The sequence below is a fragment of the Bradyrhizobium prioriisuperbiae genome (assembly GCF_032397745.1).
In the GTDB taxonomy this organism is placed as follows: Bacteria; Pseudomonadota; Alphaproteobacteria; order Rhizobiales; family Xanthobacteraceae; genus Bradyrhizobium_A; species Bradyrhizobium_A prioriisuperbiae.
The window spans coordinates 632,494-687,746 of sequence record NZ_CP135921.1; the positions used below are offsets into that span (position 1 = coordinate 632,494).

60 protein-coding genes, 1 tRNA gene and 1 riboswitch (1 of these 62 running past the window's edge) are annotated in these 55,253 nt (G+C 63.1%); of the genes, 25 read left to right on the forward strand and 36 right to left on the reverse strand.

The window, feature by feature from the left end:
• Window positions 1-52, reverse strand: the beginning of a protein-coding gene (locus tag RS897_RS02915) for a hypothetical protein (protein WP_315835105.1). Its footprint begins 215 nt before the window's first position; the window shows 52 of its 267 coding nt (coding positions 1-52); its start codon is at window positions 50-52; the stop codon falls past the left edge of the window.
• Between RS897_RS02915 and trxB the strand changes: the two genes are divergently transcribed.
• Together trxB and RS897_RS02925 are read left to right on the forward strand one after the other, a co-directional pair.
• The gene (trxB, locus tag RS897_RS02920) at window positions 51-1,037 is read left to right on the forward strand and encodes a thioredoxin-disulfide reductase (RefSeq protein ID WP_315835106.1); all 987 of its coding nucleotides are present in this window, start codon (window positions 51-53) and stop codon (window positions 1,035-1,037) included. The genes RS897_RS02915 and trxB overlap by 2 nt on opposite strands.
• A gap of 43 nt (window positions 1,038-1,080) precedes the next feature.
• Entirely contained in the window at window positions 1,081-1,974 is an 894-nt protein-coding gene (locus tag RS897_RS02925; protein ID WP_315835107.1) for a LysR family transcriptional regulator, read from the forward strand.
• 347 nt (window positions 1,975-2,321) lie between these two features.
• Here the strand turns inward: RS897_RS02925 and RS897_RS02930 are convergent, their stop codons facing one another.
• Window positions 2,322-4,766, reverse strand: a complete 2,445-nt coding sequence (locus tag RS897_RS02930) for a heavy metal translocating P-type ATPase (RefSeq protein WP_315835108.1) — start codon at window positions 4,764-4,766, stop codon at window positions 2,322-2,324.
• A gap of 53 nt (window positions 4,767-4,819) precedes the next feature.
• Here RS897_RS02930 and RS897_RS02935 point away from each other — a divergent pair, with 53 nt between their 5' ends.
• The 3 genes from RS897_RS02935 to RS897_RS02945 all read left to right on the forward strand — a co-directional run bounded on the left by RS897_RS02935 (window position 4,820) and on the right by RS897_RS02945 (window position 10,231).
• Window positions 4,820-5,095, forward strand: coding sequence for a metal-sensitive transcriptional regulator (locus RS897_RS02935; RefSeq protein ID WP_315835109.1), 276 nt, complete (start codon window positions 4,820-4,822; stop codon window positions 5,093-5,095).
• Between the two features lie 174 nt (window positions 5,096-5,269).
• Entirely contained in the window at window positions 5,270-7,672 is a 2,403-nt protein-coding gene (locus RS897_RS02940; protein ID WP_315835110.1) for a bifunctional diguanylate cyclase/phosphodiesterase, read from the forward strand.
• A gap of 156 nt (window positions 7,673-7,828) precedes the next feature.
• Window positions 7,829-10,231 carry a bifunctional diguanylate cyclase/phosphodiesterase gene (locus RS897_RS02945; RefSeq protein WP_315835111.1) on the forward strand — a complete coding sequence of 801 codons (2,403 nt, stop codon included), beginning with the start codon at window positions 7,829-7,831 and terminating at the stop codon, window positions 10,229-10,231.
• Window positions 10,232-10,331: 100 nt separating this feature from the next.
• On the opposite strand, the gene RS897_RS02950 is transcribed toward RS897_RS02945, so the two are convergent.
• From RS897_RS02950 to RS897_RS02975, 6 genes are all read right to left on the reverse strand, one after another.
• Window positions 10,332-11,012 (reverse strand): AAA family ATPase, encoded by a 681-nt coding sequence (locus RS897_RS02950; RefSeq protein ID WP_315835112.1) that lies wholly within the window; start codon window positions 11,010-11,012, stop codon window positions 10,332-10,334.
• Between the two features lie 201 nt (window positions 11,013-11,213).
• Window positions 11,214-11,540 (reverse strand): hypothetical protein, encoded by a 327-nt coding sequence (locus RS897_RS02955; RefSeq protein ID WP_315835113.1) that lies wholly within the window; start codon window positions 11,538-11,540, stop codon window positions 11,214-11,216.
• A gap of 81 nt (window positions 11,541-11,621) precedes the next feature.
• Window positions 11,622-11,975 carry a hypothetical protein gene (locus RS897_RS02960; RefSeq protein WP_315835114.1) on the reverse strand — a complete coding sequence of 118 codons (354 nt, stop codon included), beginning with the start codon at window positions 11,973-11,975 and terminating at the stop codon, window positions 11,622-11,624.
• Between the two features lie 202 nt (window positions 11,976-12,177).
• Window positions 12,178-12,254, reverse strand: a tRNA-His gene (locus RS897_RS02965).
• A gap of 205 nt (window positions 12,255-12,459) precedes the next feature.
• Window positions 12,460-12,897, reverse strand: coding sequence for a phasin (locus RS897_RS02970; RefSeq protein WP_315835115.1), 438 nt, complete (start codon window positions 12,895-12,897; stop codon window positions 12,460-12,462).
• A 202-nt stretch (window positions 12,898-13,099) separates the two neighbouring features.
• A complete protein-coding gene (locus RS897_RS02975; protein WP_315835116.1) occupies window positions 13,100-13,474 on the reverse strand; it encodes a phasin family protein in 375 nt (124 codons plus the stop codon).
• A gap of 360 nt (window positions 13,475-13,834) precedes the next feature.
• On the opposite strand from RS897_RS02975, the gene RS897_RS02980 reads away from it, so the two are divergent.
• The 4 genes from RS897_RS02980 (at window position 13,835) to RS897_RS02995 (ending at window position 19,798) form a co-directional block, all read left to right on the forward strand.
• Complete coding sequence (locus RS897_RS02980; protein WP_315835117.1) at window positions 13,835-17,611, forward strand: PAS domain-containing protein; 3,777 nt, start codon at window positions 13,835-13,837, stop codon at window positions 17,609-17,611.
• A 203-nt stretch (window positions 17,612-17,814) separates the two neighbouring features.
• A complete protein-coding gene (locus RS897_RS02985) occupies window positions 17,815-18,765 on the forward strand; it encodes a hypothetical protein (RefSeq protein ID WP_315835118.1) in 951 nt (316 codons plus the stop codon).
• 171 nt (window positions 18,766-18,936) lie between these two features.
• Complete coding sequence (locus tag RS897_RS02990) at window positions 18,937-19,359, forward strand: hypothetical protein (RefSeq protein ID WP_315835119.1); 423 nt, start codon at window positions 18,937-18,939, stop codon at window positions 19,357-19,359.
• A gap of 301 nt (window positions 19,360-19,660) precedes the next feature.
• Window positions 19,661-19,798: a hypothetical protein gene (locus RS897_RS02995; protein ID WP_315835120.1), complete on the forward strand. Its 138-nt coding sequence runs from the start codon at window positions 19,661-19,663 to the stop codon at window positions 19,796-19,798.
• A 247-nt stretch (window positions 19,799-20,045) separates the two neighbouring features.
• On the opposite strand, the gene RS897_RS03000 is transcribed toward RS897_RS02995, so the two are convergent.
• The 3 genes from RS897_RS03000 to RS897_RS03010 form a co-directional block, all read right to left on the reverse strand.
• Window positions 20,046-20,192 carry a hypothetical protein gene (locus RS897_RS03000; protein WP_315835121.1) on the reverse strand — a complete coding sequence of 49 codons (147 nt, stop codon included), beginning with the start codon at window positions 20,190-20,192 and terminating at the stop codon, window positions 20,046-20,048.
• A gap of 105 nt (window positions 20,193-20,297) precedes the next feature.
• Window positions 20,298-20,774: a MaoC family dehydratase gene (locus RS897_RS03005; RefSeq protein WP_315835122.1), complete on the reverse strand. Its 477-nt coding sequence runs from the start codon at window positions 20,772-20,774 to the stop codon at window positions 20,298-20,300.
• Between the two features lie 50 nt (window positions 20,775-20,824).
• A complete protein-coding gene (locus RS897_RS03010) occupies window positions 20,825-21,283 on the reverse strand; it encodes a MaoC family dehydratase (RefSeq protein WP_315835123.1) in 459 nt (152 codons plus the stop codon).
• 169 nt (window positions 21,284-21,452) lie between these two features.
• On the opposite strand from RS897_RS03010, the gene RS897_RS03015 reads away from it, so the two are divergent.
• On the forward strand, window positions 21,453-21,752 hold the full coding sequence (locus RS897_RS03015) for a DUF4282 domain-containing protein (protein ID WP_315835124.1): 300 nt from the start codon (window positions 21,453-21,455) through the stop codon (window positions 21,750-21,752).
• A gap of 42 nt (window positions 21,753-21,794) precedes the next feature.
• On the opposite strand, the gene ychF is transcribed toward RS897_RS03015, so the two are convergent.
• The 3 genes from ychF to RS897_RS03030 are packed head-to-tail and all read right to left on the reverse strand — an operon-like array spanning window position 21,795 to window position 24,314.
• On the reverse strand, window positions 21,795-22,892 hold the full coding sequence (gene ychF / locus RS897_RS03020; RefSeq protein ID WP_315835125.1) for a redox-regulated ATPase YchF: 1,098 nt from the start codon (window positions 22,890-22,892) through the stop codon (window positions 21,795-21,797).
• 45 nt (window positions 22,893-22,937) lie between these two features.
• The gene (gene pth, locus RS897_RS03025; protein ID WP_315835126.1) at window positions 22,938-23,546 is read right to left on the reverse strand and encodes an aminoacyl-tRNA hydrolase; all 609 of its coding nucleotides are present in this window, start codon (window positions 23,544-23,546) and stop codon (window positions 22,938-22,940) included.
• An 18-nt stretch (window positions 23,547-23,564) separates the two neighbouring features.
• On the reverse strand, window positions 23,565-24,314 hold the full coding sequence (locus RS897_RS03030) for a 50S ribosomal protein L25/general stress protein Ctc (RefSeq protein WP_315835127.1): 750 nt from the start codon (window positions 24,312-24,314) through the stop codon (window positions 23,565-23,567).
• A 327-nt stretch (window positions 24,315-24,641) separates the two neighbouring features.
• Between RS897_RS03030 and RS897_RS03035 the strand changes: the two genes are divergently transcribed.
• On the forward strand, window positions 24,642-25,622 hold the full coding sequence (locus RS897_RS03035; protein ID WP_315835128.1) for a Bug family tripartite tricarboxylate transporter substrate binding protein: 981 nt from the start codon (window positions 24,642-24,644) through the stop codon (window positions 25,620-25,622).
• Window positions 25,623-25,707: 85 nt separating this feature from the next.
• Here RS897_RS03035 and RS897_RS03040 read toward each other — a convergent pair whose 3' ends face one another.
• Both RS897_RS03040 and RS897_RS03045 read right to left on the reverse strand, forming a co-directional pair.
• Complete coding sequence (locus tag RS897_RS03040; protein WP_315835129.1) at window positions 25,708-26,337, reverse strand: YdeI/OmpD-associated family protein; 630 nt, start codon at window positions 26,335-26,337, stop codon at window positions 25,708-25,710.
• Between the two features lie 68 nt (window positions 26,338-26,405).
• Window positions 26,406-26,669 (reverse strand): accessory factor UbiK family protein, encoded by a 264-nt coding sequence (locus RS897_RS03045; RefSeq protein WP_315835130.1) that lies wholly within the window; start codon window positions 26,667-26,669, stop codon window positions 26,406-26,408.
• A gap of 191 nt (window positions 26,670-26,860) precedes the next feature.
• Between RS897_RS03045 and RS897_RS03050 the strand changes: the two genes are divergently transcribed.
• The 4 genes from RS897_RS03050 (at window position 26,861) to pgeF (ending at window position 30,535) form a co-directional block, all read left to right on the forward strand.
• Window positions 26,861-27,601 (forward strand): dienelactone hydrolase family protein, encoded by a 741-nt coding sequence (locus RS897_RS03050; RefSeq protein ID WP_315835131.1) that lies wholly within the window; start codon window positions 26,861-26,863, stop codon window positions 27,599-27,601.
• 131 nt (window positions 27,602-27,732) lie between these two features.
• Window positions 27,733-28,587, forward strand: coding sequence for a prolipoprotein diacylglyceryl transferase (lgt, locus tag RS897_RS03055; RefSeq protein WP_315835132.1), 855 nt, complete (start codon window positions 27,733-27,735; stop codon window positions 28,585-28,587).
• A 2-nt stretch (window positions 28,588-28,589) separates the two neighbouring features.
• A complete protein-coding gene (locus RS897_RS03060) occupies window positions 28,590-29,771 on the forward strand; it encodes a class I SAM-dependent methyltransferase (RefSeq protein WP_315835133.1) in 1,182 nt (393 codons plus the stop codon).
• Window positions 29,768-30,535, forward strand: a complete 768-nt coding sequence (gene pgeF, locus RS897_RS03065) for a peptidoglycan editing factor PgeF (protein ID WP_315835134.1) — start codon at window positions 29,768-29,770, stop codon at window positions 30,533-30,535. The genes RS897_RS03060 and pgeF overlap by 4 nt, the downstream gene beginning before the upstream one ends.
• Window positions 30,536-30,545: 10 nt before the next feature.
• Here the strand turns inward: pgeF and RS897_RS03070 are convergent, their stop codons facing one another.
• From RS897_RS03070 to RS897_RS03100, 7 genes are all read right to left on the reverse strand, one after another.
• Entirely contained in the window at window positions 30,546-31,043 is a 498-nt protein-coding gene (locus RS897_RS03070) for a nucleoside deaminase (RefSeq protein ID WP_315835135.1), read from the reverse strand.
• 11 nt (window positions 31,044-31,054) lie between these two features.
• A complete protein-coding gene (locus RS897_RS03075) occupies window positions 31,055-31,843 on the reverse strand; it encodes an ABC transporter permease (protein WP_315838503.1) in 789 nt (262 codons plus the stop codon).
• A gap of 37 nt (window positions 31,844-31,880) precedes the next feature.
• A complete protein-coding gene (locus RS897_RS03080; protein ID WP_315835136.1) occupies window positions 31,881-32,666 on the reverse strand; it encodes an ABC transporter ATP-binding protein in 786 nt (261 codons plus the stop codon).
• A 20-nt stretch (window positions 32,667-32,686) separates the two neighbouring features.
• On the reverse strand, window positions 32,687-33,676 hold the full coding sequence (locus RS897_RS03085) for an ABC transporter substrate-binding protein (RefSeq protein ID WP_315835137.1): 990 nt from the start codon (window positions 33,674-33,676) through the stop codon (window positions 32,687-32,689).
• Between the two features lie 40 nt (window positions 33,677-33,716).
• Window positions 33,717-34,550 (reverse strand): alpha/beta fold hydrolase, encoded by an 834-nt coding sequence (locus tag RS897_RS03090; RefSeq protein WP_315835138.1) that lies wholly within the window; start codon window positions 34,548-34,550, stop codon window positions 33,717-33,719.
• Window positions 34,547-35,530 (reverse strand): isopenicillin N synthase family dioxygenase, encoded by a 984-nt coding sequence (locus RS897_RS03095; RefSeq protein WP_315835139.1) that lies wholly within the window; start codon window positions 35,528-35,530, stop codon window positions 34,547-34,549. The genes RS897_RS03090 and RS897_RS03095 overlap by 4 nt, the downstream gene beginning before the upstream one ends.
• Window positions 35,531-35,625: 95 nt before the next feature.
• The gene (locus RS897_RS03100; protein ID WP_315835140.1) at window positions 35,626-36,561 is read right to left on the reverse strand and encodes a LysR family transcriptional regulator; all 936 of its coding nucleotides are present in this window, start codon (window positions 36,559-36,561) and stop codon (window positions 35,626-35,628) included.
• A 104-nt stretch (window positions 36,562-36,665) separates the two neighbouring features.
• Between RS897_RS03100 and RS897_RS03105 the strand changes: the two genes are divergently transcribed.
• The 4 genes from RS897_RS03105 (at window position 36,666) to RS897_RS03120 (ending at window position 38,986) form a co-directional block, all read left to right on the forward strand.
• Window positions 36,666-37,355, forward strand: a complete 690-nt coding sequence (locus RS897_RS03105; RefSeq protein WP_315835141.1) for a glutathione S-transferase family protein — start codon at window positions 36,666-36,668, stop codon at window positions 37,353-37,355.
• Window positions 37,356-37,387: 32 nt separating this feature from the next.
• A complete protein-coding gene (locus RS897_RS03110) occupies window positions 37,388-37,567 on the forward strand; it encodes a MerR family transcriptional regulator (protein WP_315838504.1) in 180 nt (59 codons plus the stop codon).
• Window positions 37,568-37,673: 106 nt separating this feature from the next.
• Window positions 37,674-38,069, forward strand: coding sequence for a TipAS antibiotic-recognition domain-containing protein (locus RS897_RS03115; RefSeq protein ID WP_315835142.1), 396 nt, complete (start codon window positions 37,674-37,676; stop codon window positions 38,067-38,069).
• Window positions 38,070-38,347: 278 nt separating this feature from the next.
• Window positions 38,348-38,986, forward strand: coding sequence for a hypothetical protein (locus RS897_RS03120; protein ID WP_315835143.1), 639 nt, complete (start codon window positions 38,348-38,350; stop codon window positions 38,984-38,986).
• Here RS897_RS03120 and RS897_RS03125 read toward each other — a convergent pair.
• Entirely contained in the window at window positions 38,983-39,225 is a 243-nt protein-coding gene (locus RS897_RS03125; RefSeq protein ID WP_315835144.1) for a hypothetical protein, read from the reverse strand. The two genes, RS897_RS03120 and RS897_RS03125, sit on opposite strands and share 4 nt — an antisense overlap.
• Between RS897_RS03125 and RS897_RS03130 the strand changes: the two genes are divergently transcribed.
• Window positions 39,194-40,147, forward strand: coding sequence for a ribose-phosphate pyrophosphokinase (locus RS897_RS03130; protein ID WP_315835145.1), 954 nt, complete (start codon window positions 39,194-39,196; stop codon window positions 40,145-40,147). The genes RS897_RS03125 and RS897_RS03130 overlap by 32 nt on opposite strands.
• 61 nt (window positions 40,148-40,208) lie before the next feature.
• Here the strand turns inward: RS897_RS03130 and RS897_RS03135 are convergent, their stop codons facing one another.
• Window positions 40,209-40,754 carry a 6,7-dimethyl-8-ribityllumazine synthase gene (locus RS897_RS03135; RefSeq protein ID WP_407654421.1) on the reverse strand — a complete coding sequence of 182 codons (546 nt, stop codon included), beginning with the start codon at window positions 40,752-40,754 and terminating at the stop codon, window positions 40,209-40,211.
• A 69-nt stretch (window positions 40,755-40,823) separates the two neighbouring features.
• Window positions 40,824-40,985, reverse strand: a riboswitch (FMN riboswitch).
• Window positions 40,986-41,472: 487 nt separating this feature from the next.
• Between RS897_RS03135 and RS897_RS03140 the strand changes: the two genes are divergently transcribed.
• The 3 genes from RS897_RS03140 to proC all read left to right on the forward strand — a co-directional run bounded on the left by RS897_RS03140 (window position 41,473) and on the right by proC (window position 43,338).
• Window positions 41,473-41,973 carry a type III secretion system chaperone family protein gene (locus RS897_RS03140; RefSeq protein ID WP_315835146.1) on the forward strand — a complete coding sequence of 167 codons (501 nt, stop codon included), beginning with the start codon at window positions 41,473-41,475 and terminating at the stop codon, window positions 41,971-41,973.
• Window positions 41,939-42,412: a GNAT family N-acetyltransferase gene (locus tag RS897_RS03145; RefSeq protein ID WP_315835147.1), complete on the forward strand. Its 474-nt coding sequence runs from the start codon at window positions 41,939-41,941 to the stop codon at window positions 42,410-42,412. Before RS897_RS03140 ends, RS897_RS03145 begins: the two co-directional genes overlap by 35 nt.
• 89 nt (window positions 42,413-42,501) lie before the next feature.
• Entirely contained in the window at window positions 42,502-43,338 is an 837-nt protein-coding gene (gene proC / locus RS897_RS03150; protein WP_315835148.1) for a pyrroline-5-carboxylate reductase, read from the forward strand.
• Here the strand turns inward: proC and RS897_RS03155 are convergent.
• From RS897_RS03155 to RS897_RS03165, 3 genes are read right to left on the reverse strand one after another with little or no spacing between them, the layout of a single operon-like run.
• Window positions 43,335-44,723 (reverse strand): ATP-binding protein, encoded by a 1,389-nt coding sequence (locus RS897_RS03155; protein WP_315835149.1) that lies wholly within the window; start codon window positions 44,721-44,723, stop codon window positions 43,335-43,337. The genes proC and RS897_RS03155 overlap by 4 nt on opposite strands.
• Window positions 44,724-44,742: 19 nt before the next feature.
• Entirely contained in the window at window positions 44,743-45,480 is a 738-nt protein-coding gene (locus tag RS897_RS03160; RefSeq protein WP_315835150.1) for a response regulator, read from the reverse strand.
• Window positions 45,481-45,494: 14 nt separating this feature from the next.
• A complete protein-coding gene (locus RS897_RS03165; RefSeq protein WP_407654422.1) occupies window positions 45,495-46,061 on the reverse strand; it encodes a MarR family winged helix-turn-helix transcriptional regulator in 567 nt (188 codons plus the stop codon).
• Window positions 46,062-46,330: 269 nt separating this feature from the next.
• Here RS897_RS03165 and RS897_RS03170 point away from each other — a divergent pair, with 269 nt between their 5' ends.
• Window positions 46,331-47,221 carry a branched-chain amino acid aminotransferase gene (locus tag RS897_RS03170; RefSeq protein ID WP_315835152.1) on the forward strand — a complete coding sequence of 297 codons (891 nt, stop codon included), beginning with the start codon at window positions 46,331-46,333 and terminating at the stop codon, window positions 47,219-47,221.
• Window positions 47,222-47,288: 67 nt separating this feature from the next.
• On the opposite strand, the gene RS897_RS03175 is transcribed toward RS897_RS03170, so the two are convergent.
• The 7 genes from RS897_RS03175 to uvrC all read right to left on the reverse strand — a co-directional run bounded on the left by RS897_RS03175 (window position 47,289) and on the right by uvrC (window position 53,838).
• Window positions 47,289-47,669 (reverse strand): hypothetical protein, encoded by a 381-nt coding sequence (locus tag RS897_RS03175; protein ID WP_315835153.1) that lies wholly within the window; start codon window positions 47,667-47,669, stop codon window positions 47,289-47,291.
• Between the two features lie 17 nt (window positions 47,670-47,686).
• On the reverse strand, window positions 47,687-49,081 hold the full coding sequence (locus RS897_RS03180; RefSeq protein WP_315835154.1) for an MATE family efflux transporter: 1,395 nt from the start codon (window positions 49,079-49,081) through the stop codon (window positions 47,687-47,689).
• Between the two features lie 187 nt (window positions 49,082-49,268).
• Complete coding sequence (gene prmB / locus RS897_RS03185; RefSeq protein WP_315835155.1) at window positions 49,269-50,249, reverse strand: 50S ribosomal protein L3 N(5)-glutamine methyltransferase; 981 nt, start codon at window positions 50,247-50,249, stop codon at window positions 49,269-49,271.
• The gene (locus RS897_RS03190) at window positions 50,249-50,719 is read right to left on the reverse strand and encodes a molybdenum cofactor biosynthesis protein MoaE (RefSeq protein ID WP_315835156.1); all 471 of its coding nucleotides are present in this window, start codon (window positions 50,717-50,719) and stop codon (window positions 50,249-50,251) included. Before RS897_RS03190 ends, prmB begins: the two co-directional genes overlap by 1 nt.
• Window positions 50,720-50,728: 9 nt before the next feature.
• The gene (gene moaD, locus RS897_RS03195; RefSeq protein WP_315835157.1) at window positions 50,729-50,977 is read right to left on the reverse strand and encodes a molybdopterin converting factor subunit 1; all 249 of its coding nucleotides are present in this window, start codon (window positions 50,975-50,977) and stop codon (window positions 50,729-50,731) included.
• Complete coding sequence (pgsA, locus tag RS897_RS03200; protein ID WP_315835158.1) at window positions 50,974-51,588, reverse strand: CDP-diacylglycerol--glycerol-3-phosphate 3-phosphatidyltransferase; 615 nt, start codon at window positions 51,586-51,588, stop codon at window positions 50,974-50,976. Before pgsA ends, moaD begins: the two co-directional genes overlap by 4 nt.
• A 198-nt stretch (window positions 51,589-51,786) precedes the next feature.
• On the reverse strand, window positions 51,787-53,838 hold the full coding sequence (gene uvrC, locus RS897_RS03205; RefSeq protein WP_315835159.1) for an excinuclease ABC subunit UvrC: 2,052 nt from the start codon (window positions 53,836-53,838) through the stop codon (window positions 51,787-51,789).
• A 278-nt stretch (window positions 53,839-54,116) separates the two neighbouring features.
• Here uvrC and RS897_RS03210 point away from each other — a divergent pair, with 278 nt between their 5' ends.
• Complete coding sequence (locus RS897_RS03210; protein ID WP_315835160.1) at window positions 54,117-54,731, forward strand: outer membrane protein; 615 nt, start codon at window positions 54,117-54,119, stop codon at window positions 54,729-54,731.
• A 170-nt stretch (window positions 54,732-54,901) separates the two neighbouring features.
• On the opposite strand, the gene RS897_RS03215 is transcribed toward RS897_RS03210, so the two are convergent.
• The gene (locus tag RS897_RS03215; protein WP_211966385.1) at window positions 54,902-55,117 is read right to left on the reverse strand and encodes a cold-shock protein; all 216 of its coding nucleotides are present in this window, start codon (window positions 55,115-55,117) and stop codon (window positions 54,902-54,904) included.
• Between the last annotated feature and the right edge of the window lie 136 nt (window positions 55,118-55,253).

Here is a 55,253-nt window from a genome sequence, read left to right on the forward strand (position 1 = left end):
CAGTTTCTGCCTCCCCGCGGACAATCGAGATGGGGAGCAAGGATCGATCCATGTCTCTGTCTACGACAAACCAATCTGCCGCCATTCACGCCAAGGTCGTCATCATCGGGTCCGGCCCGGCCGGTTACACTGCAGCGATCTATGCCGCGCGCGCGATGCTCGAGCCTGTGCTGATTCAAGGCATCCAGCCCGGCGGCCAGCTCACCATCACCACCGATGTCGAGAATTACCCCGGCTTCGCCGATGTGATCCAGGGCCCCTGGCTGATGGAGCAGATGGAGAAGCAGGCGACCCATGTCGGCACCAAGATCGTCACCGATCACGTCAATAAGCTGGAACTGGGCCAGCGGCCGTTCCGTGTGACCTGCGACTCTGGCGACGTCTACCTCGCCGAGACCATCATCCTCGCGACCGGCGCGCAGGCGCGCTGGCTCGGCCTGCCATCGGAAGAAACCTTCAAGGGCTTCGGTGTTTCCGCTTGCGCCACCTGCGACGGCTTCTTCTACCGCGGCAAGCAGGTGTTCGTGGTCGGTGGTGGCAATACCGCCGTCGAGGAAGCGCTGTTCCTGACCAATTTCGCCTCCCAGGTGACGCTTGTGCATCGCCGCGGCTCGCTGCGCGCCGAACGCATCCTGCAGGATCGGCTGTTCAAGCACCCAAAGATCAAGGTGATCTGGGACACCGCTGTGGAAGAGATCCACGGCGACCAGAACCCGTCAAAGGTCACCCATATCCGGCTGAAGAACGTGAAAACTGGCGCGACCACCGATCTGCCCACGGACGGTGTCTTTGTCGCGATCGGACACGCTCCCGCGACCGAACTGGTCGCCGGCCAGTTGAAACTCAAACCGTCTGGCTATGTCGAGATCGCACCGCACTCGACAGCCACTTCGGTGCCCGGCGTGTTCGCGGCCGGCGATGTCGCGGACGAAACCTATCGCCAGGCAGTGACGGCCGCAGGCCTCGGCTGCATGGCGGCGCTCGAAGCAGAACGGTTTATCCATGCAGCAGCCACTGAACGCGCAGCCGCCGAATAGTCGAAGAACTTCGACGCATCAGAATCGTCACGGATCGACCGCTATGGATTGGGACAAGCTAAAGGTTTTTCACGCAGCAGCGGAAGCGGGCAGCTTCACGCATGCCGGCGAGCAGCTCGGACTGTCGCAGTCCGCGGTCTCCCGGCAGGTCAGCGCGCTTGAGCAGGAACTCGCCGTTTCGCTGTTCCACCGCCATGCCCGCGGCCTGATCCTGACCGAACAGGGCGACCTGCTGTTCCGCACGGCACATGACGTCTTCATGCAGCTGCAGGCCGCACGCGCCAAACTGACCGACAGCCGCGAGCGGCCGAGCGGCGAACTCAAGGTGACCACGACCCCCGGTGTCGGCATCAACTGGCTGATCCCCCGATTGGGCGAGTTCACCTCGCTTTATCCGGAAATCCGCGTGCAGCTGATGGTCACCGACGAAGAGCTCGACCTCTCGATGCGCGAGGCCGACGTCGCCATTCGCACCCGCAAGCCGACGCAGCCCGACCTGATCCAGCGCAAGCTGTTCTCGATCGGCTTCCACGCCTATTGCTCGCCGGAATACATCAAGCGCTTCGGCACCCCCCGCACGCTCGACGATCTCGACAACCACCGCATCATCATGCTGAGCGACTCGCAGGTACCGTCGCATTTGCAGAATCGCGCGTGGCTGATCGAAGCCGGACGCAACGGTTCCGGACCGCGGGAAGCCTATTTCAAGGTCAACAACATCCTCGGCCTGTTGCGCGGCTGCCAGCAAGGCCTCGGGATCGCGGCATTGCCGGACTATCTCGTCGACGACAACAACCGCCTGGTCCAGTTGTTCGGCGAAGCCGATTCGATCCAGCTCGACACCTACTTCGTTTATCCGGAAGAGCTGAAAACCGTTGCACGCGTGCAGGTTTTCCGAGATTTCGTGGTGAGCAAGGCGCAGCGCTGGCCCTCATAATCACGTGATCAATACCGCCAACTCCGCATGACTGACATGCTACCTCGGCGGTTGCCGCATGACCAAAACGGGGATCAAATACAACTACTGAATGCTTGCGGTTGCGCATCGTCCCCCTCCTCCAGTGACCGCTGGACTTCAGTTATCCCTCTTGGAAGGTGATTGTGTCGGCCTCACATGGCCAAAACTATCCAGCCGGGCTCGCAAGAGTCCGGCTTTTCTTTTATGCAATTTTTCAATGTATTTAATGCGCTATGCGCAGTATTCGGCGCCGCTGATTGCGGCGCACACAAACCAGCGGCTGCGAAAGGCATTCTATAAGCCAGCTTCCACTTCGCTGGAACGCGTTAAATCCGCAGCCGCGCCAACCGCAACGCATTGCCGATGACGCTGACCGACGACAACGCCATCGCAGCCGCGCCCACCATCGGCGACAGCAGCAGCCCGAACAAGGGATAGAGCACGCCGGCGGCGACCGGAACACCCGCCGCGTTATAGACGAACGCAAACGTCAGGTTCTGACGGATATTGCGCATCGTCGCCTTCGACAGGTTCCGCGCCTGCACCAGTCCGCCGAGATCGCCGCGCAACAGCGTGATCCCCGCGCTCTCGATGGCGACATCCGTTCCCCCACCCATCGCGATGCCCACATCGGCGCTCGCCAGCGCTGGCGCATCGTTGACGCCATCGCCGACCATGGCGACACAACGCCCCTCCGACTTCAGCCGCTCGACCACCGCCCCCTTGCGCTCCGGCAGCACGCCGGCCTCGACCTCGTCGAGACCGAGGTCGCGCGCGACCGCCTGTGCCGTGGTTACGTGATCACCGGTCAGCATGATGATGCGCAGCCCCTCGCGGCGCAGCGCATCCAGAGCCGCCCGGGCGCTGGCCTTGATCGGATCGGCGATCGCGATCAGGCCGACGGCCGCGCCATCGACAGCCACATGGATCACCGTGGCCCCGTTCTCGCGCTGCGCGCGGGCGGTAGCCTCGAGCGCGTCGATCTCAATGCCGCGTTCGCGCATCAGCGCGGCATTGCCGAGCGCCACCGTCCGGCCGTCGATCTCTCCCGATGCGCCCTTGCCCGCGAGCGCATCGAAATTCCTGACTTCACTCAAGTGAACATGGCGCTGCTCCGCCGCCGCCAGAATGGCATGCGCCAGGGGATGTTCGCTGGCGCGCTCGACGCTGGCCGCAAGCCGCAGTAACTCGGCTTCATCGATTCCGTCTGCCGCAATCAGCGCCACGACCTTCGGCTTGCCTTCGGTCAGGGTGCCGGTCTTGTCGATCACCAGCGTATCGACGCGCTCCATCCGCTCCAGCGCATCGGCGTCACGGATCAATATTCCGGCCCGCGCCCCGCGGCCGACCCCCACCATGATCGACATCGGTGTCGCGAGACCGAGCGCACAAGGGCAGGCAATAATCAGCACGGTAACCGCGGCAACCAGACCGAACGTCAACCGCGGTTCGGGGCCGAACAGCCCCCAGGCGACAAAAGCCAGCAGCGCGACCGCGATCACCGCAGGCACGAACCAGCCAGCCACGCGATCTGCCAATCGCTGGATCGGCGCCCGCGAACGCTGCGCCCGGCTGACCATATCGACGATCCGCGCCAGCATGGTGTCGCGACCGACCTTCTCGGCGCGCATCACCAGACCGCCGCTCTGATTAAGCGTGCCGCCGATCACCCCCGCACCATCTGCCTTGGCCACCGGCATTGATTCGCCGGTCACCATCGACTCGTCGATATTGGAGCGCCCCTCCACAATGATGCCATCGACTGGAATCTTTTCACCCGGACGCACCCGCAGCAAATCTCCAACCGCAACCTGGTCAAGCGCGATGTCCTCGTCGCCTCGGTCGGCCACGCGCCGCGCGGTCTTTGGCGCAAGCCCAAGCAACGTCTTGATCGCACCGGACGTTCGCTCGCGCGCGCGCAGTTCCAGCACCTGGCCAAGCAGGACCAGCACGGTGATGACGGCAGCCGCTTCGAAATACACGGCGACCGCACCATGGTGATCCCGAAACGCCTGCGGAAACCATTGCGGGACGAGGGTCGCGACAAGGCTGTAGAGCCAGGCGACGCCCGTCCCCATCGCGATCAGCGTGAACATATTGAGATTGCGTGTTACCAGCGATCGGAAACCACGGACAAAAAACGGCGCGCCGGCCCACGCCACCACCGGCGTCGCCAACGCGAACAACACCCAATTGGCATAGGGTGCAGGGATGAGTTCAATGCCGGCGACGTGTGCCGCCATGTCGACGATCACAACAGGAATGGTCAAAGCAAGCGCGGTCCAGAACCGGCGCGTCATGTCGATCAGTTCCGGATCCGGCGCGTCATCGAGCGAGACCTGCTCAGGCTCGAGGGCCATGCCGCAGATCGGACAGGCGCCGGGACCGACCTGGCGCACCTCCGGATGCATCGGGCAGGTATAGATGGCGTCTTTCGCAACGGGCTGCGCCGCTGCTGCCTGCGGTTTGCTTCGCACCGGCGGCTTGCGCGCCAGAATAGCCTCCGGATCGGCTTCGAACTTGGTGCGGCAGCCGCCGAAGCAGAAGTAATAGTCCTGTCCGTTATGACTAGCGTGATGTTTCGCCGTCCCGGGATCGACACTCATGCCGCAGACCGGGTCGATCGCTTTTGAGACCTGGGCCGGCGCATCGTGACCGTGCTGATGGTGATGAGCGTGGCTGGCATGATCGTGCCGTCCGGCGCTGGATGCCCCCTGGCCATGACCCTCATGGCCGCAACAGCCTTCTTGCTTAGTCCCGGACGCCGCCATCTCGCACTCCCGTGGCACTTGAAATTAATACCCTATGGGGGTATATAGTATCCATGCGAAATGAGATCAAGTCATCCTGCCTGAAACGACTGAAACGTATCGAGGGCCAGATCCGCGGCCTCGCCGGCATGGTCGAGGACGATCGTTATTGCATCGACATCGTGACGCAGATTACAGCCGCACGCGCTGCCTTGCGCCGGGTCGAGGAAGAAATCCTGCGCGATCATGTGGCTCATTGCGTCGAACACGCGATTTCGTCCGGCGACAAAGCGGATCAACGGCGCAAGATCGCGGAATTGATGGATGTCGTCAGCCGCGCCGATCGGTGATCGGCGTGAAATCGATATGGTTTACGAAATATAACCGCCCCGGCGGCAGGCGCCCCGAATGAAACGGTTTACCCTGCTGTGTGATGCCAGCCGAAAAGCCAGCATTCGTTTACCGCCCGTTACGCGCTTTTGCTTATACGTGATCGCTCAACAAAAAGCTTTTGCGGTAAGCTCATGTTCAAAGTTTATAATTGCATTGTAACGGCCCACGATTTCAATCTGGTGCTATTGGCCGCGATCGTCTGCGCTCTCGCTTCAGTTGCCGCCCTCAACATTCTCCAACATGCACGCGCCTCGAAAGGCCAGATGCAGGGCGTCTGGCTCAGTGTTGCGGCTCTCTCGACCGGCACCGGCATCTGGGCGACACATTTCATCGCCATGCTCGCATTCTCGCCCGGCATTCCCAGCGGTTATAATATCGTTCTCACCGTGGGATCACTGCTGGCAGCTGTCCTACTGACCGGTACGGGCCTCGCGATCTCGATCATGCCGATCGGACGGATTGCTCCGTGGCTTGGCGGCAGCATCATCGGCGGCGGCATCGCCACGATGCACTACACCGGGATGGCCGCCTTCGAAATTCAGGGCTTCATGATCTGGGACACTGCGCTCGTCGTGGCCTCGATCGCGCTCGGAACACTGATCGGTGCACTCGCCCTTGCCACCGGACTGCGCGACGCCTCACGGCGATCGAAGAACTTCGGCGCGCTCCTGCTCACGCTCGCGATCGTCAGCCATCACTTTACGGCGATGGGAGCGGTGTCGATCATTCCGGATCCGGCCATCGCAATTTCCCCGTCAGCCGTCCCGACCATCTGGCTTGCAATCGGTGTCGCGATCGCTAGCTTCACCATCATCGTCCTGGCGCTGGCCGGCCTCTGGTTGGATATTCACGACCAGAACCGCTCCGAACGCGAAACCCAGCGCATGCAGAGCCTGGCGGACGCCGCCGTGGAAGGATTGATTCTCAGCCATGGCGATCAAATCGTCACGGTTAACAACAGCTTTGCTCGACTGGCGGGCCACGATCAGGAACAGCTTGCGCGCATCAGTCTTTCGACCTGTTTCCCGGATGTCGGCCTGCTCGCCAAGCTGAAAGCGTCGTCCGAACAGCCGATCGAAACAGAACTGCGGCACCGCAACGGGGCGAAAGTTCCGGTCGAAGTCCTGTTGCGCTCGATGGAGTATGGAGGTCAGCCGCATCATGTCATGGCGGTGCGTGATCTGCGTGCGCGCAAGGAAGCAGAGCGCCACATCCGCTATCTCGCGCACCACGACGCATTGACCGCACTTCCCAATCGCAGCCAGTTCAATGCAAAGCTGGATCAGGAGATATTGCTTGCACAGGACCGCGGCGAGAAGCTCGCGGTGCTTTGTCTCGACCTGGATCGTTTCAAGGAAGTCAACGACCTGTTCGGTCATGCCGCCGGCGACAAAGTTCTGCAGGCTGTTGCCGCACGCGTCACGCGGGTTCTCGGCGATCGGCAATTGATGGCGCGTCTGGGCGGCGACGAGTTCGCCGTGCTGGTGCCGGCGCTTACGCATCCATCCGCCGCCGGACGGCTGGCTGAAAAAATCCTGGAATCCCTGCGCGACAAATCCGAAGACAGCGACGTCGAGGAGATCTCCAGCAGCATCGGCATCGCCGTATATCCCGACGATGCGATCGACCGCGAGGATCTTCTCAATCATGCCGACACGGCGCTCTATCGCGCCAAGACCGAGGGGCGGGCCATATTCCGCTTCTTTGAAGCAAAAATGGGTCTTGAAGTCCGCGACCGCCGCGAACTTGAGCACGACCTGCGTCACGCCACGGCACGGGGAGAGCTCAGCCTGGTGTACCAACCGCAGCGGAACATCCGGACCGGTGAAGCGACCGGCTTCGAGGCGCTGCTGCGCTGGAAACATTCCACGCGCGGTGCGATTTCACCCGCCACGTTCATTCCGATTGCCGAGGAAACCGGCGCCATTCTGGAGATCGGCGGCTGGGTGCTGCGCGAGGCTTGTCGTGAGGCCGCTTCGTGGGAGCAGCCTCTGACGATCGCGATCAACGTGTCGGCCGTGCAAATTCACAGCGCAAATTTCGTACAGCTGGTCCACCAGACCCTGCTGAATACTGGCCTGTCGCCCCACCGGCTGGAGCTTGAGATCACCGAAACGGCGCTGGTGCGGGACCTGAACCGCGCGTTGGCGACGTTGCGCCAGATCAAGGCACTCGGCATCCGGATTGCCATGGATGACTTCGGAACCGGCTACTCGTCATTGTCCAATCTGCGCGCCTTCCCGTTCGACAAGATCAAGATCGATCGTTCCTTCATCGCATCGGTCCACTCCAACGAGCAGGCGGCAACCATTGTGCGAGCCGTGCTCGGTCTGGGCCGCGGCCTCGGTCTACCGGTACTTGCCGAAGGCGTCGAAACCGGCGACGAACTGCAATTCCTGCAAGGTGAATTCTGCGACGCAGTGCAGGGGTATTTGGTCGGGCGCCCCTCCGCGATCACCGAATTTCGCAACCTGACGCACGACGAACCGGATTATCAGGAGCGCCCCGCGATGGCCGATATCAAGGTGGCATAACTGCCCGCCGACAGATCGCGCCAATTTTACGGTTCGCCAAAAACAACGATTCACCGTATCGCGGAACGCCGCCGGCCTTTCGGGTTCTATTTACCTTACGTTACGCGTTTGGCGCCCTAGATGGCGAGGACAGCTTCCCTCGGCGCGGTAAAGTGTATGTTCAGAGTTTATAGCGGAATCGTCACCGCCCACGATTTCAATCTGGTGGTGCTCGCGATCGTCATCTGCGCCCTGGCTTCCTTCGCGGCCATCAATCTGCTCCGACATGCCCACAACTCAAGCGGCCGCACGCGAAACATCTGGCTCGGCGTTGCCGCCATTTCGACCGGCTCGGGCATCTGGGCCACTCATTTTATCGCAATGCTGTCCTTTAGTCCGGGCATTCCAAGCGGCTATAACATCGTTCTCACCATCGGATCCCTGCTGGCAGTTATCCTGCTAACCGGCGCTGGGCTCACTGTCTCCGTCATCCCGAACCAGCGGGCGGCACCCTATGCCGGCGGCGCCATCGTTGGCACAGGTATTGCCGCAATGTATCAGCTGGGCATGGCCGCCTTCGAGATCCAGGGCACCATCCAGTGGGACCGGACACTGATCGCCAATTCACTCCTGCTCGCAATACTGGCGAGTGCCGCCGCAATCGCCGCCGGACTGCGCGGGAAGTCGTTCAAATGGAAGTGTTACGGTGCGCTGCTGCTGACGCTGGCAATCATCAGCCATCACTTCACGGCCTTGGGCGCCGCATCGATCGTTCCCGATCCAGCTATCGCAATCTCCCCTCTGGCTATCCCCACCGCTTGGCTCGCCGTAGGCGTGGCGGCCTCCAGCTTCGTCATCATCCTGTTGGCACTGGCTGGCGCTTGGCTCGACAACCACGACCGGCGGCGCTCAGAGCTCGAAACCGATCGCATGCAAAGCTTGGCTGACGCCGCCGTCGAAGGCCTGGTGCTGAGCCACGACAACAAGATCGTCACCGTCAACAACAGCTTCGCCCAATTGATCGGCTACCCGCAGGAACAATTCGTCCATGCCGATCTTGCGACATATTTTCCAGACACCGACCTGCACGCCAAGCTGCTGTCCACCTCCGGCCAGTTGATCGAAACCGAGTTGCGGCACCGCGACGGCGCGCTGCTGCCGGTTGAAGTGCTTTTGCGGGCGATGGAGTATGCAGGACGCCCCCATCACGTCATCGCGGTGCGCGACCTGCGCGCACGCAAGGAAGCCGAAAGGCACATCCGGTACCTCGCGCACCATGACGTCTTGACGTCTTTGCCAAACCGCAGCCATTTCAACAGCCGATTGGAACAAGAGATACCGCTCGCCCAAAACCGCGACGAGAAACTCGCGGTGCTGTGTCTCGATCTAGACCGCTTCAAGGAGGTCAACGACCTGTTCGGACACGCTGCCGGAGATAAGGTGCTGCAAGCCGTCGCCTCGCGCGTGACGGCGGTGCTCGGCGAACGGCACATGATGGCGCGGCTGGGCGGCGACGAATTCGCCATTCTGATGCCGGGGCTCGCTCATCCTTCGGCAGCCGGGCGGCTGGCCGAAAAAATTCAGGAAGCGCTTCGCGACGGGCGGGACGGATCCGGTGTCGAAGATATCTCTTGCAGCATCGGCATTGCCGTGTGCCCCGACGATGCGATCGACCGGCAGGAACTTCTGACTCACGCTGATACCGCGCTCTATCGCGCCAAAGTGGAAGGTCGCGCCACTTTTCGTTTCTTCGAAGCGAAGATGGGAATCGAAGTCCGCGACCGGCGTGAGCTCGAGCATGATCTGCGTCACGCCACGATGCGTGGCGAATTGAAACTCGTCTACCAGCCTCAGCAGGATCTCCAGAGCGGAGTGGTCAGCGGATTTGAAGCACTGCTGCGGTGGAATCATCCGCTTCGCGGCGCCATCTCGCCGGCGACTTTCATTCCAATCGCCGAAGAAACCGGAGCGATTCTCGAAATCGGCACGTGGGTGCTGCGGGAAGCCTGCCGCGAGGCCGCCTCATGGCGCCAGCCGCTGATGATCGCCGTCAACGTCTCCGCGGTGCAGATTCACAGCGCAAACCTGGTCCAGACGGTTCACCAGATTCTGCTCGAAACCGGTCTTTCTCCGGGCCGGCTGGAGCTCGAGATTACCGAGACCGCGCTGGTGCGCGACCTGAATCGGGCATTGATGACGTTGCGCCAGATCAAGGCGCTGGGCATCCGCATCGCCATGGACGATTTCGGCACCGGCTATTCTTCGCTGTCGAATTTGCGGGCGTTTCCGTTCGACAAAATCAAGATCGATCGCTCTTTCATCGCGTCGGTCCATTCCAATGAACAGGCGGCGACCATCGTTCGTGCCGTGCTCGGACTTGGCCGCGGCCTCGGCCTGCCGGTCCTGGCGGAAGGCGTGGAGACCGGCGACGAACTGGAATTCCTGCAAGGCGAGGCCTGCGATGAAGTGCAGGGCTACTTGTTCGGCCGGCCGTCCGCAATCACGGAGTTCCGCGAACTGACGCACGACGACGCCAGTTCGCATGATCGTGGCGCAGCCACCGGCATCAAGGTTGCTTGAGACATTTTCGCGGGCATGCAGCTGCCGAAAGCGACTCGTAACGCACAAATGAAAAACGCGCGATCTCCGCGCGTTTTTTCCTCCGATTTTCTGGTTCTTGTCAGGCCGCCTGCTTGTGCATGGCCCCGGTGCTCGACGCCGTGCCACGAATGGCCTTTATCGAACGTTCGATCGCAGACCAGAGCCGCCCGATTTCGCCCGCCGCACGGCCGTCCGGATTGTATTCGCGAGCGCCTTCGCCATGCGCGAGAGCCAACAGCAGATCGGCGCGATTCGTCACCTGACCGCCCCACACCGGCGCGCGGAATTTCGCCAGCGCTTCACGCGCCATCGTCACGATCGGGCTTTCCTGATCGTTGCGAAGCGCAGGCGCACCGTTGATCACCACCGCATAAGGCTTGCGGGCCGAGCGGCAGGAGGAAATGGTTTCCTGCACGGCGTTGACGTCGAACACGCCGGGACGCGCCGGAATAACCACCATCGTCGCGTTGCTGATGGCATCGTCGACAACGGCTGACACATTGGGCGGCGTATCGATGAAGACCCATTCGAAGCCGTTGCGCTTGGCGGCAGCGACCAGTTCGCTGACCGAGCGCGACGCAACTCTGATCGGCGGCTCGTTGGTGCCGCGCAGCTTCTGCCACAGCGACAGTGATCCCTGCGGATCGGCATCGATGAGAAGACAAGGTTTGGATGTTTTGTGGACATGGGCCGCAAGATGTGCGGCGAGAGTACTCTTTCCCGAGCCCCCCTTACGCGAAGCAAAAACAATAACGTTCATAGCTTAGCCTCCAGATTGACCCCAGAAGCGAAAAATGAATCAATTTTTTGATTCGTTAAAGAAAAATATCAGTTGCAAGTCTTGCCGACGCCGATTTGTGCAAATCCTCGACATTTGAGTCACATCGTGCGGCGCAATGCAGATTGTGGCAGAAAATTGATTTAGCTCGCGCACGGACACCGGCCGACACGAAATCGCGTTTCAGCCATTCGCGCGCGGCCCGTTCGCTTTGGGGCGCTGCCGTTGCATCCATTTGCGCTCGATAAAACCCAGCATCGTGGCCATCGGCTTCTGCAGCACCGGAACATCCTGCGCGATCAAAATCAGACCGAGCGGCAGCATCCACAGGCCAAGCACCGGCAGGAAGCTCAACACCCCGCCGACAACCAGCAGGAGCGCCACGGGAACACGTACGTAGAAAGACGCAGGCTGCCGCAGCCAGTGAACGAACCGCGCCGGACGCGGCGGCAGCTTCTGTTCGAACCAAGCGAAATGGCGATCGAGTTCGGCTTTGTGGTCGATGGTCAAGGATCGTTCCTCCCGACCAGGAGATGTGCCTCGCTTCAGCCCCCACAACGTGGCGCGATGTCGCGCAGATCGACGAAACGATCAGATCTGCGTGACGTCCCGCACCTCGCAGGCGCCATCTGCGGCCTGTGTATCGACAAATCCGAAACTGATTTTCTTGAAGGTATGTTCGGTTTTCGCCTTCAGGGGGCCCGCGATGGTCTGCTGGATCTCGGTCACCTTGCCGGTGCTCTTGGTCGTGAATACGCACCTGACCTTGATGTCCTTCACGGCGAAGGCGTTGTCGTTGCTGATCGTGATGTCGGCAATCCCGATCTTGTTGTAACTGCCCTTCTTGAAAACCTGTTTGACGACCTTGACGTTCGCCGGATCCGCGACGGCGGCTCCGATGCCCACCAGAAACATGGCCGCCACGATGGATGTGGCCCTGATCATCTTCGACCTCGTTGCGATTGATGCTGCGCAACACGCCGCAGTCCGGACATGCTGTCAATTGCAATCATGCATTGGGCACCTCACCGCCGCATGCGGCTCTTCGCAGCAGTGCAGTCCATAGCCAAGCGCTGATGTCGGACCGGTCGCCCGGCATTCCGAGGGTGATGAGGAGCAACCGAAGGCGGATACGAAATGACCGCGGTGGTACAGTTGGGTGGGCTCGAACCACCGACCTCCTGTTCCACAGACAGGCGCTCTAACCAACTGAGCTACAACTGCATTCCTGATCGCGCCAAGGGGCGCATCCAGACCGGCCGGGGCCAAAAAGGCCCGCGAACGGGGCGGAAACTATGAGCATCGCTGCGCTTTGGCAAGGCCGTTAGCCCCCTTTGGCGAACGATCTTGCCCGCGATTTGCAAGAAAAAGCCCGGGCACCGGCCCGGGCTTTCAACACAATGAAAAAGGCCCGAAATCAGGCCTGTGGTCAGACGACCGGCCGGAAGGCCTTGGCCGCGCTGGCCTTGATCGGCTCGGCGGTCTCGGTGGCAACCTTCTTGCCGAGCTCCATCAGATCCTTGGACTGGGCGGTCAGAACCTCGAACTGCTTGCGGGTATGGGTGTTGATCAGTTCAAAGGCCTCGGGAACCGACTTCGAGCCCATCAGGGCCTGGACGAAATCGAACGCCTGGTCGGTGTTGGTCTTGGTATTCTCAATCAGCTTGGCGGTGTAGTCGCTCGCGCCCTTGGTGGCCGACTGATAGGAGGCCTCGATCGCGCCATTGTTGGCTTCGGCAGCTTCCTTGAGCTTCTGATAGCCGTCGCGCGCCTGGGCGAGGCCCTTTTCGGCGAACGCGCGCATGCCCTCTGGAAATTCGGTGAAGGAGGTCGGGGAAAATGAGAACGGATCGGCCTTGAAAACCATGGTGCGTATCCTTCATCGAACGGGTTTTATGTGAAACCCATCCGGTGGCGACGCCAACAGCACGGGCCGGTCGCGGGAGTGGGCTTTGGGAGCCCTTGCCAAGCCGCGATTGCCAAAGATTACATCAAAATTTTGTGCATTGCAACATTTCGTTGCAACGCACAAACGCATGGCCCTTCGGCGGAATGAGAAGGAAGCGGGCTTATTTGGTCTTTGTGACATCCATGGCGGCCCGGGTAACGGCCTGACCGATTTCGCTGGCCTGTTCGGCGAATACCCGCATCTGGTTCTGCACGTATTCGCTGTGCAATTTCATGACCTCGGTGAGATCGCCAGCCTTCAGCAACCGCTCGGCATAGTCCAGCGACGACGCGACATTCTTCTCTGCGAAGGTAATGGCTTTGACGCTGAGGTCCTTGGCCCCGACGCGAACCGCTTCGTTGCGTCCCTCCAGCGAGCTCGCCGCCTGCTGGGCCGAACTCAGGAACGTCTCGAAAGCCTTGCGTGCCTGGTCAAAACTGGCCTCCGCCATCGACCGCAACTCCTTGGGGATTTCAAACCGGTTATTCTGGTCCATCGCTTCGCTCCCTGTCGCCGCTGATGATTGCGTATCGATTGACGAGCGGGCGTCCATCAATCGTTTTTGGGGGAGGCGCTGCCGACCCCGCCATACGGCCATCGTGGGCATTTGAGTTTGTTTTGCAACACCTCAACGCGGTGCAGGCCGACAGGGTCCTTGCAGCCGCAAAATTAAGGATATCGGGGGTTTAAGCAGCTTTCGGCGCCGGGAAGACGTGGACCTCGCCGTGACAGCCCTTTACTAAGATTTTATTAAGGCTGTTTACCTTATGGCCGCCAGCATCGGGGGCCACGATGCTGTATGCCACGTCGACATGTCGGCGCCGGCCGAGACGATTTGGGACCGTTCGATCGAACCATGCCGATCAATGAAGCCGAATTTCAGGTCCGGGGTGTCCGAGATCCGCAACTTGCTGATCACGCCACCAGTGCCCTGCCGGTGTGGCTCTGGGCCAGCGACGGCACGCGCATTCTCTGGGCCAACCCCGCCGGCGCCGCCATATTCGGCGCGCGCAACAGCACGGCCCTTGCCGCGCGCACGTTCGGTCCGGCCGATCAGCACCGCCGCCAGGTCGCACGCCTTGCCGGACACCTGGCGCTCAACGGCGCCCCACGCCTGGAGCGTCTGCGCGGCTTCGGCACGGCGCTCGGTCTGCTTGTCACTTGCGCCTGCGCGCGACTGGTGTTTACCGGTGGCGGCATCGGCATCCTGGTCGCAGCGCTCGCGCCGGTCGGCCGAACGATCGCCTACGACGATCGCGTGGAACGGCTGGTTGATGACATCGATGCTCCGGTCGCAGCGTTCGCACGCGAAGGCGGATTGATCGCCGCCAACCGCACGGCTGTGCCGTTGTTTACAGCCAATCTTGCCGGACTGGGGCTCGATGCAGCGCGCCATGACGCGCTTCGCGACGGCCGGGCAAACGCAAAAATCTCCATCGGCCATGTCGAGCTGTACCGTGTGGGGCAAGGCGCAGAGACCACGCTGCTCGCGTTCGTGACACCGGTGGCACAGGCTCCCGCCGCGACAGTGTCCACCGTGGAAGCCGCAGACGAACAGGGCCTGGATATTGCCGCCGGGTCGCCACCGTGGCCTCTGCAGTCGCTGGACGATCTCGAATCGTCGCCCGCATCCACACCGCAACCCATTGCTGTCATCCCGCAAGCGGTGCCCGCTGCCGCCCGCTCTCTGGATGCACCGCCAGCGGTTCAGGCCGGTGCGATACCTGCGCGCGACGGCGCCGACACGATCATGACGGCCGCAGATGTCGCCCCCAGACTTCAAGCTCTCGCCGATCGACTCGCGGAGTTTGCGGGATGGAAAACGACGGCCCCCGTCGAAGCCTCCGCATCCCGACATGACGCCATCATCACCCCGGCGTCGCCTGCCACAGTGGATTCGCCATCGCAGGGTGATCCGGTGCAGCGGCCGACCGACTCGCCACGCGAGAACGAAATCGCGAGCCCGATTGTCCCGTGGGATACCGTCGCCGATATCGCAACGCCGGACGTTCCAGCGGCCTTTCAAAAGCTCGCAGATCGGCTGGCGGAGGTTGCAGGGTCCACGGATGCTCCGTCGAGCGAACACCTCGTCGAGGTGCCCTCCTCTGAACCGGTCGCTTTAGATGGAGCGGCCCCAGTGATCATCCCCGAACCGCCCGTGCCGCCGGCGACGGTCGACGATCCCAGCGATACGCCGGCCGATCGACCGCGCGAACCGCACGCGGCGAACCCGGATGTTCCCAGTCAGGCTGCGGAGGAGGCCCCAACGGCTGTCCTCCCTCTTCTCGATGAACAACCGCTGACGGCGCGTCGGCATCCGCTGCGGTTCAGGTGGCAGATGGATGCCGAAGGTCGTTTCTCACTCGGTTCCGACGAGTTTTCCCGCCTGATTGGCCCGCGGACCGCAACCGCTTTCGGACGTTTGTGGAGTGAAATCGCGGAGGTCTTCGGCCTGGATCCGGGCGGCCAGGTCCAGGCTGCGATCGCCACGCGTGACACATGGAGTGGAATCACGGTCAACTGGCCTGCGGACGATGCAGGCGGGCGCCTGCCGGTCGAACTGTCCGGATTGCCGGTCTACGACCGCAACAAGAAATTTTCAGGCTATCGCGGCTTCGGCGTATGTCGCGATCTGGAAGCTCTGGCCAACCTGGCGGCGCAGCGTCGACACGACGCTCTACATCCCGCGCCGTTGCTGCGAGAGACGCAAGCCATGACGCACGACTTCGGCACCAACGACATCCGCGCAAAAGACAGCGCTCCCGATATCGCGCTTTCTTCACCATCAACGGAAACGGACCATCCTGTGGAATCACCCCCGAACGTCGTGCCGTTCCGGCCCGCAACCGATCTGAAGACACCGACCCTGACGCCGGTGGAGAACAATGCATTCAACGAGTTGGCGCGACAACTCGCGTCGCGGCTCGATACCGAACGGCTCGAACTCGATGCGCGAGACAAAGCCCCGGTCATCTCTCCGGAATTGTTCGCTGACGCGGCTGTCGACCCCGATGTCGCCCCGCCCGGAGATCAGCCGGCATCGACTCCCACAGCCACATCGGACAACCAACGAGCAGCACCTCTGCATGCCCCCATGCCGCCGCCACAGGGCGAGTCCCGCCGCGATACGCTGCTTTACGATCGCATTCCCGTCGGCATTCTGATCTATCGCCTCGACCGGCTGCTCTATGCCAACAAGGCTTTCCTTGATCGCGTCGGATACGCCGACCTGCAGGCGCTAGCGGCCGCAGGCGGGCTTGATGCGCTCTATGTCGAACCGGGCGTGGACGGCGGCGGCAGTGTGTCCGACGAAGGCACTCCGGTGAAGATCGCCGCCACCGGACACGGCGACATGCCGACCGAGGCGCGGCTGCACAGTATGTCCTGGGACGGAGATGCGGCACATGCGCTGATTTTCGCGGCGCCCCACACCAAACCGGCCGGCACGGCTCCGATCGCCGCTCCGCCTGCCGCCATCCCGATAGTGCCGACCGCAGAGATCGATACCCGCGCCGAAGAGCTCGGCACGATCCTCGATGCGACCGACGACGGCATTCTGATCTTCGGTGCCGACGGCGGCATCCTGACCTGCAATCGCGGCGCCGAAATCCTGTTCGGACATGATGACCGTGACATCGTTCAACACAACCTGACCGACATGTTCGCACCGGACGATCATGCCGCCGTGCGCGATGATTTCGCGGGCCTCAAGGCCGGACACCGTCCGCAGTGCCGCAAGGTCAGAGGCCGTGCACGCAACGGCGACACGCCTGCGTTGTCCCTGACCATAGGCCGGACGACGGCCAACGGTGAGCGCTTCTTCGCCATTTGCCGCACGCTTGCGCCCTCCGGGATTGCTGAAGCGCAAAGAGCCGAAGCTCCGGCAGCCGAATCCGATACGACGGCCAAACGGCAGACGGAACGCGCGGCCAACGCCCGCGCCGACATCCTGGCCCGGATCAGCCATGAAGTCCGCACCCCGCTGAATTCGATCATCGGGTTTACCGACGTGATGATCGAGGAGCGCTTCGGGGCACTCGGCAACGAGCGGTATGTTGCCTATATGAGGGATATTCGAGCGGCGGGTGAGCGCGTGCTTGCAATCATCAGCGACCTGCTCGATCTCTCCCGTGCCGAAACCGGCAAGCTCGACCTGACGTTCGCACGGCAGGACCTCAACGACATGGTCGAGAAATGCGTCACCATCATGCAGCCGCAGGCCAACCGCGAGCGCATCATCATTCGCACCTCGCTGGCTCACGCGCTGCCGCCGGTGACGGCGGACGCTAGCGCCTTGCGCCAGATCGTGCTGAACCTGGTGGGCAACTCCATCCATGTCGCACGTGCCGGCGGCCAGGTCATCGTCTCGACCGCGCTGACCGATCTCGGCGACGTGGTGCTGCGGATTCGCGACACCGGCCGCGGTCTCAATCACAGCGAGATGGAAGCTGCGCTTGAACAATTCCGGCAGCCGGCCTCCGATCAGCTCGCCCAGGATAATGTCGGCATCAATCTGTCGCTGACCCGGGCTCTGGTCGAAGCCAATCAGGCGCAATTCCATATCAAGTCCGCGCCCCAGTCGGGCACGCTGGTCGAGGTCGCGTTTACGCCGAAGACCGCGCAGGCGGTCTGAGCAGATCATGGGCAGCGCGCCGGCTTGCGTCGTGCTGCCGCAGGGCTCTCGCCGCGGAATCCCAATCACAACCCTCTCGGGCGCGCGCCGCGCCACAATTGCACCATCAACCGTTGGAACAAGTTGATCTCGCCGAGAGCTTTCTACATTTTCGAATGCCCAATACCGCGCCTTGCGCACATGACATGCAAACGACAGTGACGATGCCGCCCCCCGAGAGCCGCGCCCGACGTCTAACACCTCTGGTCCTGCTGCTATCGACCGCATGTGTGCTGGTCGCGTCACCAAGACCATCCGTCGCTGCCGAAGACCCCTGGGCGTTTCTCAGGAGCGCGCAGCCCGACACGCCAGCCGAGCCGCAGGACGATCCCGCCGAGACTCTGGAGCTGACCTCCGCGCCCGAAAGCGGGGATGCGCTGGTGCCGGACCCTGCGACCGTCGACTGGAGCGCCCTGAACAACGATGCCGGGGAACTGCGGGGCACACCGGGCCGGCCGACACCGGGCAACGGCGCTCGCAAGTCCGATGCCTCGGCATGGTCGCGCAACATCAGTCCCGAGGGCTTCTCGGCGGTCATCGTCAAGCAAGCGGTGACGCCGTTCTGGGATACGCGGGTCGGCGCCGATCTCAATGTCGCGGGACAGCCCTACCTGCTGGCACCGCTGCCGGAAAAACTCGCCACCGACCCGCGTCTCTCGCAATCGTCCGGCGCGGCCTGGGCTGCGATGACAGCACCCGGGCTCGGTTCACTCTGGGACAAGACCGCGATCGAGGCCCGGGTCGATCCCGCGCAGGATCGGAGCAAGGTCGGCACCACAATCAGCAAATCGCTGCCGATCGAGGGCGACGCCTATTCGCTGACGCTTCAAAGCGGCTACAACATCATCGAACAATCGCTGGTCCCGATCGTTGGCATCAACGGCCGTACCGCGCGCAATTACGAACTCGACCGCTCCGCCAAGTTCAATATCACCGGCACTGGCACCAGCTTCACGGCGGGCCAGTCACTGTCCACGACCGACGACAAATGGCTGAGAAACGTCGGCGCCGAACAGAAGTTGTTCGGCGGCATCAGCGTCAACGGATCGGTCAGTGAGACCTTGAGCGGCAACCTTAACAAAAGCCTAACCGCCGGCTTCAAGAGCACCTGGTAGCGAAAGCGAATTCAGCTTGAAAATGCGGCTATCCGATTGATTTCGAAGGATTGCCGGACCCCTGCCCCACATTGGCCGCGGTATGGTCAAAATCGGCTGGACTGATGGGTCCGTAACTTCGTCGTGCGGGGGACAATCCGCGCTCGCTCCTAGCGAAACAAGGAAAAGCCGATGAATGCCATTCGACCAGAGAAAACCGAAGCGCCTGAAACCGACGCCAATCTCGCCGCCGTCACGGAAGTGGAGGCCGGGATTCGGGATTTCGTTCGCAATGATGTCGCCTATCTGCGACGACCCGCGGTGGAGACCATGACCAGCACCGACACACCACCTCTGGATGCCACCGCCGAAGCCACCGTCAGCAACGTCAACTCGCTGATCCAGCGCGTGGCCGGCACCTCGCTGACCGAGATCGAAAACCTGGTCTCCGAACTCGAGGCGTTGCGCGACCTTCTGCACAGCGAGGGCCAGCGCGTCCAGCGCGAGATCGCCGGCTATGCCCAGCTCAGCCAGCAGGCCATGAAGTCGACCCGCATGATCGCGGACAATGTCGCGCAGTGGAAACGCGCAGCGGAAAACGTTCGCCAGACGTAAGGCCCGGCGTCCGCACCGACCGACGCTTCTTAAGCCCGCAGTCCTCTCTCGAACTGATCCGCCGCCTTTCCCGAGGGAAGTGCGGCGGTTTCTGTTTCGGCTCGCCGCGATGGCAGGCGACCAGTCGGCGGCGCCTTGAACCTCAACACCTCTGTTCGCGACAAACGTCGACGCTGCGGGCATCGCTGCGGCGAACACGCGACTTTATTTATTACACGGAACTTCGCTTGCCGAATCTGTATTCGCCTCCAGGACAAAACCCTAGGGCATGCGGTCGCGACGTTTGCACTGGGGGCTTTTCGTGAAAACTATTCGGCCGAACAATTCCGATCCCATACCGTTGCCGAAATCATCGCCCCGCATGGGCAAGATCATCGTGCGCTTTGTGGCGCTGCTGGTTGTGGCGGTGCTGCTGCTGGCCTTCGCCTGGAGCCGCTGATCTTCAACCTCATGAATTCCTGCGAGCGGCCTTTGGTCCGCATCTCCCACCATGAGGCCCACTTTGGCTCGCCTCATCACACAAGGCGCTACGCCGCTGATCGGATTTCTCCGATTGCAGTCAGGCGTTGGCTCTCAACTCGGGTTATCAGGGGAGATCCAGCCTATGCTGGACGCACGGCGCCGTTCAGGCGGACCCGTGTCTGTCGGCGGCTTTCAGTCAGACAGACGCGCTCGACAGGGAGACATCAGCGGGACGCAGCAACCGGCGCGCCGTCGAGCGTATAGTGACCGTCGGCCTGGCTCTTGACCACCTGCACGGTCGCGAACATCACCGCCAGCGTCACGGTGGCGAAGACGAAGCCAACAAATTTCAATCCGGCGCGATCGGCCATGGGTCTGTTCTCATTTCCTGGCGTTTGAGTCGGGCGACGAACCTCAAAGGTTCAACATGCCCGGTCCCGTCAGGCCACATTCTGACTAAAATCTTAACGAGAGGTTTAACCAATCCGGCGGGGGATGAAGGCCGTTGCCAGGAAGGTAAACACAAGCTCACCACGCTGGTTTTCAGCGCTGTTTCGGGCCTGCAGGATGCCCCACTCCGGCTTCGAGGCCGAGGTCCGCAGCGACACGATCTCCGATGAATAGGTTAACGTGTCGCCGGCCATCACCGGTTTCAGCCACTTCAATTCGCGAAATCCGGGCGACGGACCGGGGGCGGGCTCGACCACGCCCCTGGCCGCGGACTGCTCCACCACGCGACGATTGCGGGCGACGATCAGCTTCATGCCGACCGATCCGACATGCCAGCCGGACGCACAGAGTCCGCCGAACAGCGACTTGCGGCCGGCTTCCTCGTCCAGGTGGAACGGCTGCGGATCGAACTGCCGCGCGAACGCCTTGATCAGCTCGGCAGTGAACGTGAACGAGCCGAGCTCGCTGCGCTCGCCGACCTGCATGTCATCGAAATAGGGCATGATCGCTGCTTCTGCTTTTCAACGCGTCTCAGGGCTCATCAGGTCTTGAATCAGGTCTTGGGCAACGCGTCGCGCCGCTGGAACATCGCCGGCCATTTCGCGTCCAGCAGCACCTGCCCCGACGCGTTGAGAATCTTGGCGCGAAACGTGACGATACCGAGCTGCGGACGATTTTTGGACGCGCGAGCTTCCAGCACGGTTATGTCGAGGGTGATGTCATCCCCGGGCCGCAGCGGCGCCACCCAGTTCAGTTCGTCCATCCCGGGACCGCCCATCGACGCCGCGCGATGCAGGAAACCATCATACAGCATCCGCATCATGATGGAGCACAGATGCCATCCCGACGCCGCTAGGCCCTGCAGCATCGAGCGCTTCGCCGCTTCCTCATCGAGGTGCATCGGCTGTGGATCATACTCCGCCGCGAACGCGATGATTTCCTCCCGCGTCACATGGCGGGGGCCAAAAGTGCCGAAATGGCCGGGCTGAAAGTCTTCGAAAGTCAGTGTCATGGCAGGGGATGGCTCTCAAGATGGCCCGATTGTGGCCGTTATTGGCGGCAATCTCAAGCAATCCGGTGCACGGAGCGGGTCCGCAATCTTGCTGATCCAAGCGTTCGGGGCTAAGCCCTGCGCCGATGCGCCGCATCCGGTATTGACGTGACTAGCAGGGAGATCGCCGATGCTCGAATTCCGGGATTTGTTTCAGTGGGACCGTTTCATCACGCCGACGATCATCAAGATGTTCTATTGGCTGGTGATCGGCCTCATCGCGCTCAGCGGACTGTCGGGAATCCTGTCCGGCATAGGGCTGATGATGGTGAACCCCTTCGTCGGCCTTCTCACGATCCTGACCAGCCTCGTCGGCCTCGTGGTGGGCATCATCTCTGCTCGCATCGGCGCTGAATTCGTGCTGATCGTGTTCCGCATCAACGAGCATCTCGGCGCCATCCGCGACCAGGGCGGACCGCAGCAGCATTGATGGACGTGCGAGGCCGCGGCATGACGCGGCCTCCCCGATGGATCAGGTATTGAAGCGGAAGTGCATCACGTCGCCATCGGCGACCACGTATTCCTTGCCCTCCAGCCGCAGCTTGCCGGCGTCGCGCGCACCGGCTTCGCCGCCGAGCGCCACATAATCGTCACAGGCAATGGTTTCGGCCCTGATGAAGCCCTTCTCGAAATCGGTGTGGATCACGCCCGCCGCCCCCGGCGCCTTGGTGCCCCGGGTAATGGTCCAGGCGCGGGCCTCCTTCGGGCCGACCGTGAAATAGGTGATGAGCTCAAGCAGCTGGTAGCCGGCGCGGATCAACCGGTCGAGGCCGGCCTCTTCCAGCTCCAGCGTCGACAGGAAGTCGACGCGCTCTTCGCGCGACAGCGTCGCGATCTCGGATTCGATCTTCGCCGAGATCACCACCGCGACAGCACCTTCCTTCTTGGCAAATTCGGCAACCTGAGCGGAGAAGTTGTTGCCGGTCGCGGCCGAACTCTCCTCGACGTTGCAGACGTAGAGCACGGGTTTCGAGGTCAGCAGCCCCAGCATTCGGAACGACCGTTCCTCCTCCGCCTTGCGCTCGAGCAGACGCGCGGGCTTGCCGTCGCGCAGCAGCACCAGAGCCCGCTGCACCAGCTCGAGTTGCTCCTTGGCGTCCTTGTCGTTGCCCTTGGCCTTCTTGGAGAGATTGTCGACACGCTTCTCCAGGCTGTCGAGATCGGACAGCATCAGTTCGGTTTCGATGGTCTCGATATCGGCCAGCGGCGCGATCTTGCCCTCGACATGGGTGATGTCGGAATCCTCGAAGCAGCGCACAACATGCGCCACCGCATCGACCTCACGAATGGTGGCGAGAAACTGGTTGCCGAGCCCCTCCCCCTTCGATGCACCGCGCACCAGGCCGGCGATATCGACAAAGGTGAGCTGCGTCGGGATGATCTGCGCCGACTTGGCGATGGCCGCGAGCTTGTCGAGCCGCGGATCCGGCACCGCGACCGCGCCGACATTCGGCTCGATGGTGCAGAACGGATAGTTCGCAGCCTGCGCCGCGGCCGTCTCGGTCAGGGCGTTGAACAGTGTCGATTTGCCAACATTGGGCAGACCGACGATCCCGCATTTGAATCCCATTTTGTGTCCTAGGTTGGCTTGCCCTGAAGCCTGTTGTGGCGCGGCCTAGGGGTCGCTGCCATTGTCCCCGTTCGACGCAAATCCCTTGGCCTGCATCGCCAGATGAATCTTGTTCTGAAACGACGAGTCGCGGTCCTTCACGAGCAGTCCCGCATTATCCGCCACCGCGTCGCACAGTGCCTCGACCCAGGGCTGGTCCGCCTTGGCGAAATCGCTCAGCACGTGGCCGTGCACCAGTTCCTTGACGCCCGGATGACCGATGCCGAGCCGCACCCGGCGATAGTCGTTGCCGACGTGCGCCGAGATCGAACGAAGACCGTTATGCCCGGCGATGCCGCCGCCGACCTTCACGCGAACTTTTGCGGACGGCAGCTCCAGTTCGTCGTGGAACACGGAGATATCGCCGAGGTCGAGTTTGAAGAAATTGACCGCCTCGCCCACCGCACGCCCGGACTCGTTCATGTAGGTCATGGGCTTGAGCAGGATGACGCGTTCGCCGTCGAGCGTGCCTTCGGAGGTCTCGCCCTGAAAGCGACGGCGCCACGGTGCAAAACCGTGACGCCGCGCAATCGTCTCGATGGCCATGAACCCGATATTGTGTCGGTTGCGCTGGTGCTTCGATCCGGGATTGCCCAGTCCGACGAACAGGCGCATGGCACTCGGGTCCGTGGCTTACTTCTTGGCCGCGGGAGCCTTCGCAGCGGCAGCAGGCGCCTTTGCACCAGCCGCAGGCGCCTTCGCACCAGCCGCAGGCGCCTTCGCACCGGCCGCAGGAGCAGCAGCGCCAGCCGCGGGAGCAGCACCGGCCGCAGGCGCAGCTGCGCCCTCCGCTCCAGCAGGCTTGGCTTCTTCGCCATAGCCCGACGGCGGCACGACGGTGACCAGCGTCTGGTCGTCACGCGAGAGCGCCTTGACGCCCTTGGGCAACTGCACCTCGCTCAGATGGATCGAGTTGTTGATTTCGAGCTTGCTGACATCGACTTCGATGAACTGCGGAATGTGCTCGACATCGGCTTCCACCTCGACGGTGTGGTTGACGATGTTGACCGTGCCGCCACGCTTCACGCCCGGCGAGGATTCTGCGCCGGTCACATGCAGCGGAATGCTGACGCGGATGGTCGCACCTTCGCCGAGGCGGAGGAAGTCGACATGGATCGGGAAATCCTTCACCGGATCGAGCGCGAAGTCGCGCGGAATCACGCGGTGCTTCTTGCCCTCGAGATCGATGTTGTAAATCGTGGTGAGGAAGTGACCGGCGAAAATGCTCGCACGCAGAGCCTTGTCGTCGAGCGAGATGGTTACGGGGGCCTGATTGTCACCATAGATCACGGCTGGCACGCGGCCAGCTCGGCGTTCTGCGCGGGCGGCCCCCTTGCCGGCCTTCGGACGCGCGGTCGCCTTCAATTCCTTGACGGTCGCCATTGTTTCAGTCCTTGGTTTCGAGCGCATTCCAGGCAGCACGGGTGTCGATCCGCACGACAAAAACACGTTCATTTTCAAAAAGTTAAAGGCCGCACCGCGGCCCGTTCAAATGCCTGCCACAAGCCTCCAGGGGTGCGGGGGTGGCAGACGGGGCCGGTCATAGCCCCAAAGGGCTGGAAAAACAAGGAAAGACGGGCGATTTTCTCTCGTCGAGCGCCCTAACCATTGCCATCATTCATCGACCCTATTAGATGCACGTGCAACTAATTTGAGCCGGCCGGCCTTGAATCGGCAGTCAGACACAATTTTCCCGGGAGGATTTTTAAGATGCTCAGCCGCCGCACGTTTATGACCGCCGCAGCAGGCCTGGCCGTCACCGCCATGCCGCGCCACAGCCTTGCCGCCGAGAGCTGGCCCACCCGGCCGGTGCGCCTGATCGTTCCCTATGCCGCGGGGGGCGGCACCGACTTCTTCGCCCGCCTCGCCAGTGCCGGCATGAGCACAACACTCGGCCAGCAGATCGTGGTGGAAAACCGCCCCGGCGCCGGCACCAATATCGGCGCCGAGGCCGCCGCCAAGGCCGAGCCGGACGGCTACACCTTCCTGCTCGGCGACACCTCGACCTATGCGTCGAACCGCACGCTCTATCAAAAGCTGAATTACGACTCCCAGAAGGACCTCGCGCCGGTGACGCTGACCGGCCGCTTTGCCGTGGTGCTCCTGGTCAACACCGAAAAACTCAATGTCGGATCGGCCAAGGAGCTGATTGCGGAAGCAAAAAAGAAGCCCGGCAGCATCGACTACGCCAGCGCCGGTGTCGGCTCGCCGTTTCACCTCGCCGCCGAACTGTTCGCACAGAGCGCCGACATCAAACTCAACCACGTGCCCTACAAGGGCGCGGGCCCGGCTCTGCAGGATCTGGCCGGCGGCCAGATCGGCATGATGTTTGTCGATTTCGCATCCGCGCGGGCGCAGCTCAAGCTTCCCGGGATCAAGGCGATCGCGGTGTGTTCGCCGGCGGAGTTCTATGGCCTGCCCGGCGTACCGCCGCTGTCGGCCGACGTGCCCGACTACGAGGCCTGGGCATGGCAGGGTTTTTCCGCGCCTTCAAAAACGCCGCCGGAGATCATAGAGAAGTTTCGTGGGGCTTATCTTGCGGCCATCGAAAGCCGCGAGACCCGCCAGAAGATCATCGACGCCGGCATCGACATGCTGCAGACCACGCCGAAGGAAATGGCTGACTACATCGCCTCCGAGAGCGCGAAGTGGGAAAAGGTGATCAAGACCGCCGGCATCAAGATGGATTAGTCAATTGCCTCGGCTCGGCGGCGGCGCGAGCCACTCTCGCGCCTGCCGTTGGCGAGCCGCCACAATCGCTTCGCGATCGCCGCGGTTAAGTCTTCGCTTTACGCGGATGGATGGTCTCGCCGCGAGCCAGCATCGCCACAAAAACCGCGATCCGCTGCGCCCGCGTCTCCGGTTTCCTTGCGGTGTGAATGCGATACAGCACCGCATAACGGTTGGTGCCGTCGAGCCCCTCGAAGAAGGCCCTGGCCTTCCTGTTTTTCGCCAGGGCCGCGGCAAGATCGTCCGGGACGGCGGCTTTGCTCGCTGGTGCGTAAGCCTGCTCCCAGCGCCCATCGGCCTTGGCGAGATCGATCTGCTGTTGACCCGCAGGCCTCATCTCCCTCTGCGCGATCAGCTCCAGCGCACGATCGCGATTTTTCTCCGACCATCTGCTGTTGGATTTGCGCGGCGTGAAGCGGATCAGCCACCAGTCAGCATCGAACGCACTGAGCTGGCCGTCGATCCAGCCATGACACAGGGCACTGTCGATCGCCTGCTGCCGCGAGACGCTGTCAGTCCCCGCGGATGCCTTCGCCAGCTTCAGCCAAACGCCCGGAGATGCCGCTGATTGTGCCGCAAGCCATGTCGCCCAGGCCAGTTGCGACTTGAAGGCACGCACAGGAAGTTCGCGCGCGGTAGCTTTCAAAGAGGCCCTCTGCGCGGGAGCTTTCTGCACGGAGGTCTTCCTCACAGAAGTCCTCTTCGCGGAGGCCTTGCTCCTGGTGGCTTTGCCGGACGCAGGCATCAGGTCTCGGCGACCGGGCCCGCCTTCTTCTCGAGCTTCTCGATGCGGGCCTTCAGCGCCTCGTTCTCTTCGCGGGCGAGCCGGGCCATCTCCTTGACGGCCTCGAACTCCTCGCGCTTGATAAGATCGAGATCACGCAGCACGCGCTCCGCCTGGTGGCGCACCGCGCCCTCCACCTCGCGCTTGACACCCTGGGCGGCGCCGGCTGCATCGTTCATCAGCCGGGCGATTTCGTCAAAGAACCGGTTGGTGGTCTGGGTCATCGCGGGATCTCCGTGGCGTCTAGGCAGCAAGTGGCTGCTTTCGGAAGCAAAATGGCGACGATGGCGGCTTACCGCAAGCCGGATTTTTCGTCGGACCGGCTATAATCCCGAAAGGGCGCGTGGTCACACTTTCGCACGCGCGCTCTGTTATGGTCGAAAGACCCCTGCCAGCAAGAACAGAAGTGCCCCCCATGATCGAACGCCAGATCGACATCCCGGCCAAGGACGGCCGGATCACGACTTTCATCGTGCATCCCGAACGCGACGGCCCGCATCCGGTGCTGCTGTTCTACATGGATGCCCCCGGCATCCGCGAGGAGCTTCGGGACATGGCCCGCCGCTTCGCCGCAGTCGGCTATTATGTGATGCTACCGAACCTCTATTATCGCGCCGGCGTGATGGAACTGGGACCGCTGCCGCGCGATCCGGACGCCCCCGAGCGTAAGCGCATGTTCGAGCTGATGGCCTCCATCAACATTGCAATGGTGATGGAGGATACCGACGCCCTGCTCGACTTCGTCGACGCCGACACGGCAGCGCTGAAGACACCGATCGGCACCGTCGGCTATTGCATGAGCGGCCGCTATGCCCTGAGCGCGGCGGTGCGCTACCCGGACCGGGTGGCGGCTGCCGCCTCGATCTACGGCACCCACCTGATGACCGATCAGCCCGATAGCCCGCATGTGACGGCGCGGCGGGCGAAGGCCGAACTCTACGTCGCCTGCGCCGAAATCGATCACTATGTCCCGCTCGAGATGGTCGCCCCGCTGCGCGATGCCCTGCGCGACAGTGGCGCCAACGCCGAAGTCGAGCTTTATCCCGCCGTCGAACACGGCTTTGCGTTTCCGGCCCGCCCGGTGTTCAACAAAGATGCTGCGGAACGGCACTGGGAGCGGCTGTTCGCGCTTTACCGGCGGCGGCTGAAGTCATAAACGTATAGCGTTTTCCGGCGAAGTGGAGACCGGTTCGCTGCAGAAAACGCGCCAAACAACGAATCTAGGGCTTATTCCGCTCTGACGCCTGACAAGATTCGATTCAAGCCGAGCGGAATAAGCCCTAGCACATGTTCGCCATTGCCTTTCCGGTGTTCGACCCGATCGCGGTCAGTTTCGGACCGTTCGCCATCCGCTGGTACGCGCTCGCCTATATTGGCGGCATCGTGCTGGGCTGGATCTATGCCCGCGCCATCATCCGCGACGGCAGACTTTGGGGCGGCACCTCGCCGATCAGCCTGCTCGATATGGACGATTTCATCCTGTGGGTGACGTTCGGCATCATCCTCGGCGGCCGCACCGGCTATGTGCTGTTCTACAACCTCGATTATTTCGTGCAGCATCCGGCCGAGATCATCGAATTGTGGAAAGGCGGCATGTCGTTCCACGGCGGTTTCCTCGGCTGCGTGGCGGCCGTGCTGCTGTTCGGCTGGCGGCGCAAGGTGTCGGTTTTGTCACTCGGCGACATCACCTGTGCCGTGGGTCCGATCGGCCTGTTGCTGGGACGCATTGCCAATTTCATCAATGGCGAGCTGTGGGGCCGCGCGGCCGATGTGCCCTGGGCCATGGTGTTTCCGACCGGTGGGCCGGTTCCGCGGCATCCCAGCCAGCTCTATGAGGCAACGCTGGAAGGCGTGCTGCTGTTCATCGTGCTGGCGCTGATGATCCGGGCCGGCGCACTGAGGCGGCCGGGATTTATTATCGGCAGTTTCGCCACGCTTTATGGCATTGCCCGCATCACCGGCGAGTTCTTTCGTGAGCCCGATCCCCAGCTCGGATTTTTGTGGGGCGGGCTGACCATGGGTATGGTGCTGTCGGTGCCGATGATTGTTGCCGGGGTTTGCTTCCTCGTGGCGGCATGGCGCCGCCAACCTGTCTCTTCCATCCAGGCACCCGCGAACCAGGTGTCCATTAACCAGGGCTGATCGTGATCCCGACCTCGCCACTCGAGGCTGACATCCGCAAGCTGATCAGGTCCACCGGGCCAATGCCGGTGTGGCGCTACATGCAGCTGTGCCTGACCCATCACGAGCACGGCTACTACATCGCGCGCGATCCGCTGGGACGCGAAGGCGATTTCGTCACCGCGCCGGAAGTCAGCCAGATGTTCGGCGAATTGCTCGGGCTATGGGCAGCCTCGGTCTGGAAGGCGATTGGCGCGCCGGACACCATCCGGCTGATCGAACTCGGGCCCGGCCGTGGCACGCTGATGATGGACGCGCTGCGCGCGATCCGGATCGTGCCGCCGTTCCACGCCGCTTGTCATGTGCACATGGTGGAAATCAATGCGGCGCTGCGCGAAAAGCAGGTTGCGGCATTGGCCGGCACCAGGAACGTCCATTGGCACGACGGCATCGACGACGTGCCGGAAGGCCCGTCGATCATTTTCGCCAACGAATATGTCGACGTGCTGCCGATCCACCAGATGGTCCGCCGGGAAACCGGCTGGCACGAGCGCGTAATCGAGATCGACGCCGCCGATCGGCTGGCGTTCGGCGCCTCTGCTGAGCCGATGTCCCGGTTCGACCTTTTGCTGCCGCCCCTGGTCCGCGCCGCGCCGGTCGGCGCCGTGTTCGAATGGCGGCCGAACACCGAGATCATGAAGATCACCAGCCGCGTACGCGCCTTCGGCGGCGCCGCGCTGATCATCGACTATGGTCATCTGCGCAGCGATGCCGGCGATACGTTTCAGGCCATCGCCAAACATAGTTTCACCGACCCGCTGAAGAACGCCGGACTGTCCGATGTCACGGCCCATGTCGACTTCCAGGCCATGGCCCATGCAGTTGAGGATATCGGCGGCCGGGTACACGGCCCGATCGAGCAAGGCGCTTTCCTGCGCCGGCTCGGGATCGAGACCCGCGCCGTCACGCTGATGTCGAAGGCGACGCCGCAGGTCTCGGAAGACATCGCCAGCGGGCTGAAGCGCCTCACCGATTCGGGCCGCGGCGGGATGGGGTCACTGTTCAAAGTGCTCGGCGTCTCGCACCCTTCGATGGCCGAACTCGCCGGCCTGACCGACCAGCCTGCTGCCCCCGGGCCGAGCGTCGCTATCGACACCGAAGCGGACGACACACCTCACCAGGAATCGGAAGAAGATTCGGAATGACCCTCACCTCGCCGCTGCTGTCAGCTGTTCCCGGCCTGCGTCATGCTTTCTTCACCCGTGAGGGCGGTGTGTCGAACGGCATCTACGCCAGCCTCAATGGCGGCCTCGGATCAAACGACGATCAGACCCATGTCGCTGAAAACCGCCGCCGCATGGCCGAGACGCTGGGGGTCGCGCCATCGCACTTTCTCACTGCTTATCAAGTGCACTCGCCCGATGTCGCTGTCGTCACTGAACCATGGACCCCTGAGAGCCGGCCAAAGGTCGATGCCATCGTCACCGCAACGCCGGGCCTGGCGCTCGGCGTCTCCGCCGCGGACTGCGGACCGATCCTGTTTGCGGACGCACAGGCGCGAGTGATCGGCGCCGCCCACGCCGGCTGGCGCGGCGCCTTCATGGGCGTGCTGGAATCCACCCTTGCAGCGATGGAAAAGCTCGGCGCCGATCGCAGCCGCGTTGTCGCCGCGATCGGGCCCCTGATCCGCCAGCGCAGCTACGAGGTTGGGGAAGAGTTCGTCCATCGCTTCGGCCGCGATGATCCGGCCAATGCGCAGTTCTTCGCGCCCTCCGAGCGCACCGGTCACGCCATGTTCGACCTCGCCGGCTATATCCGGATGCGGCTGGAGCGCGCGGGCGTGCTGCTGATCGACGATCCCGACATCTGCACCTATGAGGACGAACGGTTCTTCAGCTACCGCCGCACCACCCATCGCGGCGAGCCCGACTACGGCCGCCACATCCACGCACTGGTGCTGGAAGCCTAAGCCCGCGACATCACGTCTTCGCCTCGCCATCCCAGAAGCCGGCCTGCAACGCGGCCGCTTCATCGGCCAGCAGCGGTCCGATCACTTCGACCTTGCGCTGGCCCGCGGCGAACACCACGCGGCAGGGGAGATCCAGGGTCGGATTTTCATCGTGATCGCCGGTTTGCGCTTTCAGGTCCTTTTCGGTCTGGCCGAACACCACGCGGCCGATCCCCGCCCAGTAGATTGCGCCCGAACACATCGCGCATGGCTCAGCCGATGTGTACAGAGTGCACTCGGCGAGAAACGGCGGTGGATAGGTCTTCGAGGCACGGGTGGCCAAAAGCCGCTCGGCATGAGCGGTCATGTCACGCCCTTCGGCCGTAAAGCCGTTGCCCTGCTGCATCAAGACCTTCCCATTTGGATCGACCAGGATCGACCCGAACGGATGATCGCCGCTCTCACGCGCTTTCCGGGCGACGGCGAAGGCCTTGCGCAGCAGCGCTTCATGATCGAGGTCTGATTTCATGCCGGTTGTCCTTACCGCTCCGATTTCGGCAGCGACCATGGCGCAAACGCCTTCTGAACGAAACCGATCAGCCGGAACAGGATCAGGCTGATCGAAACCAGCACGACCAGTCCGGCGAAGGCCGTCGGAATTTTGAAGTAGGATGTCGAGAATGCAATGAAGAAGCCGAGGCCTTTCTCGGCGGCGACGAACTCGGCAACCACCGCGCCGATCACCGCCAGCGTGGTGGAGATCTTCAGGGCCGAGAACAGATGCGGCAAGGCGAACGGCAGCCGCACATGCAGGATCTCCCGCCTGCGGCCGGCCCGAAGCGAGCGCGACAGCTCGATCAATTCCTCCGGCGTCGCGAGCAGTCCGGTCACGGTCGAAACCACAATCGGGAAAAAGGTGATCAGGAACGTGATGACCACGCGCGGCAGGTCCGACGCGCCGAGCGTCACCACGATGATCGGCGCCACCGCGACGATCGGCGTCGACTGCACCACTACCAGAATTGGATAGAGCGTGCGTGACAGGAAACGCGAGGTCGCAAGACCGACGGCAAGCGGGACGGCAACCACGATGGCCAAAGCATATCCCATCAGCGCCACGCGCAAAGTGGCCCAGACGTGCCCCGCCCAGACCGGCAGCGGTGTCGCCAGCAGCGCCGTCACAATCGCACTCGGTGCAGGCAACAGGAACGACGGCACCGCAAAGATTCGAACGCCGCCCTCCCAGACCAGCAGCAGTCCGACAAACGCAAGCGGCGGCGCGCAGCGATCCAACCATCGTACAAGCGTTGCCCAGGCTCCCGTCTTCATGATCCCGGTTGCCGGCGCGCGACGCGCGGCACCCGGCTCATGCGGCAACGGGGCGGCTGAAGAGACGCCCGCGGATGTGATTGGCGAGTTCATGGAAAATAGGCTCCGACAAGGTCGACATCGACCGCGGCCGTGACAACGGAACATCGAGAATTTCGCGCACACGCCCCGGCCTGCTGGTCATGACAACGATGCGGTCCGCCAGCAGCAGCGCCTCCGGAATGGAATGGGTGATGAACAGCACCGTTTTCGGCCGTTCGGTCCAGATCCGCAGCAGTTCGAAACTCATTTCGTCCCGCGTCAACGCATCGAGCGCGGAGAACGGCTCATCCATCAACAGGATGTCCGGATCGAGCAGCAGCGCGCGCGCAATCGCGACCCGCTGCTGCATGCCGCCCGACAGTTCATCCGGGCGGCGGGCGGCAAAATCCGTCAGGCCAACAAGGTCGAGGAGTTCGCGGGCCCGGTCGCGCTCGACGTCGGTGACCCGGCCGTATTTGTGGCGCATCGGAAACGTGACGTTGCCGAGCACGTCGAACCAGGGCAGCAAAGTCGGCTTCTGAAAAATGATGCCGATCTCATCACGCGGCTCCGTCACCGGCATCCCGAAGATGTCGACCTGTCCGGAGGTCGGCTGAATGAGGCCGGCGATCAATCGGAGCAAGGTCGATTTGCCGCAACCGGACGGGCCGAGCACGGCAACGAACTCGTGCCGTCCGATGTCGAAGGACAGTCCGTCGAGGGCGACGACGGGATTACCGTCGGTGCCTGCAAACCGCTGGCCAACGTCGGCGAAACGGATCACGGGCTCCGCGGTGCTCATCGCGGGCGATTGAGGGGTCGTCACTTCAGGTAGTCGCGGCTGACGGCCGTTTCCGGATTGAGCTTTTCGAGCGGCAGGCCCTGCGCCTCGGCCACCCATTTCCAGGTTGTCGCCAGTAGCGCCGGCGCGAAGGCGCCGGGTCCGTCCTTTTTGGAGATATCGTTGACCATCAGCGGGATCGAGGCCCTCCACTGCTCCGCGGCGGTGTCCACACTGACCTCCGGCACCGCCGCTTTCAGCGCCTGTGCTGCGGCCATGGGATCGGCGATCGCCATCTCGGTCGCCTTCGCATAGGCCTTGAGGAACTTGCGCACCGTCTCCGGACGGCTGGTGAGCATTTTTTCCGACGCGAACACCGACAGACCGTACCCGTCAAAGCCGTAGCCCGACCAAGGCAGCGCCTTGAACGACTTGCCGACTTCGGTCAGCGGTCCGGCAAAGGCCGGCGCCACGGTGAGCCAGTTGATGGTCGCCGCGACCTTGCCGGTCGCCAGCATCGGCGCGAGCGCACCCGGATCGACCTTCAGCAGCTTGATGGCGTCCGGATTGACGCCGTTCGTCTTCAAGAGCAACGGCCATGACACATTGGAGGAGGAGAAGGTCGCGGTCGCGACCGTCTTTCCCTCGAGGTCCTTCAGACTGTTGATGCCGGCATCCTTGGTGGTGAAGATCGCGTCCGGCTGCAATGTGTAGATCGACATCACCGCCTTGACCGGGACGGCGTCGGCCGCCTTGGCCTGCAGCAGCGCCGCAAGCCCGCCGGTGCCCATGTCGGCGGAGCCGGTCGCCAGTTTGGTGACCACGTCGCTCGACCCGCGGCCGGACTGGATGGTGACCTTGATCCCTTCGGCTTCGAACAGTCCCTTGTCGACACCGAGATACACCGCCGCCTTGTCGCCGGCCGGCAGCCAGTCGAGCATGAAGGTGACCTGTTCGGTTGCCGCGGCCGCATGGGCAAGTGTCAGCGTGACGGTGAGAACGGCGCAGGTCTGGGTGAAGCGTTTCATCATAACGGGCTCCTGACACGGGGTTTCGCGGGCAATTGCGGGATCATTCGAGACCGCCGGAGCGGCTTTGATGGACAACGGATGCCTCACCGCCATGACCGGACAGAGCAAGCGGCGTGCCACGATCATCAATAAGGAATGGAATTAGAACGTCGGCGAGCAGACCGGGAGCCGCGAGATGCGGGGCGTGACCGGTCGGCAGCGTCACCACGTCCGCGCCTGGCACCAGCGCCTGCATCCGTCGCTGGCAGGGCAGGATGATCGAGCGATCGGCTTCCGCCTCCACATAGAGCCGCGACACCCTGCCGAACCGTTCAGATGTCAGGCCGACACGGATATCGCGCCCGCGCTCCGGCTGTGGCGTGAGCCGCGCGGCGGCCGCCCGTGCGTCGCCGTCGGCGCAATCGTGGAAGAAATAGGCAAGCGCGGCGGGCGCCGGCACGCGACTCGTCAATCCATCATCGGACCACACGAGATGCGGCCCAATCCCGATCACATCCGGATGATCGGCACGCAGTTCCGCGACGAGATCGGCGAACGCCATGCCATCCGGCAGCATCATGCCGGCGATATAGACGATGCGGTTTATGCGCTCCGGAAACCGTTCGGCCACGGCCGACGCGATCATGCCACCGCCGGAATGGGCGACAAGGCTGACCGGCTGCGCGAACTGCTCCAGAATTTCACCGACATGGACGACGTAGCGGTCGAGCGACACGTCGGTCGGCGTAACGTCATCGCGACCATTACCCGGCAGGTCGACGGCAACTGCCGCGATGCCGGCCTTGCGCACCAAGTGGGATTTGAAATGATCCCACACCCAGGCGCCCTGCCAGGCGCCGTGGATCAGCACGACGGGATCAGGCGCTCCGCTCATGCCGCGTAGGTCCGCCGATACATCTCCTGCAGATGTCCCTCGACCGTTGTCGGCGGATAGATCGCTCGCTCGCCGGGTGCGAGACAGTTCGGCAGGCACACCACCTCGTGGTCCGGGTTGCCCGAATAGAAAAAGGGAACCGAATAGCGCTCGCGTCCCGACGCATTGACGACCCTGTGCAGGGTCGAGCGATAGCGGTCATTGGTCCAGCGCGCGATCATGTCGCCGAGATTGACGACAAAGGTGCCGGGCACGGCATCGGCGTGAATCCATTGCCGGCTTGCCGAATCCTGCACCTGGAGCCCGCCGACCGTATCCTGCAGCAACAGCGTCAGACCGCCGAAATCGGTGTGAGCGCCCGCGCCCTTCTCGCCGGGCGCGGCGTCCGCCGGCTGCGGCGGATAGTGCAGCAGCCGCAACGTCGTGATCGGATCGCGGCAGAAAGCAGCGAAATGGTCTTCCGGTAAATCGAGCGACAACGCGATGCCGCACATCAGCCGCTCTCCGAGATCGAGCATCGCGGCAAAATAGGCCTGCATCACCGGCCTGAATGCGGGCATGTCCGCCGGCCACAGATTGGGGCCGCGATTAAAGCGGCGCGCCATCACCCGCGGATCGTCCAGCGCGAATTCGGGGCCGATATAGAAGCTCTCCTTGAGATCGGGCGGAGCGCCCGCTTCCAACGTCTGCGCCCGCAGCGGTTCGTAGCCGCGATTGCAGAACGAGCGCGACTTGTCGACAGCCGCCTTGGTCGGCGCCGGCTGGTCGAAGAAACGTTTGCTCTCGGCAAACACCGCCTCGATCAAGCCGGACGGAATGCCGTGCTCCGCGACATAGAAGAAGCCTTTGTCGAGGCAGGCGGCCCGCAAGAGAGCGCCGACAGCCCGGCGACGCCCGAGATCGGACGACGACAGATCGCCGACGGCGATGATCGGAAGGCTGCCGGTGGACATCCGGCTTGCCTCAAGTGCGAGATCCACCACGTTCTCCCTTCAATCGGTCGGTCACAAACCCTAGCGGGCGTCCCCTGATCGACGAAGAAGAGAATATCGCTCTGCCTGATGCCGAATCGGCATCACCCAGCTTGCGCCGGCGGTTTCATTTCGGCGGCTTCCCGATCCCGCAATTCCTCCGCCAGAATCTGCAACATCAAGTCGAGCGTTGCCGGCGGTGCCCGGCCGGCGCGAACATAGACACCGAGATCGCTCCAGATCGGCCCTCCGGCATCGAGCGGCACATGGACCAGCCGCCGTTCGGCAATCAACCGTTCGAGGCCGACCCTGGTCTGAAAGGCGATGCCGATGCCACGCTCCGCAAGCTCGCGCATCAGTTCGATCGACGACGAGCGGATCACCGGCTGGATGTTGCGCGGCAGACGCGCGAGCGCCGGCGCCAGCAGTTGCCCGATCGACAGATCGCCGCTCGGCATGATCACGGGGTAATCAAAGCACGCCGAGAGCCCGATCTTGTCGCGGCCGGCCAGCGGATGGTCGGGCGCCATGATGGCGCCGAGCCGAAAGCGGGCCAGCGCGACTTGACGCAACTCGGATTGGCGCGGCAGCGCAAACGCAATGCCGATATCCGCATCGCCTTCGGCGACAGCCCTCGGAATGGCGAATGACCCCATCGATTCAGCGGTCACCGTGACCCGAGGCGTTCGCTCGCGCAGCCGCCCGATCACTGCCGGAAGCAGCGCCCCGCAGACACCCTCGACTGCGGCGACCGACACATGGCCGATGCGAGCGCCCTTGAGGCCTTCGATGTCCGATCGCGCCCGCTCGAGATCTTGCAACACCACAAGGACGTGGCGGGCCATCGCCTCGCCGGCCGAGGTCAGTTTGATGCCGCCGGGAAAACGTTCGAACAGCGGCGCGCCGACCTCGGCTTCAAGCTTCAGGATCTGGCGGTTGACCGCCGAGGACGCGACGTTGAGGCGCCGCGCCGCCTCGCGGATGGAGCCGGCGCGGCGGACGGCATCGAAATAGAGCAAGGCAGCAGCATGGATGCGCAATGAGCAAGTCCTCAGGAAAATAGATTACGCCACCGTGCCATGGCGAAGCGGTTCGATCGAGTCTCACCTGCCTGCTCTCTTCGCAGGGCCGACCGGTGTTTGTTTTGTACACACCCGCCATGCCGGTGCGCGCCCCTGCGCCGTTGCGCAACACCACCGGGCGCGACATCATCGCACGCGCGGACAGGTTTCTTGAGAAAGAGGTAACGCCGATGCTAACGCTGTACTTCGTCCCAGGGGCAAGTTCGATGGCGGCGCACATCGCCCTGCATGAAATCGGCGTACCGTTCGAAGCCCATCCGCTGTCGTTTGCCCGCAAGGAGCAGCGCACGCCGGAATTTCTCGCACTCAACCCGGAAGGCAAGGTCCCGACACTTCTGATCGACGGACGGCCGCTGACCGAGGTAGCCGCCATCCTGTTCTATCTCGCCAAACGCTATCCGCAGGCGCAGTTGCTGCCACACGACGACATCGAGGAGGAAGCCCAGGCGATCTCCTGGATGTCATTCATCGCCGCAACGGTGCATCCGGCGCGCCGGCAGGGCCTCGACCACGCGACGCAGATCTACGGCCTCGCCGACCGCCGCCTCGGCGCGCGCAAATGGGTGTTGGAGAAATATTCGATCGCCGATATTCATCTGTTCCGCCTGTTCTGGCGTTTCTCCAGCTCGCTGAAGCCGTATCCCGACGCGTTTCCCAATCTCTCGGCGCATCTTGAACGCATGCTGCAGCGGCCGGCCGTGCAGCGGACGATCGTGGTCGAGGCCGCCATCGGCTATGAACTCCCGTCCTGACCCCGCAACGCAGCGGCATCTCCGTCCGGCGGCTGCGCTTCTATTCCGACGAGGGGCTGCTGCCACTCACAGGCCGCACCGAGAGCGGCTATCGCGTCTACTCCAACGAAGACCTCGTGCACCTCGACTTGATTCACTGTGCTACGCCGGCCTCGGTATCGAGGTCATTCGCGAGGTGCTCTCGCGCGAACCGTCGCTGCGCGATGCGCTGACGCTGCGCGCGCCCGAACTGACCGAAGTCAACATGGGGAGAGGCTGGACCATGACCACCCTGCCCCGTGCCGTTGCCGCCGCGTCATTGAACACTTTTACGATCAGGTGTCCGAGGGCAACGGCATCGACCGCGAGTGGGCGCGGCAGATGATCGAGGCCAGCCCCCCGGAGCTGCCCGACGACCCAACACAGTGCGACGCCTGGATTGAGCTCGCCGGTATCCTCGCCGACCCCGCGTTCATCACCAACATGCGCACCAACGAAGTTCTGGACCGAGGATTCGATCACGCCGCCTATGCGGAGGCGACGACGGCCATGGTGGCCAAAGCCCGTGCGGCCATGGCACAGGGGCTGGACCCCACTTCGGATGCGGGCGGTGCCCTCGCCCGGGAATGGATCGCGGTTTTGGCACAAACGCTGGGGCGGAAGCCGGACCGGGCGTCCCGGGACTGGCTGCGCCAGGCCCATGCCGCCCATGATCCAAAGGCCGCGCGGTACTAGGAGCTGGTTGCCATCCTGAAGGGGCAGCCGCAGGACGTCAGCCCAAACCGGGAGTGGGGCTGGATGGTCACGGCCATGAAGCACCATCTGGCCGACTGAACAGGGGGAAATCACTCGAATTCGGCTCAAAATGGCACAATTGCGGGAGTGTTTTGCAAACCCTTCCAGGATGCCGCCCTAGACGTTAATGGATTTTAACGATATCGCTCTGGTGCTCCGGCGCAGGTATCCCCATGACGGCTGCCCGCCCGGGACGCGTGGAATTGGGGTGTCAGCGCATGGATTGGCGAAGCCGCACGTCAGGGCTGAAGGCATTGGGCCTGGTCCGGCTGCTGCTTGTGGCGGCGTGCGGGGCGACCGTGGCTGGCTGCGCCGGCGGCGCAGACTCCTATCAGGGCCCGATGGCCGCCATGGCCTCGGCCTCCGTGCCCGCCGGCGGCCGTACCGTGACCTTCGAATCCATCGATGGGCCGCCGCCGCAGGTGTTCGACCGCTTCGTGCGGGTGCTCGACAACGAATCGCAAACCCGCAATGTGGCCATCGTTTCCCGCGACTCCGCCGCCGGCTACCGTATCCGCAGCTATCTCGCGGCCCAGGTGCGCGGCGGCCGCACCATTATCGCCTGGGTCTGGGATGTCTACGACGGCAACCAGCAGCGCACGCTGCGACTGAGCGGCGAGGAACAGGGCGGCAAGGCCGGGCGTGACGCCTGGGCCGTCGCAGACGAGCCGTTGCTGCGCCGGATCGCGCAAGCCGGGCTGATCAGCCTGTCCGGCTTCGTCAATGGAACCGCACCGCCCGACCTGCCGGCCGAGCCGCCGGCCGCCTCATCGGGCCCGGCTATTGCCTCAGCGGATGCTATTTTCCGCGAATCCTCCGCCGAAAGCAGCAAAGCTCTGGGCTTCAGCGCCCATTAGGCTGCTTTTACGCAGGAAAACAGCCTGCGACGTATTGCCAGCCCGGCAGGCTCCTTGCTATTTCCTCGCTCGCGCTCGGCCCCGGCCGGAGCGGTTTTTGAGTCATCTGCAGCGGACACGTCGAAGGCGCTGGCAAGAGCGAACTTCGCATTCGGGACATCGGGTATGTTGAAGACCGTCGGCACAATGACACGGGGAGAAGCGTCGATGTCGGCGAAAAACGGGGCGATCAAACTCATCGCCGGCAATTCGAACCCCGCTCTGGCCGAGGCCATCGCAGCCGGGCTCGGCCTGCCGCTCACCAAAGCCGTGGTCCGGCGCTTCGCCGACATGGAGATCTTCGTCGAAATCCAGGAAAACGTGCGCGGCATGGATGTCTTCATCATCCAGTCGACCTCGTATCCGGCCAACGACCATCTGATGGAATTGCTTATCATCACCGATGCGCTGCGCCGTGCTTCGGCACGCCGCATCACAGCCGTGCTGCCGTATTTCGGCTATGCCCGCCAGGATCGCAAAGCCGGAGGCCGCACGCCGATTTCGGCGAAACTTGTGGCCAACATCATCACCCATGCCGGCGCCGACCGCGTCATGACGCTCGACCTGCACGCCGGGCAGATCCAGGGCTTCTTCGACATCCCGACCGACAATCTTTATGCCTCGCCGGTGATGGTGCGCGACATCAAGGACCGGTTCGACCTGTCCAACCTGATGGTGGTGTCGCCCGATGTCGGCGGCGTGGTGCGCGCCCGCGGTCTCGCCAAACGCATCAACGCTCCGCTCGCCATCATCGACAAGCGGCGCGAGCGCGCCGGCGAATCCGAAGTGATGAACGTGATCGGCGACGTCGAGGGTTACACCTGCATCCTGATCGACGACATCGTGGATTCCGGCGGCACCCTGGTGAACGCGGCCGACGCGCTGCTCGCCAACGGCGCCAAGGAAGTCTATGCCTACATCACCCACGGCGTGCTGTCGGGCGGTGCCACTGCCCGCATCGCCTCCTCGAAGCTGAAGGAGCTGGTGATCACCGACTCGATCCAGCCGACCGAAGCCGTGCGTCTCGCCCACAACATCCGTGTGCTCTCAATCGCGAGCCTGATCGGCGAAGCCGTCGGGCGCACCGCGGCAGAAGAGTCGGTCTCCAGCCTGTTCGACTGACGTCGATAGGCTGCGGAGACGGCGCGAACGCCGCCTCCGCATGAGTTGCCTCGCATTATCTTCAGTCGAGCCCGGCGACGACCTGGCTGCCGAGGTGATCCAGGCTGAGCAGCGTATTCACGCAAGCCTGCGCCACCTCAACGCCTTTGGTCGCGAAATGCTGCCGGAAGAAATCGACATGCGCCGCGTGCTCATGAAACTGCTGTGGCGTGAGCACCGCGGAGAAGATCGGAATTTCAGTCTGCAGTTGCACCTGCATTAGCGCATTGATCACGGTAGAGGCCACGAATTCGTGCCGGTAAATGCCGCCGTCGACCACGAGCGCGGCCGCGACGATCGCGGTGTAGCGCCCTGTCTTGGCGAGCAACTGCGCGTGCAGCGGAATTTCGTAGGCGCCGGGAACCTCGAACAGGCCAACCTGGCTTTCCGGGATGCCCTGCGCCGCAGCCTCCTTCAGGAACGCCAGCCGGCAGGCCTCGACGATCTCGCGATGCCAGGACGACTGGATGAAAGCCACGCGATGCGGCTTTGTAAAGCGACGCGGCTCGACTGGCGATGTTGGAGTGGGAGTTGAGTTTGACGTGATGTCGTTAGTCATCTGATTCATGGCTCTTCCTTGTTAGGACCAGAATCAGGGCACACGGGCCATCAGCCGCGCGTGAACGCAGCTGTCGTTTCCCGTTCTCTTTCATCCGGACTTTAACCGTCGGCTTCGGAATCACACCGAATCTGCTGACCTCACCAGCTTCCCCGAAGGGCAACCGGTGAGCGCTCGCGGGCTTAGGCCACAGAGACCCTTACCGCCGGTGGGGACTTTCACCCCGCCCTGAGAACATGACCGCCCGGAATGGACAGCCAAGGCAAATTATGGAGAACCGCCGGGGCATGCGCAAGCCGCCCCGGGAGCTACAGGGCTGCATATCCGGCATGTCCGAAGGCTCATCCCAGTCGCCCAAGGAGGTCCCAGACCCACTCTCCAAGGCGCTCCCAAGGCGATTTCCCAACCGGCACAGACTCGCGACACGGGAAAACCGCTCCCGCGACTCGCGCCCCGCGAATCCGATTCCGTTTTGTTCTCATGAACCACGACGATGAGTTGTGGACGACCCGGCCTTTGCCTGTGGACGGGATTCACCCCCGGTTGCGCCCCTGCCGCAAATCACTGATCAATTCGTCAGCGCAGGTTGCCTTGCTGGGCAGCACCCCGATCAGGATCTGACTCGTGGTGTGCAAATACGGGCAACATGTTTGCGACATCAATCGCGCGACATCCGGCGTCTCGTATTCGGCGTGCGCATCATCGGCACAAGGCAGGGCGCAACAGCATGTCCCATCCGGACATCACACTTGATTCTCCAGGCAACCCGATCACCGTGGTCGAGGAGATCGCGGCGTTCAACGACTGGGCGTTCGAGCGCTCCGGCATCGACGAGGTCACGATCCTCGCCAAGGGAGCCTGGACCGATTACGAGGTCTCCTTCACCTGGATGAGCGAGATCGAAGCGCTGCATCTGGCGTGCGCCTTCGACATGAAAATTCCGGAAGTGCGGCGCGCGGAAGTGCAGCGGCTGATCGCATCGATCAACGAACAATTGTGGGTCGGACACTTCGACCTGTGGACCAGCACCGGGCTGATCATGTACCGGCAGGCGCTGGTGCTGCCGAACGGCATCATCGCGTCTGAAGCGCAGTGCGAGACGATGTTCGTCGGCGCGGTGCAGGCTTGCGAGCGCTACTTCCCGGCGTTCCAGTTCGTGGTCTGGGCGGGCAAATCGGCAGCGGATGCCATGAGTGCGGCGCTGTTCGACACCGCAGGGGAAGCGTAAGGCTGAGGCGGTCATGAGTGATCCGGCAATCGTCGTTCCAGACCAGCCCGGTGAAACCGACCGCAAAGCCATTGTCGAGGCCTTGGTCGCCTTCAACGACAAGGCCGCCGGACCATCCGGTTTTCAACCGCTCGCCGTTTTGATTCAAGATCCGGTGACCGCCGCAACGCTGGGCGGGCTGTGGGGCAAAATCGTTTACGACTGGCTGTTCGTCGAGCTGCTGGTGGTGCCCGAACAATTCAGGGGCAAGCGAATCGGCGCGCAGATCCTGGCCCGCGCCGAAGAGATCGCTCAAGCGCGCGGATGCGTCGGCGTCTGGCTCGACACTTACGCCTTCCAGGCACCGGGCTTCTACGACAAGCTCGGCTACGAGGTTTTCGGCAGCCTCGAGGATCATCCACGCGGCTCGCAGCGGCTCTTTCTCCGGAAGCGCTTGTAAGATCGCGAACTTCCATCGCAGGTTGGGATATAGACAGAGCGGCCCCGTCCGATGCTATGGTCGCCCGAGATCGTATCAGGACATGTTCAATGACAGCGACGACCGCCTCTAACACACTTCTAAAGCTTTCCGGTACACTTGCGCTCGCAGGCGCCGGCAAGATGGGCGGTGCGATGCTGACGGGCTGGCTCGCGCAGGGGCTCGATCCGAAACGTGTGGTCGTCATCGACCCCCATATCTCCGACGAGATCCGCGCGACCGCCGGCCGGGGCGTACGGCTGAATCCGGCTGCGGATAAAACCGGCCCCGTTGCCGTCCTTGTGCTAGCGGTGAAGCCACAGATGTTTCGCGAGGCGGGCGCCGCTCTGCGGTCGCTGGTCGGTCCCGGCACCCTCGTGGTGTCGATCATGGCAGGCACCACCATCGCATCGATCACCGACGTCTGCGGCGGCGCGGTGGTCCGCGCGATGCCGAACACGCCGGCCGCGATCGGCCGCGGCATCACGGTGGCAGTGCCGGCACCAGCCGTGACCGCCGAACAGCGCGCCATCACTGATGCGCTGCTGCGCGCCACCGGCTCGGTGGAATGGGTTGACAATGAGACGCTGATCGATGCGGTGACCGCCGTATCGGGCTCGGGACCCGCCTATGTGTTCCTGCTGGCGGAGGAACTGGCGCGTGCCGGTGTCGCCGCCGGCCTGCCCGCAGCGCTGGCCGCCAGGCTCGCGCGCGAGACCGTGTCCGGCTCGGGCGAGTTGCTGCACCGCTCGGATCTCGACGCCGCAGTGCTCAGGCAGAACGTGACCTCGCCGGGCGGCACCACCGCCGCCGCGCTCGGCGTGCTGATGGGACCGGACGGGCTCAAGGAATTGATGACCCGCGCCGTCGCCGCGGCAACAAAACGCTCGAAGGAATTGGCGGGTTAAACCGGAATCCGCACCGTCGCGCGCAAGCCACCGAGCGGACTGTCGCCCAGCATGATGTCGCCACCGTGAGTGCGGGCGATGTCGCGGGCGATCGCAAGCCCAAGGCCGGTGCCGCCTTCATCCTGGTTGCGCGCATCGTCGAGCCGCAGGAATGGCTTGAACACTTCCTCGCGCATGCCCGGTGGAATCCCGGGGCCATCGTCGTCCACGGTGACGCTGAGATAGCGATGATCGCGATGGCCGGTGATGGAAATCGCATCGGCATAACGCGCCGCGTTCGACACCAGATTTGCGAGGCAGCGCTTGAAGGCAGCGGGCTTCACCGTCACGGTCGGGTGGCCGTGGAACACGACGGTGGCGGCATGGCCATGCCGCTCGGCATCGCTGCGCAATTCCTCCAACGCCGCCTGCATGTCGGTGGGCTGCGCCTGCTCGCCGCTGTCGCCGCGGGCAAACGCGAGATACGCCTCGAGCATGCCGTTCATTTCATCGACATCCTTGCGCATCGCCTCGACTTCCGGGCTGTCGCCGATCAGCGCCAGCTCGAGCTTGAAGCGGGTCAGGATGGTGCGCAAATCGTGCGAGACGCCCGCCAGCATCGCGGTGCGCTGCTCGATGCTGCGCTCGATGCGGGTCCGCATTTCGAAGAACGCCTGCGCCGCACGGCGGACTTCGCGCGCGCCGCGCGGGCGGAAATCCGGCTGCTCGCGGCCCTTGCCGAAACTCTCGGCGGCATCCGCCAGCCGCAGGATCGGCTTGATCTGGTTGCGCAGAAACAGCACCGCGACGATCAGCAGGATCGAGGAGGTGCCGAGCATCCAGAAGATGAAGATCTCCGAGTTCGACGCATAGGCGGCGCTGCGCCGGGCGAAGATCCGCATGATGGTGTCGTCGAGCTTAATGCGGATTTCGACCAGCGAGGATTTGCCGACAGTATCGATCCAGAATGGCTTGCCGATCTGCTGGCTGAGCTGCACCGACAAGGTCTGGTCCAACAGCGAGAAGAACGGCTTCGGCCCGGGCGGCGGCATATCGCCGACGGGCAGGAAATCGACCACGAGCTGCAGCCGCTCCTGGGCGATCCGGCGCAGCTGGGTGCGATCCTTGTCCTGCGGGTAGACCTTGTAGATTTCGATCAGCGCCGCGATGTCCTGCACCACCGCCGCCGACAGATGCCGCGTCACCGTGTTCCAGTGCCGCTCCATGAACACGAAAGCGACCACCGACTGCAGGATCACCATCGGCACAATGATGATCAGAAGCGCGCGGGCATAGAGGCCCTTGGGCATCCAGTTCTTGAACGTGCTGCCCATCCAGCCGCTGGCATCCGACACCCGCTGCGAGGCGGTGCGGATCAGGGTCAGGCCGGTGTCGATGGTGCTCATGTCTGTCGGTCGCAATCGATCAAGGCGATGCCACCAGCCGATACCCGATCCCGCGCACCGCCTGCAGGAACAGCGGATTGGCCGGGTCGCGCTCGATCTTGCGGCGCAGGCGGTTGATCTGCACGTCGACAGCGCGTTCGTTGACCGAACCGCCGCCGGTGAGCGCGCCGCGCGGCACGGTTTCGCCCGGTTGCGCCGCGAGGATGCGCAGCATCTCGCGCTCGCGATCGGTCAACTTCAGGATCTCGTCGCCCTGGCGCAACTCGCCGCGATCGAGATGATAAACGTAGGGCCCGAAGGCCACTTCCTCGACCACCTGCGCGGGCACAGGCGCCGCGCGCTTGAGGATATTGGCGATCCGCAGCACCAGTTCGCGCGGCTCGAACGGCTTGGCCACATAGTCGTCGGCGCCGATCTGCAGGCCCTCGATCCGCGCTTCGGCCTCGGCTCGCGCGGTCAGCATGATGATCGGGACCGGCGAGGTCGCACGCAGCGAGCGCGCCAGATCGAACCCGGTTTCGCCGGGCATCATCACGTCCAGGATCAGGAGATCGAAATGCAGGCCGGCCAATTTGGAGCGAGCGTCGGCCGCACTCATCGCCGTGGTCACGCGGTAACCTTCATTGGCCAGAAACCGGGACAGCAGATCACGGATGCGGCGGTCGTCGTCGACCAGGAGAATGTGCGACGCATCGTCGGTCGGTTCGGGCCTTGCACTCGGAACGGTCGCTGCCGTCCGAGCCGATGTCGTCTGCATTGTCATGATCCTTGCTATCTCGGCCCTGTCTTGCCGCCCGCGCCCGGCTTGGCGCCCACACCGAGAATGATTTCGAGCACCTTGTCCGGATCATGGCGATCGATCATCGCCCGCAGGAATTGCCGCACCACCTCGGTATCATCGGTGCCGATCCCCTGCAGCGCCCGGTTGATCCGGTCGGTCTGCAACCCGGCAAGCTTTGCCACCAGCGCCTCGCCTTTCGGCGTGGCGAACAGCAGGCGCTGCCTGCGGTCACTGTCGCCCGACTTCTGCACGATATAATCCTCGTCGAGCAGCTGTTTAAGCACCCGCCCGAGCGATTGCTTGGTGATGCGCAACACATCGAGCAGATCGGCCACCTTCAGCCCGGGGTAGCGGGTGACGAAATGGACGACACGATGATGGGCGCGGCCGAACCCGAACGCCCGCAACACCTCGTCGGCATCCCCGACGAAATCCCGATACGCAAAAAACAACAGTTCGATGATGTCCCAGCGCAGCTCCGCCTCGCCGCCCGGCTGCGGTCCCGTGCTGCCGCTACGCGGCGCAGGCATGTCTGGTTTGAAATTTACGTCAGGCATATTGACATATTTTGGTTTCATTGTTACAAAAACATCGTTCACCGCGAAATATTAAACCATTTTGCCGGCCAACCGATGTGAAGCATCGCCGCACCCGACAAGAGGACCGACGGAAAACCTCCGATTTTCGGTCGTCCAACTGTCGGCTGGCGCTTCGCGAAACATACTGGACTTCGGGTGTTCCCGCAAAAGCGGGGAATGCCGGTCCAGAACCAAAACCACGGCCATGCGCCAATCACGCAGGACCGCTCAAGACCGGGAGAAGAGCAATGGGTGTGTCATACGACAAAATCGATGGTGTCATCTGGTATGATGGCAAGCTGGTGCCGTGGGGCGACGCCAATGTCCACGTCCTGACCCATGGCCTGCATTATGCCAGCGCCGTGTTTGAGGGCGAGCGGGCCTATGGCGGCCAGATCTTCAAAAGCACCGCCCACAGCGAACGGCTGAAACGCTCGGCCAACATCCTCGATTTCGAGATTCCGTGGTCGGTCGCCGAGATCGACGCCGCCAAGCACCTGGTGCTGGAAAAGAACGGCCTGCCCGACGCCTATGTGCGGCCGGTGGCCTGGCGCGGCTCGGAGATGATGGGCGTCGCAGCGCAGTCCAACACCATCCACCTCGCAATCGCCTGCTGGTCGTGGCCGAGCTATTTCGATCCGGCGGAGCGGCTGAAGGGCATCCGGCTGGCACTCGCGGAGTACCGTCGTCCCGATCCGAAGACGATTCCCGCGCTGGCGAAGGCGGCAGGCCTCTACATGATCTGCACCATCTCCAAGCACAAGGCGGAGCGCCAAGGCTATGCCGACGCCATGATGCTGGACTGGGAGGGACGCGTCGCCGAGTGCACCGGCGCCAACATCTTCTTCATCAAGGATGGCAAGGTCCACACCCCGATCGCCGATTGCTTTTTGGCCGGCATCACCCGCCAGACCGTGATCGATCTGGCAAGGAAGCGCGGCATCGAGGTACTCGAGCGGCGCATCATGCCGGACGAACTGACCGGCTTCACCGAGTGCTTCATCACCGGCACCGCCGCCGAAGTCACCCCCGTGTCGGAAATCGCCGACTGGAGGTTCACGCCGGCGGCCATCACCAAGCAGCTGATGGAGGACTACTCCGCCGAAGTGCAGCCGAAGGGCAACAAGGCGGCGGCATAAGCCATTCGCCTGAAACAGCGTCATTCGAAAACGCCGGGCTGATGAAGCCCGGCGTTTGCGCTTGAAGTTAGCGGCAGGCGAGAGGATCTCGCGCCATAAGAGCCTGTTCCTGATACGCACGGCCGATGCTTGCGGCCATCAACAGGCAGAGCACGACGCAAATCACCGAAACACTCAAATTCAGACGATTGCGGTAGCAGCGTCCGTTGATCACCGCACCGGCGCCATAGATCAGTAAGGCCGGAAGCGCGAACAGATAGACACCGATCGGACCATCGCAATCGAGTGCATCGATGCCCTGCGCCTTGTATTCATTCGGCGGCACCACTATCGCGAACAATGCGAGCGGCAATACCAGCAACAACACGCTAAACCCGAGCCAGCGGATCAACTTGCGTCGCCCGGATCGTGCCGGCTGATATCTTTCGGGATCGGGCGACGAATCCATCGGCTCTGCCGTATCCTTCAGCCCGCAGGCACCTGCTCAAGTCGGTCGCGCCGGGTCCAGCGCCGCAACATCAGACAGGCGACCACGACCAAGCCGACCGCCAGCCCGATCCAGATTCCCAATCCACCAAGACTGGTCCTGAAGGCCAGAATGGCGCTCAGCGACAGACCAATGACCCAATACCCCAATCCCGCATAGATCATCGGAACGCGGGTGTCCTGCAGACCGCGCAGCATGCCGGCGCCGACCACCTGCGCCCCATCCGCGATCTGGAACACCGCCGCGCAAATCAGAAATCCGATTGCGGTGTTGACCACGACGGCATTCGCCGGATCATCGATGTCGATGAAGGCGCTGACCAGAAGCCGCGGTGCGGCAATCATCAACACGCTCATCGCCGCCATGAACAGCACGCCGAGGCCGAATGCGCTCCATCCCGCACGGGTGATGCCGTCGTGATCGCCTGCACCACGCGCGAGACCAACCCGCACGGTCGCCGCCTGCCCAAGCCCGAGCGGCACCATGAAGGTTGCCGTCGCAATCTGGATTGCAATGGAATGGGCTGCGATCGCGGCGGTGCCGAACTGCCCCATCAGGAACACCGCGGCGTTGAACACCATGACCTCGAAGGCGATGGTGATGCCGATCGGGAGCCCAAGCCGCCACAGCGCGACCAGCCGCGGCCAGTCCGACCGCCACCAGCGCCCAAACAGGCGGTAGCGGCGAAACCTGGGGCCGAACGTCACCACCAGCGCCAGGCCGACGAACATGAAGGTGTTCGACAGCGCGGTCGCGATACCGGATCCGCGGAGCCCGAGCGCAGGCAAGCCGAGATGACCGAACACCAGGGCCCAATTCGCAACGATATTGAACAGGATGGCCATGCCGGTGATCATCAGCGCCCACACCGGCCGCTCCAGCGCCGACACGAACGATCGCAGCGCAATATAGCCTAGCGCCGGAAGTAATCCCCACTGCAGCGCACGCACGAACGATTGCGCGGCGGCAGCGAGCTCCGGCTCCTGGCCGAACAGCAGCAGAATCGCCTCGCTGTGCCACAGCAACGCCCAGCACGGTACCGACACGATCACCGCCGACCACAATCCCTGGCGGAAGGTGCGCCGCACATCGCGGACAACACTTCGCTTGCGTCCGATGGCACTCGCCATCATCGGCGAAGTCGCGACCACGAGGCCGATCGCGAACATCAGCAGACCCAAATAGAGATTGGCACCGAGTGTTCCGGCAGCGAGCGCGGAGGCGCCGAGCCGGCCAATCACGATCACATCGGTGGTGGTCAGCGCGGTCTGGGCGAGATTCGTGAGCACCAGCGGCCAGCCGAGCGCCAGCATCGCCCGGAATTCACCGAGCCAGGCATCGCGCGAAAACGCGCTTTGGCGGGCAACCAGCATGAAGATTCAATCGTTCGCATTCGGGTCTGAAGCGGTGGTGCGACAGGCGTTGACATCGTTGTCGAACGCAGGCGCAGGTCGGGCGTTGATGGATGCCGCTGGATAAAGGCAGCGCGCGGATTTGACCAGAGCCGCGGCTGCAAGACAGACATGAGGCGATGAGGGTCCGTGCGACGACGCGTCGCTGCTATCGGGCGGTACCTAGCGCAGACGCCGGCAGCCAGAACACTTCGCCTTCCGAATCCTCGGTATCAAGCCAGAGCAGTGGCAAATGCGGGAACGCCTCTTCGACATTGTCGCGGCCCCGGCCGACTTCGCAGATCAATCCGCCCTCTTCGGTGAGATAACGTCCCGCATCCGCCACAATCCGCCGCACGATGTCGAGACCGTCGGCACCGCCGTCGAAAGCGATCTTCGGTTCATGCCGGCATTCGCGCGGCAGGCTCGCCATGCCGTCGGCGTCGACATAGGGCGGGTTGGTGATGATCAGATCGTAGCGAACATCCTGGGGCAACGGCGCGAACAGATCGCCGCGATAGAGCGTAACGGTTTGCCCAACGCCATGCTCGTCGACATTGCGGGCCGCCACCGCCAAGGCATCCTTGGAAATGTCGACGGCGTCGACGTCCGCAGCCGGGAAATGCCGGGCGGCGAGAATGGCAAGACAGCCTGAACCGGTACAGAGATCGAGCACCCGCTCCACCATTGCGGGATCGTCGATCAACGAGCCGTCGTCACCGCTGAAATGCGAGTCCAGCAGTTCACCGATGTAGGAGCGCGGCACGATCACCCGCTCGTCGACATAGAACGGCAGCCCGCGCATGTAGATCTTGTTGAGCAGATAGGCCGCCGGCTTGCGGGTGCGAACCCGCGCATCGATCAGCGCAAGAAGCGCGGCGCCTTCCGCCTTCGTCACCTGCGCCATGGCAAAGGTTTCGAATTGATCAAGCTGCAGGTGCAGCGTTTCGGAGACGATAAAGACCGCTTCCGCCACCGGATCGGGCGTGCCATGGGCGAACGCCAGCTTGGCCTCGTTGAAGCGGCTGACCGCGAAACGAACATAGTCCAGCAGCGTGGCGAGCTCGGATGCGGCAACCTTCGTGGTCGCCGCAGGAGACCGCTTTGCGGCGCCGGTGCGCCGCGTCGACGCTTTCGCCTTTTTCGCCATCAGGATTTGTCCCAGCGGGTGACGGCTTCGTCGTCACGATGATGGGTATCAACCCATGAAGACGCGCCTTGCGCACGTTCCTCGGATTTCCAGAATGGCGCGTTGGCCTTCAGATAGTCCATCAGGAATTCGGCACCCAGGAACGCCGCTTCGCGGTGTGCGGAGGCGGTCAGCACCAGCACGATGTTGTCGCCGGGCACGACGCGGCCGTAGCGATGAATCACGGTGACGCCGGTGAGCGGCCAGCGCGTGATGGCCTGGTCCACATGACGGCGGATCTCAGCCTCAGCCATGCCGGGATAATGCTCGAGCGTCAGCGCCGTGATGGCCTCGGGCCCCTCACTGCCGCGGCAAATGCCGCTGAAGGACACCACCGCGCCGATGTCGGTACGCCCCGCCGTCAGCGCCGCGATCTCTCGCGAGACGTCGAAATCGTCCGGCTGCAGGCGGATGGTGACGGGAACGGTCATGGCTTTGTGTCAGCCGCCGGTCATCGGCGGAAAGAACGCGATCTCGCGGGCACCGGAGATCGTCGCATCCGGCTTCACATGGGTATGGTCGATGGCGGCGCGGATCACCGGCTTCTCGAACGCATGGGCATACTCTTCGCCGAGCCCTTTCAGCCACTGCATCAGTTCAGCCACGGTCCGCACCGACGCCGGTGGATCGATGATTTCTTCCGCCTTGCCCACGCGCTCCCGCACCCAGGCAAAATAGAGGACCTTCATGAGTCCTCCTTGATCAAATGACCAAGGCCTGCCCGGAAATAGTCCCAGCCGGTGTAGAGCGTGATAATGGCGGAGATCCACAGCAGCACCAGTCCGATCATAATCGTCTGCGGCAGTATCGCTTCACCCGCTTCGCCCGCGATCAAAAAGCCGATCGCGACCAGTTGGACGGTGGTCTTCCATTTCGCAAGCTGCGACACCGGAACGCTGACGCGCAATGCGGCGAGGTATTCGCGCAGGCCGGACACCAGGATCTCGCGGCACAAAATGACGATGGCGGCCCACAACGACCAGCCGCGGATAATTTCGTCCGCTGCCAGCATCAGCAGGCACGACGACACCAGGAGCTTGTCGGCAATCGGATCAAGCATCCGGCCGAAGGCCGACTGCTGATCCCAGATCCGGGCATAATAACCGTCGAGGAAATCGGTCACGCCGGCGGCAACGAAGAAAAACAGAGCGACCCAGCGCAGCCAAAGCGGCCCCTCGCCGATCGACTGGCCATACATGCAGCCAACCACCACCGGGACCGCCGCGATCCGCGAATAGGTGAGTATGTTTGGGAGCGAAAGCGAGCGCCTCGCGCCTTCTCTGGCCGTCACGCTGTCCATGTGCATTACCAATACCGCCCGCGCATCCACGTCAACCGCCGAGACCACATCTCGTCCCGTCCTGGCAAATCAACATTCCAATCAAAGCCCAGGGACAAATAGCGTTATTCCGCCCCAGCGCAAAGCCGGACCGGCCCACCGGGACAAGAATAATACGGCTTTTGACCCACCGCAGAGATCGCCTGTATTTGCAGGCCGTTACTTCGATTGTGCATGAAAGAAATCGAAAATCTTGCGGGCTCCCTCGGCGCTGATGCCCGGAACCTTGCCGAGGTCGGCAACCGACGCCCGCTCGATCTCCTTCAATGTCCCAAAATGGTGGAGCAGCGCACGTTTGCGTGACGGCCCGATGCCCGGAATCTCCTGCAATCCGGCTTCCCGGATGTCCTTCTTGCGCAACTTGCGGTGCGATCCGATGACGAATCGATGGGCCTCGTCACGCAGCCGCTGCAGGAAATAGAGCACCGGATCGCGGGGTTCGAGCTTCAGCGCCGGCCGGTCGGGCAAAAACAGGGTTTCCCGCCCGGCATCGCGGTCGGGCCCCTTGGCGACCGATATCAGCGACACATTTGTGACGCCCAGCGACTTGAACGTCTCGCGCACCGCATTGAGCTGGCCCATGCCACCATCGATGATGACGAGATCGGGCCACTGCGGAACGGCATCGTCATTTTCCCGTGCCGGCCCGGTATCCCCCTCCGGGGCGTCCGCCAGCAGCCGCTTGAAGCGCCGCTCCAGCACCTCGCGCATCATCCCATAGTCGTCACCCGGGGTCAGATTGTCGGAGCGGATATTGAACTTGCGGTATTGGTTCTTGATGAAACCATCCGGCCCAGCGACGATCATGGCGCCGACGGCATTGGTGCCCTGGATGTGGCTGTTGTCGTACACCTCGATCCGTCGCGGCGCGCGCGGCAAGCCGAGCGTCGTCACCATCGCCTCGAGCAAGCGCGACTGGGTCGCGGTATCAGCCAGCTTGCGGCCCAGCGCCTCGCGCGCGTTGTTGAACGCGTGGGTGATCAGGTCTTTTTTCTCGCCCCGCTGCGGGACGTTGACCTCGACCTTGAATCCCATCTTGGTGGTCAGGGCCTCGGCCAGCAGACTGCGCTCCTCGATCTCGTGCGACAGCAGGATGAGCTTCGGCGGCGGCTTGTCGTCGTAGAATTGTGCCAGGAACGCGCCCAGCACTTCGCCCGCCGCGAACGACTTGTCGGCGCGCGGGAAGTAGGCTCGGTTGCCCCAATTCTGGCCGGTGCGGAAGAAGAACACCTCGACGCAGGAGTAGCCGCCCTCCTGATGGATGGCGAACACATCGGCTTCGTCGACCGTCCGCGGATTGACACCCTGCTGCGACTGGATGGCGGACAAGGCCGCGAGACGGTCGCGATAGATCGCCGCGCTCTCGAACGCGAGGTCGGTGGACGCCTTCTCCATTTCATCGGCGAGCAATTGCTTCACCGCGCGGCTGCGGCCCGACAGAAAGTCCGTCGCCTCGCGGACAAGCTCCGTGTAGCCGGGAAAATCAACCTCGTTGGTGCAGGGGCCGGCGCAGCGCTTGATCTGGTACAGCAGGCAAGGACGGCTGCGGCTCTCGAAAAACGAATCCGTGCAGGAGCGCACCAGAAAGGCGCGCTGCAGCGCCGTAATGGTGCGGTTGACCGCCCCAACAGACGCGAACGGACCGAAATAGCGTCCCGGTCGCGATTGCGCACCGCGGTGCTTGAGAATTTGCGGCGCCCAGTGATCGCCGGTGATCAGGATATAAGGGAACGACTTGTCATCGCGCAGCTGCACATTGAAGCGCGGGCGCAGTTGCTTGATCAGGTTGGCTTCGAGCAGCAGCGCCTCGGTCTCGGTCGCGGTCGACACGATTTCGACGCTGACCGTCGCCGCGATCATCCGCGCGATACGGGTCTGATGTCCCGTCGGCCGCGCATAGGACGACAGGCGTTTCTGGATATTCTTGGCCTTGCCGACATACAGCACATCCTGCGTGCCATTGAGCATGCGGTAGACGCCGGGCGAGGTCGGGGCGAGACGAACCGCCTGCGCGATGACGGCGCGTCCGGTCGCAAGCGGCCCTTCCGGCGCCGCTTCGTCGGACTCGTCGATCACCTCCGGCAGCCGGCCCTCGTCGTCCTCGGCAGCGGCGCTTTCGAGGTCGAGCTCCTGCGGCGGCACGTCGCTGGCTGAAGCCGGCGGCGCCTTCGCGGCTTCGGGCGCAGGCTGATTGATTCGGTCGTTATCCATCGATCTCTAAATAGTTACCCGGCACCGGCTGAGCCAGCGCCGCTGCGCCGAAACCGGCACCTGGACCCGACATCCACAAGGCGTCATCGCGGAGGCCCGACGGCGCGGCCGCCGTCCATAAGTAAGACTCTTTTAACGCCAATACGGCGGCGCGCGCCGGACTTAACGCCTGTTTAACTTAAAGATCTCGATAAATCCTGCGTATCAAGTTTGGACTTCCGTAACCGTACGGTTCCCTTAGGGACCCGCGGCACGGCTTGAGTGGTCGGAGAGTTGAGATGAGTAAGGCAACCCTCGGTGCAGCTGTTATCGCTGTCCTGTGCGCAACCGCATCGGTGCAGGCCGCCGACCTGCCCTATCGCCCCTACACGGTGAACCAGCCGCTCAATGGCTACAGCTGGGCTGGCCCGTATCTCGGCGCCAATCTCGGCTACGGCTGGGGCGAGGTCGAGAACAACCTCGCCAGGCCATCCGGTTTCCAGGGCGGCGTGCAAGCTGGTTACAACTGGCAGTCGGGACAATTCGTATTCGGCATCGAGGGCGACATCCAGGCCAGCGGCGCCGACGACCGTTTCGCGTCCTGGAAGTTCTCCAACCCCTGGTTCGGCACGATCCGCGGCCGCGTGGGTTATGCCATGAACAACGTCCTGCTCTACGGCACCGGCGGTCTCGCATTCGGCGAACTGAAGGCCGAATCGTTCGGCCTGACGGAAACCCACACCAATGCGGGCTGGACGGTCGGTGCAGGCGCCGAGATCGGCTTCGCACCGAACTGGTCGGCCAAGGTCGAGTATCTGTTTGTCGACCTGTCCAGAGACAACTTCGTGCTGACCGGCACGTCCAACAGCCTGAATTTCAGCACCATCCGCGTCGGCGTGAACTATCACTTCTGATCAGATCCCAAACAGCAAAGATCCCGGCCGCGACAGCGTGCCGGGATTTTTGCTGTGACCTTGATCCGATGACAACAGCCATACCGTCGCGCGCGAGGGCATCGGGCAGTCGCAACCGCACACAAACTCGAGTCTGACGCGTTCAGTTCAAGTCCGCCCGAGCAATCCGCTCAGGATGAAACCACAAGATCGACCGCCTTGGGGCCCTTGCCCTTCTTGTCCGGTTCGACCTCGAACGTGATGCGCTGTCCTTCCTTCAAGTCCTTCAAACCGGCGCGTTCGACCGCCGTGATGTGCACGAACACATCGCGACCGCCGTCGTCCGGCTTGATGAAGCCGTAGCCACGTTCACCATTAAAGAACTTGACGGTTCCCGTCATAGCCATCGGGAAAACTCCTCTCCCCGCAATACTTCGCCAACGCAATTCGAGCCTTGGCGCGACCGGACATTCACTTCCGGATAGTATCGGCCGCTGGGTGTCATCCCGACGGGCGGAGGTGGGGCGTGTATGACGGCCAACC

Coding starts and splice junctions, on each gene's coding strand:
- moaD (WP_315835157.1), bottom strand. CDS start 50,977: ATGAAGGTCCTCTATTTTGCCTGGGTGCGGGAGCGCGTGGGCAAGGCG.
- RS897_RS03160 (WP_315835150.1), bottom strand. CDS start 45,480: ATGCAGACGACATCGGCTCGGACGGCAGCGACCGTTCCGAGTGCAAGG.
- RS897_RS03165 (WP_407654422.1), bottom strand. CDS start 46,061: ATGCCTGACGTAAATTTCAAACCAGACATGCCTGCGCCGCGTAGCGGC.
- RS897_RS02930 (WP_315835108.1), bottom strand. CDS start 4,766: ATGGCGGCGTCCGGGACTAAGCAAGAAGGCTGTTGCGGCCATGAGGGT.
- RS897_RS03215 (WP_211966385.1), bottom strand. CDS start 55,117: ATGGCTATGACGGGAACCGTCAAGTTCTTTAATGGTGAACGTGGCTAC.
- pth (WP_315835126.1), bottom strand. CDS start 23,546: ATGCGCCTGTTCGTCGGACTGGGCAATCCCGGATCGAAGCACCAGCGC.
- RS897_RS02925 (WP_315835107.1), top strand. CDS start 1,081: ATGGATTGGGACAAGCTAAAGGTTTTTCACGCAGCAGCGGAAGCGGGC.
- RS897_RS03130 (WP_315835145.1), top strand. CDS start 39,194: ATGTCGGCGAAAAACGGGGCGATCAAACTCATCGCCGGCAATTCGAAC.
- RS897_RS03210 (WP_315835160.1), top strand. CDS start 54,117: ATGAGTAAGGCAACCCTCGGTGCAGCTGTTATCGCTGTCCTGTGCGCA.
- RS897_RS03070 (WP_315835135.1), bottom strand. CDS start 31,043: ATGAAATCAGACCTCGATCATGAAGCGCTGCTGCGCAAGGCCTTCGCC.
- RS897_RS03035 (WP_315835128.1), top strand. CDS start 24,642: ATGCTCAGCCGCCGCACGTTTATGACCGCCGCAGCAGGCCTGGCCGTC.
- RS897_RS03030 (WP_315835127.1), bottom strand. CDS start 24,314: ATGGCGACCGTCAAGGAATTGAAGGCGACCGCGCGTCCGAAGGCCGGC.
- pgsA (WP_315835158.1), bottom strand. CDS start 51,588: ATGGACAGCGTGACGGCCAGAGAAGGCGCGAGGCGCTCGCTTTCGCTC.
- trxB (WP_315835106.1), top strand. CDS start 51: ATGTCTCTGTCTACGACAAACCAATCTGCCGCCATTCACGCCAAGGTC.
- RS897_RS02985 (WP_315835118.1), top strand. CDS start 17,815: ATGCCGCCCCCCGAGAGCCGCGCCCGACGTCTAACACCTCTGGTCCTG.
- RS897_RS03175 (WP_315835153.1), bottom strand. CDS start 47,669: ATGGATTCGTCGCCCGATCCCGAAAGATATCAGCCGGCACGATCCGGG.
- RS897_RS03190 (WP_315835156.1), bottom strand. CDS start 50,719: ATGACCGTTCCCGTCACCATCCGCCTGCAGCCGGACGATTTCGACGTC.
- RS897_RS03050 (WP_315835131.1), top strand. CDS start 26,861: ATGATCGAACGCCAGATCGACATCCCGGCCAAGGACGGCCGGATCACG.
- RS897_RS02980 (WP_315835117.1), top strand. CDS start 13,835: ATGCCGATCAATGAAGCCGAATTTCAGGTCCGGGGTGTCCGAGATCCG.
- RS897_RS03090 (WP_315835138.1), bottom strand. CDS start 34,550: ATGAGCGGAGCGCCTGATCCCGTCGTGCTGATCCACGGCGCCTGGCAG.
- RS897_RS02950 (WP_315835112.1), bottom strand. CDS start 11,012: ATGAACGTTATTGTTTTTGCTTCGCGTAAGGGGGGCTCGGGAAAGAGT.
- RS897_RS03135 (WP_407654421.1), bottom strand. CDS start 40,754: ATGAATCAGATGACTAACGACATCACGTCAAACTCAACTCCCACTCCA.
- RS897_RS02970 (WP_315835115.1), bottom strand. CDS start 12,897: ATGGTTTTCAAGGCCGATCCGTTCTCATTTTCCCCGACCTCCTTCACC.
- RS897_RS03005 (WP_315835122.1), bottom strand. CDS start 20,774: ATGCCCTATTTCGATGACATGCAGGTCGGCGAGCGCAGCGAGCTCGGC.
- RS897_RS03180 (WP_315835154.1), bottom strand. CDS start 49,081: ATGCTGGTTGCCCGCCAAAGCGCGTTTTCGCGCGATGCCTGGCTCGGT.
- RS897_RS03170 (WP_315835152.1), top strand. CDS start 46,331: ATGGGTGTGTCATACGACAAAATCGATGGTGTCATCTGGTATGATGGC.
- RS897_RS02960 (WP_315835114.1), bottom strand. CDS start 11,975: ATGATCAGGGCCACATCCATCGTGGCGGCCATGTTTCTGGTGGGCATC.
- proC (WP_315835148.1), top strand. CDS start 42,502: ATGACAGCGACGACCGCCTCTAACACACTTCTAAAGCTTTCCGGTACA.
- RS897_RS03155 (WP_315835149.1), bottom strand. CDS start 44,723: ATGAGCACCATCGACACCGGCCTGACCCTGATCCGCACCGCCTCGCAG.
- ychF (WP_315835125.1), bottom strand. CDS start 22,892: ATGGGATTCAAATGCGGGATCGTCGGTCTGCCCAATGTTGGCAAATCG.
- RS897_RS03080 (WP_315835136.1), bottom strand. CDS start 32,666: ATGAGCACCGCGGAGCCCGTGATCCGTTTCGCCGACGTTGGCCAGCGG.
- uvrC (WP_315835159.1), bottom strand. CDS start 53,838: ATGGATAACGACCGAATCAATCAGCCTGCGCCCGAAGCCGCGAAGGCG.
- RS897_RS03125 (WP_315835144.1), bottom strand. CDS start 39,225: ATGAGTTTGATCGCCCCGTTTTTCGCCGACATCGACGCTTCTCCCCGT.
- pgeF (WP_315835134.1), top strand. CDS start 29,768: ATGACCCTCACCTCGCCGCTGCTGTCAGCTGTTCCCGGCCTGCGTCAT.
- RS897_RS02945 (WP_315835111.1), top strand. CDS start 7,829: ATGTTCAGAGTTTATAGCGGAATCGTCACCGCCCACGATTTCAATCTG.
- RS897_RS02935 (WP_315835109.1), top strand. CDS start 4,820: ATGCGAAATGAGATCAAGTCATCCTGCCTGAAACGACTGAAACGTATC.
- RS897_RS03000 (WP_315835121.1), bottom strand. CDS start 20,192: ATGGCCGATCGCGCCGGATTGAAATTTGTTGGCTTCGTCTTCGCCACC.
- RS897_RS02940 (WP_315835110.1), top strand. CDS start 5,270: ATGTTCAAAGTTTATAATTGCATTGTAACGGCCCACGATTTCAATCTG.
- RS897_RS03075 (WP_315838503.1), bottom strand. CDS start 31,843: ATGAAGACGGGAGCCTGGGCAACGCTTGTACGATGGTTGGATCGCTGC.
- RS897_RS02990 (WP_315835119.1), top strand. CDS start 18,937: ATGAATGCCATTCGACCAGAGAAAACCGAAGCGCCTGAAACCGACGCC.
- RS897_RS03120 (WP_315835143.1), top strand. CDS start 38,348: ATGGATTGGCGAAGCCGCACGTCAGGGCTGAAGGCATTGGGCCTGGTC.
- lgt (WP_315835132.1), top strand. CDS start 27,733: ATGTTCGCCATTGCCTTTCCGGTGTTCGACCCGATCGCGGTCAGTTTC.
- RS897_RS03015 (WP_315835124.1), top strand. CDS start 21,453: ATGCTCGAATTCCGGGATTTGTTTCAGTGGGACCGTTTCATCACGCCG.
- RS897_RS03045 (WP_315835130.1), bottom strand. CDS start 26,669: ATGACCCAGACCACCAACCGGTTCTTTGACGAAATCGCCCGGCTGATG.
- prmB (WP_315835155.1), bottom strand. CDS start 50,249: ATGGCGAAAAAGGCGAAAGCGTCGACGCGGCGCACCGGCGCCGCAAAG.
- RS897_RS03140 (WP_315835146.1), top strand. CDS start 41,473: ATGTCCCATCCGGACATCACACTTGATTCTCCAGGCAACCCGATCACC.
- RS897_RS03085 (WP_315835137.1), bottom strand. CDS start 33,676: ATGATGAAACGCTTCACCCAGACCTGCGCCGTTCTCACCGTCACGCTG.
- RS897_RS03010 (WP_315835123.1), bottom strand. CDS start 21,283: ATGACACTGACTTTCGAAGACTTTCAGCCCGGCCATTTCGGCACTTTT.
- RS897_RS02975 (WP_315835116.1), bottom strand. CDS start 13,474: ATGGACCAGAATAACCGGTTTGAAATCCCCAAGGAGTTGCGGTCGATG.